At 54.9% G+C, this 55,540-nt stretch carries 59 protein-coding genes, 1 tRNA gene and 5 pseudogenes (2 of these 65 only partly in view); 41 read left to right on the top strand and 24 right to left on the bottom strand.

Features of this window, described 5'->3' with window-relative positions; genetic code table 11:
• Positions 1–1,023: the end of a carbamoyl-phosphate synthase large subunit gene (carB, locus tag FGL10_RS10875; protein ID WP_003711397.1), read on the top strand. The gene continues 2,193 nt to the left of window position 1, outside the view; only the last 1,023 of its 3,216 coding nucleotides appear in the window; its start codon lies off the left edge, out of view; it ends in the stop codon at positions 1,021–1,023.
• Between the two features lie 177 nt (positions 1,024–1,200).
• Here carB and queA read toward each other — a convergent pair whose 3' ends face one another.
• Positions 1,201–2,241, bottom strand: a complete 1,041-nt coding sequence (gene queA / locus FGL10_RS10870) for a tRNA preQ1(34) S-adenosylmethionine ribosyltransferase-isomerase QueA (RefSeq protein WP_050774471.1) — start codon at positions 2,239–2,241, stop codon at positions 1,201–1,203.
• Between the two features lie 116 nt (positions 2,242–2,357).
• On the opposite strand from queA, the pseudogene FGL10_RS10865 reads away from it, so the two are divergent.
• From FGL10_RS10865 to orn, 6 genes and pseudogenes are all read left to right on the top strand, one after another.
• Positions 2,358–2,617: pseudogene (locus FGL10_RS10865) on the top strand (acetyl-CoA carboxylase).
• Entirely contained in the window at positions 2,599–3,051 is a 453-nt protein-coding gene (gene accB, locus FGL10_RS10860) for an acetyl-CoA carboxylase biotin carboxyl carrier protein (RefSeq protein ID WP_002229908.1), read from the top strand. The pseudogene FGL10_RS10865 and the gene accB overlap by 19 nt, the downstream one beginning before the upstream one ends.
• Positions 3,052–3,166: 115 nt before the next feature.
• Positions 3,167–4,528, top strand: coding sequence for an acetyl-CoA carboxylase biotin carboxylase subunit (gene accC / locus FGL10_RS10855; RefSeq protein ID WP_036469497.1), 1,362 nt, complete (start codon positions 3,167–3,169; stop codon positions 4,526–4,528).
• A gap of 151 nt (positions 4,529–4,679) precedes the next feature.
• Positions 4,680–5,198: a hypothetical protein gene (locus FGL10_RS10850; RefSeq protein WP_230455303.1), complete on the top strand. Its 519-nt coding sequence runs from the start codon at positions 4,680–4,682 to the stop codon at positions 5,196–5,198.
• 232 nt (positions 5,199–5,430) lie between these two features.
• Positions 5,431–6,314 (top strand): annotated as a pseudogene (gene prmA, locus FGL10_RS10845) (50S ribosomal protein L11 methyltransferase).
• Positions 6,315–6,331: 17 nt separating this feature from the next.
• The gene (gene orn / locus FGL10_RS10840; RefSeq protein ID WP_003708266.1) at positions 6,332–6,895 is read left to right on the top strand and encodes an oligoribonuclease; all 564 of its coding nucleotides are present in this window, start codon (positions 6,332–6,334) and stop codon (positions 6,893–6,895) included.
• Positions 6,896–7,391: 496 nt separating this feature from the next.
• Here orn and hemL read toward each other — a convergent pair whose 3' ends face one another.
• The 3 genes from hemL to FGL10_RS12195 all read right to left on the bottom strand — a co-directional run bounded on the left by hemL (position 7,392) and on the right by FGL10_RS12195 (position 9,302).
• Positions 7,392–8,675, bottom strand: a complete 1,284-nt coding sequence (gene hemL, locus FGL10_RS10825) for a glutamate-1-semialdehyde 2,1-aminomutase (protein WP_003708270.1) — start codon at positions 8,673–8,675, stop codon at positions 7,392–7,394.
• Positions 8,676–8,738: 63 nt separating this feature from the next.
• Entirely contained in the window at positions 8,739–9,152 is a 414-nt protein-coding gene (locus tag FGL10_RS10820; protein WP_003708272.1) for a hypothetical protein, read from the bottom strand.
• A gap of 12 nt (positions 9,153–9,164) precedes the next feature.
• Entirely contained in the window at positions 9,165–9,302 is a 138-nt protein-coding gene (locus FGL10_RS12195) for a hypothetical protein (RefSeq protein WP_169740407.1), read from the bottom strand.
• A 51-nt stretch (positions 9,303–9,353) separates the two neighbouring features.
• On the opposite strand from FGL10_RS12195, the gene miaB reads away from it, so the two are divergent.
• Complete coding sequence (miaB, locus tag FGL10_RS10815; protein ID WP_036475263.1) at positions 9,354–10,682, top strand: tRNA (N6-isopentenyl adenosine(37)-C2)-methylthiotransferase MiaB; 1,329 nt, start codon at positions 9,354–9,356, stop codon at positions 10,680–10,682.
• Between the two features lie 264 nt (positions 10,683–10,946).
• On the opposite strand, the gene dxs is transcribed toward miaB, so the two are convergent.
• Together dxs and xerC are read right to left on the bottom strand one after the other, a co-directional pair.
• A complete protein-coding gene (gene dxs / locus FGL10_RS10810; protein WP_003708279.1) occupies positions 10,947–12,872 on the bottom strand; it encodes a 1-deoxy-D-xylulose-5-phosphate synthase in 1,926 nt (641 codons plus the stop codon).
• 82 nt (positions 12,873–12,954) lie between these two features.
• Positions 12,955–13,872, bottom strand: a complete 918-nt coding sequence (gene xerC, locus FGL10_RS10805; RefSeq protein ID WP_138251484.1) for a tyrosine recombinase XerC — start codon at positions 13,870–13,872, stop codon at positions 12,955–12,957.
• Positions 13,873–14,022: 150 nt separating this feature from the next.
• On the opposite strand from xerC, the gene fba reads away from it, so the two are divergent.
• Positions 14,023–15,087, top strand: coding sequence for a class II fructose-bisphosphate aldolase (fba, locus tag FGL10_RS10800; RefSeq protein WP_003708283.1), 1,065 nt, complete (start codon positions 14,023–14,025; stop codon positions 15,085–15,087).
• 107 nt (positions 15,088–15,194) lie between these two features.
• Here fba and FGL10_RS10795 read toward each other — a convergent pair whose 3' ends face one another.
• Positions 15,195–15,872, bottom strand: coding sequence for an opacity family porin (locus tag FGL10_RS10795; protein WP_003708284.1), 678 nt, complete (start codon positions 15,870–15,872; stop codon positions 15,195–15,197).
• Positions 15,873–16,194: 322 nt separating this feature from the next.
• Here FGL10_RS10795 and tsaB point away from each other — a divergent pair, with 322 nt between their 5' ends.
• The 7 genes from tsaB to FGL10_RS10760 all read left to right on the top strand — a co-directional run bounded on the left by tsaB (position 16,195) and on the right by FGL10_RS10760 (position 22,672).
• Positions 16,195–16,872 carry a tRNA (adenosine(37)-N6)-threonylcarbamoyltransferase complex dimerization subunit type 1 TsaB gene (tsaB, locus tag FGL10_RS10790; RefSeq protein WP_003708285.1) on the top strand — a complete coding sequence of 226 codons (678 nt, stop codon included), beginning with the start codon at positions 16,195–16,197 and terminating at the stop codon, positions 16,870–16,872.
• Positions 16,869–17,309 carry a ribosomal protein S18-alanine N-acetyltransferase gene (rimI, locus tag FGL10_RS10785; RefSeq protein WP_003708287.1) on the top strand — a complete coding sequence of 147 codons (441 nt, stop codon included), beginning with the start codon at positions 16,869–16,871 and terminating at the stop codon, positions 17,307–17,309. The genes tsaB and rimI overlap by 4 nt, the downstream gene beginning before the upstream one ends.
• Complete coding sequence (locus FGL10_RS10780; protein WP_003708288.1) at positions 17,303–18,040, top strand: uracil-DNA glycosylase family protein; 738 nt, start codon at positions 17,303–17,305, stop codon at positions 18,038–18,040. Before rimI ends, FGL10_RS10780 begins: the two co-directional genes overlap by 7 nt.
• Before the next feature lie 61 nt (positions 18,041–18,101).
• Positions 18,102–18,743: an orotate phosphoribosyltransferase gene (pyrE, locus tag FGL10_RS10775; RefSeq protein WP_003708289.1), complete on the top strand. Its 642-nt coding sequence runs from the start codon at positions 18,102–18,104 to the stop codon at positions 18,741–18,743.
• Between the two features lie 73 nt (positions 18,744–18,816).
• A complete protein-coding gene (locus FGL10_RS10770) occupies positions 18,817–19,251 on the top strand; it encodes an MJ0042-type zinc finger domain-containing protein (RefSeq protein ID WP_003708290.1) in 435 nt (144 codons plus the stop codon).
• Complete coding sequence (gene argA, locus FGL10_RS10765; RefSeq protein WP_003708291.1) at positions 19,248–20,558, top strand: amino-acid N-acetyltransferase; 1,311 nt, start codon at positions 19,248–19,250, stop codon at positions 20,556–20,558. Before FGL10_RS10770 ends, argA begins: the two co-directional genes overlap by 4 nt.
• A gap of 95 nt (positions 20,559–20,653) precedes the next feature.
• Positions 20,654–22,672, top strand: coding sequence for a prolyl oligopeptidase family serine peptidase (locus FGL10_RS10760; protein WP_003708292.1), 2,019 nt, complete (start codon positions 20,654–20,656; stop codon positions 22,670–22,672).
• Between the two features lie 54 nt (positions 22,673–22,726).
• Here FGL10_RS10760 and FGL10_RS10755 read toward each other — a convergent pair whose 3' ends face one another.
• The 3 genes from FGL10_RS10755 to msrC all read right to left on the bottom strand — a co-directional run bounded on the left by FGL10_RS10755 (position 22,727) and on the right by msrC (position 24,388).
• Positions 22,727–23,050, bottom strand: a complete 324-nt coding sequence (locus tag FGL10_RS10755; protein WP_036475259.1) for a rhodanese-like domain-containing protein — start codon at positions 23,048–23,050, stop codon at positions 22,727–22,729.
• 76 nt (positions 23,051–23,126) lie between these two features.
• Complete coding sequence (locus FGL10_RS10750; protein ID WP_003708294.1) at positions 23,127–23,783, bottom strand: protein-L-isoaspartate O-methyltransferase family protein; 657 nt, start codon at positions 23,781–23,783, stop codon at positions 23,127–23,129.
• Positions 23,784–23,884: 101 nt separating this feature from the next.
• A complete protein-coding gene (gene msrC / locus FGL10_RS10745) occupies positions 23,885–24,388 on the bottom strand; it encodes a free L-methionine (R)-S-oxide reductase MsrC (RefSeq protein WP_192886291.1) in 504 nt (167 codons plus the stop codon).
• Between the two features lie 182 nt (positions 24,389–24,570).
• Between msrC and tpiA the strand changes: the two genes are divergently transcribed.
• The 4 genes from tpiA (at position 24,571) to FGL10_RS10725 (ending at position 26,235) form a co-directional block, all read left to right on the top strand.
• Positions 24,571–25,344, top strand: coding sequence for a triose-phosphate isomerase (tpiA, locus tag FGL10_RS10740; protein ID WP_003708296.1), 774 nt, complete (start codon positions 24,571–24,573; stop codon positions 25,342–25,344).
• 6 nt (positions 25,345–25,350) lie between these two features.
• Positions 25,351–25,713 carry a preprotein translocase subunit SecG gene (gene secG, locus FGL10_RS10735; RefSeq protein WP_003708304.1) on the top strand — a complete coding sequence of 121 codons (363 nt, stop codon included), beginning with the start codon at positions 25,351–25,353 and terminating at the stop codon, positions 25,711–25,713.
• 13 nt (positions 25,714–25,726) lie between these two features.
• Positions 25,727–25,812, top strand: a tRNA-Leu gene (locus FGL10_RS10730).
• Between the two features lie 99 nt (positions 25,813–25,911).
• Complete coding sequence (locus FGL10_RS10725; protein WP_003708309.1) at positions 25,912–26,235, top strand: hypothetical protein; 324 nt, start codon at positions 25,912–25,914, stop codon at positions 26,233–26,235.
• Positions 26,236–26,503: 268 nt separating this feature from the next.
• Here the strand turns inward: FGL10_RS10725 and FGL10_RS10715 are convergent, their stop codons facing one another.
• The 5 genes and pseudogenes from FGL10_RS10715 to leuS all read right to left on the bottom strand — a co-directional run bounded on the left by FGL10_RS10715 (position 26,504) and on the right by leuS (position 31,289).
• Positions 26,504–27,397: a M48 family metallopeptidase gene (locus FGL10_RS10715; protein WP_115118371.1), complete on the bottom strand. Its 894-nt coding sequence runs from the start codon at positions 27,395–27,397 to the stop codon at positions 26,504–26,506.
• A 69-nt stretch (positions 27,398–27,466) separates the two neighbouring features.
• Positions 27,467–27,577, bottom strand: a pseudogene (locus FGL10_RS10710) (leucyl-tRNA synthetase); the annotation flags it as partial.
• A 13-nt stretch (positions 27,578–27,590) separates the two neighbouring features.
• Positions 27,591–27,767, bottom strand: a pseudogene (locus FGL10_RS12945) (DNA adenine methylase); the annotation flags it as partial.
• Positions 27,731–28,522 (bottom strand): DpnI domain-containing protein, encoded by a 792-nt coding sequence (locus FGL10_RS10705; RefSeq protein ID WP_003708326.1) that lies wholly within the window; start codon positions 28,520–28,522, stop codon positions 27,731–27,733. The pseudogene FGL10_RS12945 and the gene FGL10_RS10705, both read right to left, overlap by 37 nt.
• 136 nt (positions 28,523–28,658) lie before the next feature.
• Complete coding sequence (leuS, locus tag FGL10_RS10700; protein ID WP_036469502.1) at positions 28,659–31,289, bottom strand: leucine--tRNA ligase; 2,631 nt, start codon at positions 31,287–31,289, stop codon at positions 28,659–28,661.
• 273 nt (positions 31,290–31,562) lie between these two features.
• Here leuS and FGL10_RS10695 point away from each other — a divergent pair, with 273 nt between their 5' ends.
• From FGL10_RS10695 to FGL10_RS12185, 5 genes are read left to right on the top strand one after another with little or no spacing between them, the layout of a single operon-like run.
• Positions 31,563–32,078, top strand: a complete 516-nt coding sequence (locus tag FGL10_RS10695; protein ID WP_003708329.1) for an outer membrane protein assembly factor BamE — start codon at positions 31,563–31,565, stop codon at positions 32,076–32,078.
• A gap of 6 nt (positions 32,079–32,084) precedes the next feature.
• Complete coding sequence (locus FGL10_RS10690) at positions 32,085–32,528, top strand: hypothetical protein (protein WP_003708330.1); 444 nt, start codon at positions 32,085–32,087, stop codon at positions 32,526–32,528.
• Positions 32,525–32,704, top strand: a complete 180-nt coding sequence (locus FGL10_RS12190; protein ID WP_003708332.1) for a hypothetical protein — start codon at positions 32,525–32,527, stop codon at positions 32,702–32,704. Before FGL10_RS10690 ends, FGL10_RS12190 begins: the two co-directional genes overlap by 4 nt.
• Entirely contained in the window at positions 32,668–34,725 is a 2,058-nt protein-coding gene (ppk1, locus tag FGL10_RS10685; RefSeq protein WP_003708333.1) for a polyphosphate kinase 1, read from the top strand. Before FGL10_RS12190 ends, ppk1 begins: the two co-directional genes overlap by 37 nt.
• Positions 34,726–34,758: 33 nt before the next feature.
• On the top strand, positions 34,759–34,902 hold the full coding sequence (locus FGL10_RS12185; RefSeq protein WP_155270592.1) for a hypothetical protein: 144 nt from the start codon (positions 34,759–34,761) through the stop codon (positions 34,900–34,902).
• A 3-nt stretch (positions 34,903–34,905) separates the two neighbouring features.
• On the opposite strand, the pseudogene FGL10_RS10680 reads toward FGL10_RS12185, so the two are convergent.
• From FGL10_RS10680 to dndC, 5 genes and pseudogenes are all read right to left on the bottom strand, one after another.
• Positions 34,906–35,423 (bottom strand): annotated as a pseudogene (locus FGL10_RS10680) (transposase); the annotation flags it as partial.
• A gap of 173 nt (positions 35,424–35,596) precedes the next feature.
• Entirely contained in the window at positions 35,597–37,183 is a 1,587-nt protein-coding gene (locus tag FGL10_RS10675; protein WP_003708345.1) for an FtsK/SpoIIIE domain-containing protein, read from the bottom strand.
• A 15-nt stretch (positions 37,184–37,198) separates the two neighbouring features.
• Complete coding sequence (locus tag FGL10_RS10670) at positions 37,199–39,244, bottom strand: AAA family ATPase (protein WP_036475257.1); 2,046 nt, start codon at positions 39,242–39,244, stop codon at positions 37,199–37,201.
• A gap of 2 nt (positions 39,245–39,246) precedes the next feature.
• Positions 39,247–39,465: a DNA modification system-associated small protein gene (locus FGL10_RS10665; protein ID WP_013449521.1), complete on the bottom strand. Its 219-nt coding sequence runs from the start codon at positions 39,463–39,465 to the stop codon at positions 39,247–39,249.
• Entirely contained in the window at positions 39,434–40,579 is a 1,146-nt protein-coding gene (gene dndC / locus FGL10_RS10660) for a DNA phosphorothioation system sulfurtransferase DndC (protein ID WP_013449522.1), read from the bottom strand. The genes FGL10_RS10665 and dndC overlap by 32 nt, the downstream gene beginning before the upstream one ends.
• 67 nt (positions 40,580–40,646) lie before the next feature.
• Here dndC and FGL10_RS10655 point away from each other — a divergent pair, with 67 nt between their 5' ends.
• Positions 40,647–40,898, top strand: coding sequence for a helix-turn-helix domain-containing protein (locus FGL10_RS10655; RefSeq protein WP_003708354.1), 252 nt, complete (start codon positions 40,647–40,649; stop codon positions 40,896–40,898).
• A 747-nt stretch (positions 40,899–41,645) separates the two neighbouring features.
• Here FGL10_RS10655 and dnaN read toward each other — a convergent pair.
• Together dnaN and dnaA are read right to left on the bottom strand one after the other, a co-directional pair.
• Positions 41,646–42,749 carry a DNA polymerase III subunit beta gene (gene dnaN / locus FGL10_RS10640; protein WP_003708363.1) on the bottom strand — a complete coding sequence of 368 codons (1,104 nt, stop codon included), beginning with the start codon at positions 42,747–42,749 and terminating at the stop codon, positions 41,646–41,648.
• A gap of 79 nt (positions 42,750–42,828) precedes the next feature.
• Positions 42,829–44,424 carry a chromosomal replication initiator protein DnaA gene (dnaA, locus tag FGL10_RS10635; protein ID WP_036469505.1) on the bottom strand — a complete coding sequence of 532 codons (1,596 nt, stop codon included), beginning with the start codon at positions 44,422–44,424 and terminating at the stop codon, positions 42,829–42,831.
• Positions 44,425–44,843: 419 nt separating this feature from the next.
• Between dnaA and rpmH the strand changes: the two genes are divergently transcribed.
• The 4 genes from rpmH (at position 44,844) to yidC (ending at position 47,440) form a co-directional block, all read left to right on the top strand.
• Positions 44,844–44,978 carry a 50S ribosomal protein L34 gene (gene rpmH / locus FGL10_RS10625; RefSeq protein WP_002214728.1) on the top strand — a complete coding sequence of 45 codons (135 nt, stop codon included), beginning with the start codon at positions 44,844–44,846 and terminating at the stop codon, positions 44,976–44,978.
• 2 nt (positions 44,979–44,980) lie between these two features.
• On the top strand, positions 44,981–45,346 hold the full coding sequence (gene rnpA, locus FGL10_RS10620; RefSeq protein ID WP_036469509.1) for a ribonuclease P protein component: 366 nt from the start codon (positions 44,981–44,983) through the stop codon (positions 45,344–45,346).
• A 54-nt stretch (positions 45,347–45,400) separates the two neighbouring features.
• Entirely contained in the window at positions 45,401–45,622 is a 222-nt protein-coding gene (gene yidD / locus FGL10_RS10615) for a membrane protein insertion efficiency factor YidD (RefSeq protein WP_003676181.1), read from the top strand.
• Between the two features lie 171 nt (positions 45,623–45,793).
• Entirely contained in the window at positions 45,794–47,440 is a 1,647-nt protein-coding gene (gene yidC / locus FGL10_RS10605) for a membrane protein insertase YidC (RefSeq protein ID WP_003708372.1), read from the top strand.
• Positions 47,441–47,520: 80 nt separating this feature from the next.
• Here the strand turns inward: yidC and FGL10_RS10600 are convergent, their stop codons facing one another.
• The gene (locus FGL10_RS10600; protein WP_003708374.1) at positions 47,521–48,231 is read right to left on the bottom strand and encodes an SAM-dependent methyltransferase; all 711 of its coding nucleotides are present in this window, start codon (positions 48,229–48,231) and stop codon (positions 47,521–47,523) included.
• A gap of 62 nt (positions 48,232–48,293) precedes the next feature.
• A complete protein-coding gene (locus FGL10_RS10595) occupies positions 48,294–48,884 on the bottom strand; it encodes a Maf family protein (RefSeq protein ID WP_036469477.1) in 591 nt (196 codons plus the stop codon).
• A gap of 146 nt (positions 48,885–49,030) precedes the next feature.
• Between FGL10_RS10595 and FGL10_RS10590 the strand changes: the two genes are divergently transcribed.
• From FGL10_RS10590 to msbA, 11 genes are all read left to right on the top strand, one after another.
• A complete protein-coding gene (locus tag FGL10_RS10590) occupies positions 49,031–49,534 on the top strand; it encodes a YceD family protein (protein WP_003708383.1) in 504 nt (167 codons plus the stop codon).
• Between the two features lie 33 nt (positions 49,535–49,567).
• Positions 49,568–49,747: a 50S ribosomal protein L32 gene (rpmF, locus tag FGL10_RS10585; RefSeq protein ID WP_003708384.1), complete on the top strand. Its 180-nt coding sequence runs from the start codon at positions 49,568–49,570 to the stop codon at positions 49,745–49,747.
• A gap of 173 nt (positions 49,748–49,920) precedes the next feature.
• Complete coding sequence (locus FGL10_RS10580) at positions 49,921–50,448, top strand: phosphoribosyltransferase (RefSeq protein ID WP_003708386.1); 528 nt, start codon at positions 49,921–49,923, stop codon at positions 50,446–50,448.
• A gap of 101 nt (positions 50,449–50,549) precedes the next feature.
• Positions 50,550–51,596 (top strand): phosphate acyltransferase PlsX, encoded by a 1,047-nt coding sequence (plsX, locus tag FGL10_RS10575; RefSeq protein WP_003708390.1) that lies wholly within the window; start codon positions 50,550–50,552, stop codon positions 51,594–51,596.
• 135 nt (positions 51,597–51,731) lie between these two features.
• Positions 51,732–51,983 carry a MafI family immunity protein gene (locus FGL10_RS10570; protein WP_003708392.1) on the top strand — a complete coding sequence of 84 codons (252 nt, stop codon included), beginning with the start codon at positions 51,732–51,734 and terminating at the stop codon, positions 51,981–51,983.
• Positions 51,984–52,009: 26 nt separating this feature from the next.
• Complete coding sequence (locus tag FGL10_RS10565; protein WP_138251483.1) at positions 52,010–52,426, top strand: DUF6911 family protein; 417 nt, start codon at positions 52,010–52,012, stop codon at positions 52,424–52,426.
• 19 nt (positions 52,427–52,445) lie between these two features.
• Positions 52,446–52,577 carry a hypothetical protein gene (locus FGL10_RS12845; RefSeq protein WP_003708397.1) on the top strand — a complete coding sequence of 44 codons (132 nt, stop codon included), beginning with the start codon at positions 52,446–52,448 and terminating at the stop codon, positions 52,575–52,577.
• A gap of 13 nt (positions 52,578–52,590) precedes the next feature.
• Positions 52,591–53,553: a beta-ketoacyl-ACP synthase III gene (locus FGL10_RS10560; RefSeq protein WP_003708398.1), complete on the top strand. Its 963-nt coding sequence runs from the start codon at positions 52,591–52,593 to the stop codon at positions 53,551–53,553.
• A gap of 46 nt (positions 53,554–53,599) precedes the next feature.
• Positions 53,600–53,971, top strand: a complete 372-nt coding sequence (locus tag FGL10_RS10555) for a DUF1294 domain-containing protein (protein WP_003708400.1) — start codon at positions 53,600–53,602, stop codon at positions 53,969–53,971.
• Positions 53,972–53,996: 25 nt separating this feature from the next.
• Complete coding sequence (fabD, locus tag FGL10_RS10550; RefSeq protein WP_003708402.1) at positions 53,997–54,923, top strand: ACP S-malonyltransferase; 927 nt, start codon at positions 53,997–53,999, stop codon at positions 54,921–54,923.
• A gap of 138 nt (positions 54,924–55,061) precedes the next feature.
• Positions 55,062–55,540, top strand: the 5' portion of a protein-coding gene (gene msbA, locus FGL10_RS10545; RefSeq protein WP_036469482.1) for a lipid A export permease/ATP-binding protein MsbA. The gene runs 1,390 nt beyond the window's last position; 479 of the gene's 1,869 nt are visible here — the first part of the coding sequence; its start codon is at positions 55,062–55,064; its stop codon lies beyond the right edge, outside the window.

Here is a 55,540-nt window from a genome sequence, read left to right as displayed (position 1 = left end):
ATGCGCGAAGCCGTGCAGGTTTCCGAAGACAGCCCCGTGCTGCTCGACTTCTTCTTGAACAACGCAATCGAGGTCGATGTGGACTGCGTTTCAGACGGCAAAGACGTGGTTATCGGCGGCATTATGCAGCACGTCGAACAGGCAGGCATCCACTCCGGCGACTCCGGCTGCTCGCTGCCGCCCTACTCGCTCAGCGAAGAAATCCAAGACGAAATCCGCCGCCAAACCAAAGCGATGGCCTACGCGCTGGGCGTGATTGGTCTGATGAACGTACAGTTTGCCGTACAAGACGGCGTGGTGTTCGTGTTGGAAGTAAACCCGCGCGCCAGCCGCACCGTCCCCTTCGTCTCCAAAGCCACCGGCGTGCCGCTCGCCAAAGTCGGCGCACGCTGTATGGCAGGCATTTCCCTGAAAGAACAAGGCGTGGAAAAAGAAGTCGTCCCCGATTTCTATGCCGTTAAAGAAGCCGTGTTCCCATTCATCAAATTCCCGGGCGTGGATACGATTTTGGGACCGGAAATGCGCTCTACCGGCGAAGTGATGGGCGTGGGCGCAAGCTTCGGCGAAGCCTACTACAAAGCCCAACTCGGCGCAGGCGAACGCCTGAATCCGACCGGCAAAATCTTCCTCTCCGTGCGCGAAGAAGACAAAGAACGCGTCATCAAAACCGCTAAAAACTTCCAAGCCTTAGGCTACGGCATCTGCGCCACGCGCGGCACGGCGCAATACCTGACCGAACACGGGCTGATTGTGCAGACCATCAACAAAGTCCCCGAAGGCCGCCCGCACATCGGCGACGCGCTAAAAAACGGTGAAATCGCACTGGTCGTGAATACCGTTTCCAGCGATCCGCAATCCGTGTCCGACAGCCACATCATCCGCCAAAGCGCATTGCAGCAACGCGTGCCGCAATACACCACCACCGCCGGCGGCGAAGCGATGAGCGAAGGCGCGAAAAGCCGCGACCATCTGGGCGTGTACAGCGTTCAAGAGCTGCACGGGCGTTTGAAAAACCGCAGCTGATACTGAATCAGCTTGAAAAATGCCGTCTGAAGCCGTTTTGCGGTGTCAGACGGCATTTTGTCGCACATAGCCTTCACTTTCTTTTTTATAGTGGATTATCCAACTGCCGGACATCCATAAAAATACCGCCCGAACCACGGTTCAGACGGCATCTGTCTTGCAACGGACAGCGGCGGTTTAAAGCCCTCCCCCTTCATTCCGCCCCAAAATCATCGCATCGCCGTAGCTGAAGAAACGGTATTCGCGTTCGACCGCATAACGATACGCGGCGCGGATATGACCCATACCCGAAAACGCGCTGACCAACATCAGCAGCGTCGATTTCGGCAGATGAAAATTGGTAACCAGCCTGTCGACAACATTAAAACGGTAGCCCGGCGTGATAAAAATATCGGTGTCGCCCTGCCCCGCTTTCAGACGACCCGTCGCACGCGCGGCAGACTCGAGGGCGCGCATGGAAGTCGTGCCGACCGCCCAGACTTTGTTCCCCCGGGCTTTTGCCGCCTCAACGGCGGTGACGGTTTCAGACGGCACTTCAAACCATTCGCTGTGCATTTTGTGTTCTTCGATTTTTTCCACACGCACGGGTTGGAATGTCCCCGCACCGACGTGCAGGGTTACTTCTGCGGTTACCGCGCCTTTGTCTTTCAGGCGGCGCAAAAGTTCTTCCGTAAAATGCAGGCCCGCCGTCGGCGCGGCGACCGCACCCTGATATTTGGCATAAACGGTTTGATAACGGCTGTCGTCATCCGCATCGGCGGCGCGTTCGATATAAGGCGGCAGGGGCAAATGTCCGTTCTGTTCCAAAAGTTCGTAAACGGTTTGACCGCCTTCAAAACGCAGGCAGAACAGTTCGCCCTCACGCCCGACCATCACGGCGCGGATACCGCCTTCAAACACCAGCCCCATACCGGGCTTGGGCGATTTGGACGAACGAATGTGCGCCAGTGCGGTATGGTTGTCCAACACGCGCTCAATCAGGGCTTCGATCCTGCCCCCGCTGTCTTTTTGACCAAACAGCCGCGCCTTCATGACTTTGGTGTTGTTGAACACCAAAACGTCGCCCGCCTCGACATAATCGGGCAAATCGCCGAATACCCGGTCTTGCAGGGACATATCCGGCAACGCAACCAAAAGGCGGCTGCTGCCGCGCACTTCGGGCGGATGCTGGGCAATCAGCTTTTCGGGCAGGGTAAAATCAAAATCTGAGATATCCATTGCTACACTCTCATTCGGACAAGCCGCCATTATACGCACTTTAGACCTTTTTCAGACGGCATCTTTGCCCGAAAAACCAACAGATTAGAATAAACACTCTTGACCCGGGGCATCTTGTGCGCAAAATCAAACTTCCTGCACATTTTCCCCGAAAACCGCCGTTTTTTGATATTTTACTGGACATTTACCGACAACTTCGGGAAAATAAACAGATTCTTAAAACCGTTTTCCGGCATCACCGGCGGCGGTTTCCCAACCCTATTCCGCCCGGTTTGCGCCGTTGCCACAAGCCGGCTGTTTTCTGAAAAACCAACGCAACAGCCCGCCGGAAAACCGGCAGCCTTTAAAGGAACAAAAATGGATTTGCGCAAATTAAAAAAACTGATTGATTTGGTTGAAGAATCGGGCATCGCCGAAATCGAAGTGACCGAAGGCGAGGAAAAAGTCCGCATTACCCGAACCATCGCCGCCGCACCCGTTTACGCCGCGCCCGTACCCGCCGCCGCGCCGGCCGTAACGCCCGCCGCCGCACCCGTTGCGGCATCCGCGCCCGCCGCGCCTGCCGCCCGCGATTTGTCCGACGCGCAAAAATCGCCTATGGTCGGCACGTTCTACCGCGCACCCGGCCCGAATGCCGCGCCTTTTGTCGAAGTCGGCCAACAGGTTAAAGCCGGCGACACGCTGTGCATCATCGAAGCGATGAAGCTGATGAACGAAATCGAAGCCGAAAAATCCGGCACGGTCAAAGAAATTTTGGTCGAAAACGGTACGCCCGTCGAATTCGGCGAACCGCTCTTCATTATCGGATAATCCTGTTTTCAGACGGCATAAACTTCCTATGCCGTCTGAAATGCTTTCCCCTTCCGGCATTTTGGCAGCCCCCTTTTTTTACGGACGGGTTGCCCGAACCACAGGAACAGTCATTATGCTGAAAAAAGTCCTTATCGCAAACCGGGGCGAAATCGCCTTGCGCGTGCTGCGCGCCTGCCGCGAAATGGGTATCGCCACCGTCGCCGTGCATTCCGAGGCCGACAAAGACAGCCTGCACGTCAAACTCGCCGACGAATCCGTGTGCATCGGCCCTGCCGCCTCCGCCCAAAGCTACCTCAACGTCCCCGCCATTATCGCCGCCGCCGAAGTAAGCTGCGCGGACGCTGTCCACCCGGGCTACGGCTTCCTTGCCGAAAACGCCGATTTTGCCGAACAGGTTGAGCAGTCCGGCTTTACCTTTATCGGCCCGAAACCCGACACCATCCGCCTGATGGGCGACAAAGTTTCCGCCAAACACGCGATGATAGCGGCAGGCGTGCCCTGCGTCCCCGGTTCTGACGGCGCGCTGCCCGACGATGATGCCGAAATCCTCAAAATCGCCGACAAAGTCGGTTATCCCGTGATTATCAAAGCATCGGGCGGCGGCGGCGGGCGCGGTATGCGCGTCGTCGAGAAAAAAGAAGACCTCCTACAATCTGTCGAAATGACCAAGGCAGAAGCGGGCGCGGCGTTCGGCAACCCGATGGTTTATATGGAACGCTACCTGCAACGTCCGCGCCACGTCGAAATCCAAGTGCTTGCCGACGAACACGGCAACGCCGTCTACCTTGCCGAGCGCGACTGCTCCATGCAGCGCCGCCACCAGAAAGTCATCGAGGAAGCACCCGCCCCGTTCATCGATGAAGAGGCACGCAAAAAAATCGGCAAAGCCTGTGCCGACGCGTGCAAACGCATCGGCTACCGGGGCGCGGGTACGTTTGAATTTTTATACGAAGACGGCGAGTTCTTCTTTATCGAGATGAACACGCGCGTTCAGGTCGAGCATCCTGTTACCGAACTCATTACCGGCGTGGACATCGTGCAGGAGCAATTGCGCATTGCGGCCGGCCTGCCGCTGCAATACAAACAGAAAGACATCAAAATCGAAGGCCACGCCTTCGAGTGCCGTATCAACGCCGAAGACCCGTACAACTTCATCCCCAGCCCGGGCCCGATTGAAAGCTGCCACCTGCCCGGCGGCTTCGGTATCCGCGTCGACAGCCACATCTACCAAGGCTACCGCATCCCTCCTTACTACGACAGCCTGATCGGCAAAATCTGCGTACACGGCAAAACGCGCGAACAGGCAATGGCAAAAATGCGCGTCGCCCTCGCCGAGCTGGCGATTACCGGCATCAAAACGAATACGCCGCTGCACCGCGACCTGTTCGCCGACGCGGGCTTCCAAGAAGGAGGCGTGAGCATCCATTATTTGGAACACTGGCTGGAAGAGCGCAAAGCCAAACAGGACAAATAAACCGCCGCCGATATGCCGTCTGAAACCGCCCGTCCGCGTTCAGACGGCATTTCCCTAATTGGAAGAATGATTATTTTACCTATAGCTGGCCGAAAGCCGCAGGCGTACATAGTAATCTGAAAGCTACAGGAACTGCCGGACATTCAATATTTTGGAAAATAGAGAAAAGATGAAACAGATTATAACATTAATTGCATTTATCATTTTTCTCTTTCAAATAGGAAAGGCTAATAGTCTTATTTCTTTAAAGAATGATATAGATACTTCTATTGTTATACAGACTCAAGGACAAAAATGCATAATTGTCCAATTAATTAATAAATTTACGGATACGGAAGGATTGACCAAAATACTTCTAATTAAAAAAGACAATAAAGAAGCTTATATAAGTAAAACTTTACCATCTGCAGATGACATAAAAAATCTCAATATTAATATAAATAAATACAGGACAGGCTTCATACTTAAAGTTCAATATGGAGGAGGAGATAATTTTTACAATCGCGATTTCTATTTTAAGTGGACTAAAGGCGGTTTCTTTTTATATAAAATTGTAGGTACACACGTTAAGCCTAACTTCACTAAAAGTATAATTACAGTAAAGAATATTCTACCATTTATAAATATCAGAGATTTCAATATCCAATGTTTTTTAGAGAATACTCCATAAGTTGTTTCTCCAATTGATATAATAATCTATTCAAGAGAACAACCGCTTGATGGCTTTAAGTGATAAAGCATGTCTTATACCGGATTTACTTCACAGCGTTTTAACACTTAAAATTCAGAATGGGAAGTAAACATTCTTAACACAGAACATTCAGTGAGGACTTTATTCTCACTTTACTTCGTGTTGCACCTGCCGCCTGCAACCGATTTCGATATTTCCAAGAAAGCCCGTTATGCCCTACCAACAAATCACCGTCAACGTCAACGATGCCGTCGCCGAACGCCTCGCCGACGCGCTGATAGAACACGACTCTCCGCCGCCATCGAAGATGCCTACGCCGGCACGCAAAACGAACAAGCCATCTTTGGCGAACCCGGTATGCCCACCGAACAAATCTGGCAGCAGAGCAAAGTCATCGCCCTGTTCGGCGAACACGACGAAGCCGTCGCCGTCATCGATGCCGCCGCACAAGAATGCGGATTAAAAGACTTGGCATACACCGGCGAAACCCTTGAAGACCAAGACTGGGTACGCCTGACCCAAGCGCAATTCGACCCCATCCAAATTTCCGAACGCCTGTGGATTACCCCCTCTTGGCACGAAGCCCCCGAAGGCACTGCCGTCAACCTACGCCTCGATCCCGGCCTCGCCTTCGGCACCGGCAGCCACCCGACCACGCGCCTCTGCCTCAAATGGCTGGATACGCAACTCAAAAACGGCGAAAGCGTCCTCGACTACGGCTGCGGTTCGGGCATCCTGACCATCGCCGCCCTCAAACTCGGTGCAGGTTCCGCCGTCGGCGTCGATATTGACGAACAGGCCGTCCGCGCCGGCAGGGACAACGCCGCGCAAAACAACGTCGATGCACAATTTTATTTGCCCGAACAATTGCCATCCGGACAATTCGATGTCGTCGTCGCCAACATCCTCGCCAACCCTTTGCGTATGCTCGGCGAAATGCTCGCCGCCCGCACCAAACAAGGCGGACGCATCGTGTTGTCCGGTTTGTTGGACGAACAGGCCGAAGAACTCGGCGGCATTTACAGCCAATGGTTCGACCTCGACCCGGCGGAAACCGAAGAAGGATGGGCGCGATTGAGCGGCGTAAAACGCTGAAACGGAAAGGAAACACCGTGCAGGATAAAAACAACCTCTGCTGGCTCGATATGGAAATGACGGGGCTTAATCCCGAAACCGACCGCATTATCGAAGTCGCGATGATTATTACCGACTCGGATTTGAATGTATTGGCGCAATCCGAAGTCTATGCCGTCCACCAAAGCGACGACGTGCTGAACAAAATGGACGAATGGAACACCGCCACACACGGCAGGACGGGGCTGACGCAGCGCGTGCGCGAATCGTTGCATACCGAAGCCGAAGTCGAACAGAAACTGCTGGACTTTATGTCGGAATGGGTACCCGGACGCGCCACGCCGATGTGCGGCAACTCCATCCACCAAGACCGGCGTTTTATGGTCAAATATATGCCGAAACTGGAAAACTACTTCCACTACCGCAACCTCGACGTTTCCACGCTGAAAGAGCTTGCCAAACGCTGGAATCCGCCCGTTGCCAAAAGCGTCGTCAAACGCGGTTCGCACAAGGCATTGGACGACATTTTGGAGAGCATCGACGAAATGCGCCACTACCGCGAACACTTCCTGATTTCCGCCCCGAAAGCCGAAGCGCAATAAGAAACAAACAATGCCGTCTGAAACGCTGTTTGCATTTCAGACGGCATTTTTACAGCAGATTGAAATCAAAAATATACACGCCCGTCATTCCCGCGCAGGCGGGAATCCGGAAGGTCGGGCTTGTTGGTCATGAAGTGGTCTTGAAAATGAAACGTTATCGGAAATCTGACGAACTGAAAGAAAAATATAGCGATATAGATGAGACTTTTGAATTTATAAAGGGGTTTATCTATGTAATTGCCCTTGCTTTTACCGCATATGTCGCTATCCGTTTTTTCTGATGCGCTTCCGATAAAATGCCGTCTGAAGGCTTCAGACGGCATTGTTTCAGGTGGCGGCGGCTTCCTGCCGGGTGCGGCTGATTTCGGCCCGTTATTTTCAATCATTACAGAAACTGAAAGGTCCGGATTCCCGCCTGCGCGGGAATGACGGCGGTGTGCATTCTTACTTCAATCTGCCAAACAAATCGAACAGGGAAACCCTGTCCGTCAAAACATCAGCCTGCCATCGCCTTGAACACTTCAACCGCAACCGCAACCGTTTCGTCAATCAGCTCGGGCGTATGCGCGGCAGAAACGAAACCTGCTTCATAAGCGGACGGGCCGAAGGCAATGCCGCGGTCGAGCATACCGTGGAAGAAGCGTTTGAAAGCGTCGATATTGGAACGCGCCATATCGGCATAGTTTCGCGGCGCGTGTGCGGCGAAATACAGACCGAACATACCGCCCACGCTGTCGGCGGCAAACTCGATGCCCGCCGCATCCGCTGCCGTCTGAAAACCTTGAACCAACTGTTCGGTACGCGCCGTCAGGTTTTCATAGAAGCCTTCGCGCCGGATGATTTCCAGCGTTTTCAAGCCGGCGGCGACGGCAATCGGGTTGCCCGACAAAGTGCCTGCCTGATACACGCCGCCCAGCGGGGAAATACATTCCATAATGTCTTTGCGCCCGCCGAACGCGGCAAGCGGCATACCGCCGCCGATGACTTTGCCCATCGTGGTCAGGTCGGGCGTGATGCCGTGCAGAGATTGCGCGCCGCCGAGCGCGACGCGGAAGCCGGTCATCACTTCGTCGTAAATCAACACCGCGCCGTGTTTTTCGGTCAATTCGCGCAGGGCTTTGACGAAGGCTTCGGTCGGGCGGACGAGGTTCATATTGCCGACGAAGGGTTCGACAATCACGCAGGCGATTTCGTCGCCGCTTTGGGCAAAGGCTTCTTCCAGTTGGGCGATGTTGTTGTATTCGAGGACTAAAGTGTATTTGGTAAAGTCGGCAGGCACGCCGGCGGAAGAAGGATTGCCAAACGTCAGCAGACCGCTGCCTGCTTTCACCAACAGGCTGTCGGAATGGCCGTGGTAGCAGCCTTCGAATTTGATGATTTTGTCGCGGCCGGTAAAACCGCGTGCCAGACGGATGGCGGTCATCGTCGCTTCCGTGCCGGAGCTGACGAGGCGCAGCCGTTCGACAGACGGCATAATTTCGGCGATTTGTTCGGCGATGACGATTTCGCCCTCGGTGGGCGCGCCGAACGACAAACCGCCCAACGCGGCTTCGCGCACGGCTTCGACGACTTCGGGGTGCGCGTGTCCGACAATCGCAGGGCCCCAAGAGCCGACATAGTCGGTGTAGCGCGTGCCGTTTTCATCCCAAACATACGCGCCTTCGGCTTTTTTGATGAAGCGCGGTACGCCGCCGACGCTGCCGAATGCGCGGACTGGCGAATTCACACCGCCGGGGATGACCGCCTTGGCGCGGTCGAATAAAATTTCGTTACGGTTCATATTTATCCTCAAATGCCGTCTGAACGGCAGGTTTCGGGCTTGGAAGCAGAAAGCCCCATTTTATCATTTTTCAGGTTGCGACAAGGATTTGCCCGCTTCTTTGCGGATCACGCCAACCGCATCCCGGATGACGGAACGCTCGTCTTTTTCCACTTTATGTGTAAAGCGGTAGTCTCGGACGACTCCCTCCCCGTCGTAATCCACACACCACTCCCAATGCCGCCGCTCCGATTTCATATAGATGAAATTGGTCGGCAGAAAATTGTAAAGCGGCAGGCTGACCTCGTGATAGGCATAACAGCCGAACGGATTTTGCCGCCCGAAACGCGCTTCCACTTCCGCCCGGGTCGTCTTGCCCCTAACCGCAAACTGCGCGATTTTTTCTTCCGTCTGATCACGCAGGAACTGATGTTCCCTGTCGCCGAAATTGCTGGTACACGCACACAGCAGCAATGCCGCCCATACAGCCGGTTTCATACACATCTCCCATTAAAGCCAAACATTATACAGCCGTCCCGACCGATTAAATTCATATTTTAAAACAATATCCTGCCTCCAAACCCACATCGTGCTATAATCCGCACCGATTTTCAGACGGCATCGTCGTGCCGTCTGAAATTTTTTCATTCCAACAACCATCAGCCCCGCGATTACGGCTGCCTGAGAAAGACACAAACCATGAAAAAAGTATTTATCCGTACCTTCGGCTGCCAGATGAACGAATACGACAGCGACAAAATGCTCGCCGTCCTCGCCGAAGAACACGGCGGCATCGAACAGGTTACCCAGCCCGACGACGCCGACATCATCTTGTTCAACACCTGCTCCGTGCGCGAAAAAGCGCAAGAAAAAGTATTTTCCGACTTGGGGCGCGTCCGTCCGCTCAAAGAAAAAAACCCCGGCCTCATCATCGGCGTTGCCGGCTGCGTCGCCTCGCAAGAAGGCGAAAACATCATCAAACGCGCGCCTTATGTGGACGTGGTTTTCGGCCCGCAAACGCTGCACCGCCTGCCCAAAATGATTGTGGACAAAGAAACCAGCGGGCTGTCGCAAGTCGATATTTCCTTTCCCGAAATCGAGAAATTCGACCACCTGCCGCCCGCCCGCGTCGAAGGCGGCGCGGCATTCGTATCAATTATGGAAGGCTGTTCCAAATACTGCTCCTTCTGCGTCGTCCCCTACACGCGCGGCGAAGAATTCTCCCGACCGCTCAACGACGTATTGACCGAGATTGCCGGTCTGGTGCAGCAAGGTGTGAAAGAAATCAACCTGTTAGGGCAAAACGTCAACGCCTATCGCGGCGAAATGGAAAACGGCGAAATCTGCGACTTTGCCACTTTGTTGCGCATCGTCCACGAAATCCCCGGCATCGAACGCCTGCGCTTCACCACCAGCCACCCGCGCGAGTTTACCGACTCGATTATCGAGTGCTACCGCGACCTGCCGAAGCTGGTTTCCCACCTGCACCTGCCGATTCAAAGCGGTTCCGACCGCGTATTGAGCGCGATGAAACGCGGCTACACCGCCTTGGAATACAAATCCATCATCCGCAAACTGCGCGCCATCCGTCCTGATTTGTGCCTCAGCTCCGACTTTATCGTCGGCTTCCCGGGCGAGACCGAACGCGAGTTCGAGCAAACCTTGAAACTGGTGAAAGACATTGCCTTCGACTTGAGCTTTGTCTTTATTTACAGTCCGCGCCCCGGCACGCCTGCCGCCAACCTGCCGGACGACACGCCGCACGAAGAAAAAGTGCGCCGCCTCGAAGCTCTGAACGAAGTCATCGAAGCCGAAACCGCTCGCATCAACCAAACGATGGTCGGCACGGTTCAACGCTGCCTGGTCGAAGGTATCTCCAAAAAAGACCCCGACCAGCTCCAAGCCCGTACCGCCAACAACCGCGTGGTCAACTTTACCGGCACGCCCGACATGATCAACCAAATGATTGATTTGGAAATCACCGAGGCCTACACCTTCTCCCTGCGCGGAAAAACCGTCAGCATTTGATTTCCCCCGCCGCAAAAATGCCGTCTGAAGCCGGAATCGGGTTTCAGACGGCATTTTGCCTTGTATCAGCGGACGGCGGCGGTTTGCCTTGAGCCGGACAAGCCCGAATAAGTTTCCACACACGCGGCGGCACACAAAGCACCGCCCCAAAGAAAACCGCCGCCCGAACCGTTCCTGCCGGCAGCGGGGTTGCAATAGAAACCAAGCGCAGAAACAAACGCCGTTTAAAAACGCAGCCCGATAACGGCGGCGCGGCCGGGCGGCTTAATTTGCCGCGTCCCGCTCCGGCAGCCACGCGCGCACCCGGCGTTCCACCGCTTCGGCACTCAAGCCCAAATCGTCCAACAGTTTTTTCGGATCGCCGTGTCCGGTTACGGTATCGGCAACGCCCAAAAGCAAAACGGGTTTGCAGATGCCGTGTTTCGCCAACACTTCCAGCACCGCGCTGCCTGCGCCGCCTTGTTCGGCGTTTTCTTCAAGGGTAACGATACGGTCGTGGCTTCGGGCGAGGCGGACAATCAACTCTTCGTCTATCGGTTTGATGAAACGCATATCGGCAACGGTGGCGTTCAGTTTTTCGGCAACCGCCAATGCGGGGGCAACCATGCTGCCGAAGGCGACGAAGGCGGTTTTCTCGCCTTGGCGGCGAATGATGCCTTTGCCGATGGCTACGGTTTCCATGCCGTCTGAAACCAGCGCGCCCGTACCCGTTCCGCGCGGATAGCGGACGGCGGCGGGCGCGTCTGCCTGATAGCAGGTCGAAAGCAGCAGGCGGCATTCGTTTTCATCGCTCGGCGCGGCGACAATCATATTCGGAATGCAGCGCAAAAAGCTCAAATCGTACAAACCGGCGTGGGTCGGGCCGTCCGCGCCGACGATGCCCGCACGGTCGACGGCAAACAAAACGGGCAGGTTTTGCAGGGCGATGTCGTGCACCAGTTGGTCGTAGGCGCGTTGTAAAAAGGTGGAATAAATCGCCACGACGGGCTTGATGCCTTCGCACGCCAAACCGCCGGCAAAGGTTACGGCGTGCTGCTCGGCGATGCCGACATCGAAATAGCGGTCGGGGAATCGTTGTTCAAACTCCACCAGTCCGCTGCCCTCGCGCATCGCGGGGGTAATCGCAACCAGTCGGGAATCTGCCGCCGCCCGGTCGCACAGCCATTTGCCGAACACCTGCGTATAAGTCGGCTTGGCGGCGGGTTTGGGTTCTTTTTCAGACGGCGTTGCAGTTTTGGGGCCGTCTGAAACGTCTTTGGGCAGCTTGGCGACGGCGTGGTATTTGACGGGGTCGTTTTCGGCGAGTTTGTAGCCGTTGCCTTTTTTGGTGATGACGTGCAGCAGTTGCGGCCCTTTGCGTCCGCGCAGGTCTTCCAATACATCGACCAGATTTTCGACGTTGTGTCCGTCCACCGGGCCTGTGTAGCGGAAGCCGAAGTTTTCAAACAAAGACAGCGATTGTTTGGCGTGTTCGGCTTCTTCGGCAAGGGTTTTGATTTTGTGTTCGACTTTTTGGGCGAGCTCCATCGCGCCGGGTATTTTGTCTAATACCTTGCCCGTTTGCGCTTTGACGGTACTCAACAGTCCGTGCATATCGCGCACGACGTTGCTGGCGAGGTATTTCGGCAGCGCGCCGACGTTGGGGGAAATCGACATTTCGTTGTCGTTGAGGACGACCAGCAGATCCACATCCATATCGCCCGCGCAATTTAAGGCTTCAAACGCCTGCCCCGCCGTCATCGCGCCGTCGCCGATAATGGCGACGCTGCGGCGGTTGCCGCCCAAGAGTTTGTCTGCCGCCGCCATACCCAACGCCGCGCCGATGGAAGTGGACGAATGCCCCACGCCGAACGCGTCGTACTCGGACTCGCAACGTTTCGGAAAACCCGCCAAGCCGCCGTATTGGCGCATCGTGTGCATTTGGTTTTTGCGGCCTGTGAGGATTTTGTGCGGATAACTTTGATGCCCGACATCCCAAACCAATTTATCTTCGGGCGTGTTGTAAACATAGTGCAGGGCGATGGTCAGCTCGACCGCGCCCAGATTGCTGGCGAAATGACCGCCGGTCTGCCCGACGGAATCCAACAGGAATCCGCGCAATTCGGCGGCAAGCTGCGGTAATTGTTTTTTGCCGAGCAAACGCAAATCTTGCGGATTGTCAATTAAATCGAGTAAGGGGCTTGGGTTCATAATGTGTCTTTTTTATATCGTCCGGGTGCGACGGCTGATTATATATCAAGCACGCGGGGCTGACGGCTGATTTTGCCGGGGATTATTTTTCCTGCCGCTTGGCGCGCGGATGGGCTTCGTCATACAGGCGGGCGATGTGGTCGAAATCGAGTTTGGTGTAAATCTGCGTAGTCGAAAGGCTGCTGTGCCCGAGCAGCTCCTGCACCGCCCGGATGTCGCGCGAAGCCTGCAACAGGTGTCCGGCGTAGCTGTGGCGCATCATATGCGGCGAAACGTGCCTGCCGTCGCCGTTTATTGCCGCCCATTGCGCCAACCGTTTTTGGATTTGGCGTTGGCTCAGGCGCGTGCCGTTCCTGCCGGTAAACAGGGCTTTGCCGTCCGATGCCGTCTGACGCAGCGGCAGATAGTTTTTCAGGGCTTCCGCGCTTTTGCCGGTGAGCGGCACCTGACGCTGCTTGCGCCCTTTGCCGGTAACGTGTACCCACGCCTCGTCCAAATATACATCATCTGCATTCAAGCCGTGTATCTCGCTCACACGCAAACCGCTGCCGTACATCAGCTCGAACAGGGCGTGATCGCGCACCGCCAGAGGGTCGCCGCCGTCCACGGGCAAATCCAGCATCCGGTTCAACCATTCCTGGGGCAGCGCCTTAGGGATGCGTTGCGGCTGCTTCGGCGGACTGATGCCGGCGGTCGGGTCGGCGCACATCAGCCCGCGTTTGACCAGCCAGGCGCAATACTGCCGCCAAGACGACAGCTTGCGCGCCAGCGTCCGCGCATTCAAACCGCGCTGCGACAGCCGCCGCAACGCCGCCGTAAAATCGCGCCGCGACAAGTCCTGCGGCACGCCGCCTTCAGCTTCAGACGGCATTTGTGCCAACAACGCAAACAGTTCTTCCAAATCGCGCCGGTATGCCGCAACCGTGTGCTCCGACTTGCCCTCGCGCACGATGTTTTCCAAATAAGCGTCAAAATGCGCCGCAAACCCGTCCGGATTCATCCCCGCCCCCTGTCCGACCTCAAAAAACAGCGGGGATATTATCACAAACCGCGCCGCCCGCCTGCCCGCGCCGGCATAGCCGCCCATAGTTTTCCGCCGTAAAAAACATTATAATCCGCCTTATCTACCCCACTGTCCAAGGAGACAAAAATGGCACTCGTATCTATGCGCCAACTGCTCGATCACGCCGCCGAAAACAGCTACGGCCTGCCCGCGTTCAACGTCAACAACCTCGAACAAATGCGCGCCATTATGGAAGCCGCCGACCAAGTCGGCGCACCTGTCATCGTTCAAGCGTCCGCCGGCGCGCGCAAATACGCGGGTGCGCCGTTTTTACGCCACTTGATTTTGGCGGCTGTCGAAGAATTCCCGCACATCCCCGTCGTGATGCACCAAGACCACGGCGCATCGCCCGACGTGTGCCAACGCTCCATCCAACTGGGCTTCTCCTCCGTGATGATGGACGGCTCGCTGCTCGAAGACGGCAAAACCCCTTCTTCTTACGAATACAACGTCAACGCCACACGTACCGTCGTTAATTTCTCCCACGCTTGCGGCGTGTCCGTTGAAGGCGAAATCGGCGTATTGGGCAACCTCGAAACCGGCGAAGCAGGCGAAGAAGACGGCGTGGGTGCGGCAGGAAAACTCTCCCACGACCAAATGCTCACAAGCGTTGAAGATGCCGTACGTTTCGTGAAAGATACCGGTGTTGACGCATTGGCGATTGCCGTCGGCACCAGCCACGGCGCATACAAATTCACCCGTCCGCCCACAGGCGACGTATTGCGTATCGACCGCATCAAAGAAATCCACCAAGCCCTGCCCAATACACACATCGTGATGCACGGTTCCAGCTCCGTTCCGCAAGAATGGCTGAAAGTCATCAACGAATACGGCGGCAATATCGGCGAAACCTACGGCGTGCCGGTTGAAGAAATCGTCGAAGGTATCAAGCACGGCGTGCGCAAAGTCAACATTGATACCGACCTGCGCCTTGCCTCTACCGGCGCGGTACGCCGCTACCTTGCCGAAAATCCGTCCGACTTCGATCCGCGCAAATATTTGAGCAAAACCATTGAAGCGATGAAACAAATCTGCCTCGACCGTTATCTTGCGTTCGGTTGCGAAGGTCAGGCAGGCAAAATCAAACCGGTTTCCTTGGAAAAAATGGCAAGCCGTTATGCCAAGGGCGAATTGGACCAAATCGTCAAATAACCGTCCGGCTGGAAATCAGAAAGGGCGGCTTACCGCCCCTTATCCGAATCCTGTCAAACAAAAAAACCAAGCCGACCGGCTTGGTTTTTTGTCGGGATAGGCAAGATTTAGAATGTATATCTTATGCCTCCGGAAATTTCTTGGGTTCTGACCCTGTTGCCTTCCAGCCTACCCCAATCGTCGTAATGGTACGCCAAATCCAACGCGGCATTTTTCGTAATCTCGTAGCTTACCCCCGCCGTCGCACCGACACCGAGGCGGGTAATGCCGATATGGTTTGTCGTTTGGGCGAAATGAACGGTCTGATTTGCCGGAATGTCGGGAATACCGGGGAAAATCTTGTCGAGAACCACCTTAGGCAACGTCACGGAACTGGTATTTTTTATATAACCGTCATCGCTGAAATCGATGCTGATATGGTTCACGCTCAAACGCGCGCCGACATAAGGTTTGACGGGGGATTGTGTTTCAAAATCGTAAATAGCGGAGATGCCGACAGACCGGCTTTTGACTTTGTTGTGGGTATTATATTCCGTCTCAAGGATAGGCACTGGCTTTGTTGAGGCGTGTGCATCTTTTTTGATGGTGCGGTAACGCGAATAATCCAAAGCCAAACGCCATTGCCCGAAATCGTAACCTGCCGAGAAACGGGGGTGAACCGCCTGCTTTTTGTATTCGGCATTTGTGCCGCCGTTGGTCAGTTTTTCCCGGGCAAGCCCGATATCTGCCTGAACATAAAAACCTTTGCTTTGAGCGCCGTCGGCAGCCGAGGCTTCAGCAGACAAAAGGATCAGGAACGCAGGAACGCAGGAACGCAGGAACGCAGGAACGCAGGAACGCAGGAACGCAGGAACGCAGGAACGCAGGAACGCAGGAACGCAGGAACGCAGGAACGCAGGAACGCAGGAACGCAGGAACGCGTTTTATTTTTCATGGTGTTTCTTTCACGGTTGATAATTTATTATTATAACAGAAATAATTGCTTACGGGGATAATATTGGGAACCGTACCGGAGGGCGCGGGCGGAATCATTGCGGCGGTCGCAATCGGGCGGTTTGCACAAGGGGGCGGTGTTATAATGCCGTCCGAACCTTTCAGGACAACATTATGCAAGCCGATTTCAACCGCCCCGTCCTCGCCGTCGATACCGGAACTTCCTATTTGTCGCTCGCGCTGCGCGCCGACGGCGAAACCCGTCTGTTTCATCAGGAGGCCGGCAGCCGCCAGTCCGAACTGATCCTGTCGGAAATCCGCACGCTGTTTCACGATGCGGGCATTACCGCCGCCGATTTGGGGGCGATTGTTTATGCGAAAGGTCCCGGCGCGTTTACCGGACTGCGTATCGGCATCGGCGTGGCGCAGGGTTTGGCAACGCCGTTCAATACGCCTTTAATCGGCATTCCCTCGCTCGATGCTGCCGCCTCGCTGCTGCCGCCGCAAAGCTGCATCCTTGCCGCTATGGACGCTCGTATGGGCGAAGTGTTTTATGCATGGTTCGACACGCTGAACCGCCGCCGTTTGAGCGATTATCAGGTCGGTCGGGCGGCAGACATCCGGCTGCCGGAAGGATGCGCCTTTTCAGACGGCATCGGCAATGCGTTCGCGCTGGAAAACCGTCCGCCCTTCTCAGGCAAACCCGATATGCCGACCGCTGCCGACTTCCTCAATCTGGCGGCGGATGGCGGTTTTCCCGCCGTCGCTGCGGCACACGCCGAGCTGCTCTACGTCCGCAACAAAATCGCCCTGACTGCCAAAGAACAGGCGGAACGGAGGGCGCGTCCGTGAACATCCGCCGTGCCGTTTATGCCGATTGCGAGGAGCTGGCCACACTCGATGCCGTCTGCAACCCGTCCGCGTGGACGCAACGCCAATTCGAATCCGCACTCGTTTCGCCGTCCGAACAGGTTTTCCTTGCGGAAAAAGACAGCAGGTTGGCCGCCTTTATCGTTTGGCAGAACCTGCCCGACGAATCCGAGCTGCACCTGATTGCCACCGCGCCCGAATGCCGCCGACGGGGTGTTGCGTCCGCCCTACTCGAATACTGGTTCGCCAACCTGCCCGAAGGCACGCAACGCCTGCTGCTCGAAGTCCGCGCGGGCAACACCGCCGCACAGGCACTGTACGCGGCGCACGGCTTCAGCATTGCGGGCAGGCGGAAAAACTATTACCGTACAGCCGACGGTAAAACCGAAGATGCCGTCTTAATGGAGAAAATATGTTAAGCGCGCGCTACCTCCACCTGCACGAAGCTTTGGGTTTGGGTCCGATGTGGCTGAAACAGGCCGCCGCCGTCCTGCCGCCCAAAAACACACCCGCACCCTCGGTACAGGCACGTCCCCAAACCGTCCGCGCCGCTCCGATCCGCCCTTCCCAACCCCATAACGTTCAGGCGCGGCTCGAAACGATGAAAGCGTTGGAAACCGCCGCCGTACCTACGCGCAAACCCGTGCCTGAAACCGAAACGCCTCTGCCCGGCGTTTCAGACGGCATCGCCCCCGTTCCTGCTGCTTCGGGCATTACCAGACTCGCCGTCGTCAGCCTGTGTCCGCCGACCGAGGATGCGGTTTACGGGCAACTGTTCCACGGCAAAGCGGGCATCCTGCTCGACAATATACTCAAAGCCGTAGGACTGGATGCCGCCTATGTCCACAAAACCTGTTGGGTGAAAACCGCCGCCGTCGGCAACCCGATGCCGTCTGAACAGGCTATCGAGAATGCGCTGGGTCAAATCGCCAGGGAACTCGACGGCTGCCGCGCCCCAGCCGTCCTTTTCCTCGGGCAGGCTTTTGTCCAGCCTGAACGGCAAACGATGATTGAAACTTTGTGCGGCAGCCGTCCCTTCTTCATCATCGACCATCCCGCCCGGCTGTTGCGCCAACCCGAACTCAAAGCCCGCGCCTGGCAGGTGTTGAAACAGTTGAAACACGCCTTGCGGCAAGGCGGCGGCAGTTGAAGCGCACCGCACGGGGCGGTAGAATCGCAACTGCGTCCCAATATCTGACAGAAAGCACAAAATGACTGATTTCCGCCAAGATTTCCTCAAATTCTCCCTCGCCCAAAATGTTTTGAAATTCGGCGAATTCACCACCAAGGCAGGACGGCAGTCGCCTTACTTCTTCAATGCCGGCCTCTTTAACGACGGCGCGTCCACGCTGCAACTGGCAAAATTCTATGCACAATCCATCATTGAAAGCGGCATCCGATTCGATATGCTGTTTGGCCCCGCCTACAAAGGCATTATTTTGGCGGCGGCAACCGCGATGATGCTGGCGGAAAAAGGCGTAAACGTCCCGTTTGCCTACAACCGCAAAGAAGCCAAAGACCACGGCGAAGGCGGCGTGTTGGTCGGCGCGCCGCTTAAAGGGCGCGTGCTGATTATCGACGATGTGATTTCCGCCGGCACATCCGTACGCGAATCGATCAAACTGATTGAAGCGGAGGGTGCAACCCCCGCCGGTGTCGCCATCGCGCTCGACCGTATGGAAAAAGGCACGGGTGAATTGTCCGCCGTTCAGGAAGTGGAAAAACAATACGGCCTGCCCGTCGCCCCCATCGCCAGCCTGAACGATTTGTTTATCCTGTTGCAAAACAACCCCGAATTCGGACAGTTCCTCGAACCCGTCCGAGCCTACCGTCGGCAGTACGGCGTAGAATAAAAACAAAGCATATGCCGTCTGAACCGCCTTACGCCTCAGACGGCATCAAACCTGACACACACGAGGAAATACCATGCCCGCCTGTTTCTGTCCGCACTGCAAAACCCGCCTTTGGGTCAAAGAAACCCAGCTCAATGTCGCCCAAGGCTTCGTCGTCTGCCAAAAATGCGAAGGGCTGTTTAAAGCCAAAGACCATCTGGCAAGCACGAAAGAACCTATATTCAACGATTTGCCCGAGGCTGTTTCGGATGTCAAACTCGTTCACCGTATCGGCACGCACGCCATTGGCAAGAAACAGATTTCCCGTGACGAAATCGCCGGCATCCTCAACGGCGGTACAACCCTGCACGATACGCCGCCTGCGCCTGCCGCCGCGCCTGCTGCCGCACCGCAGGTTACCGTACCGCCCGCCGCGCCCGCCCGTCAGGAAGGGTTCAACTGGACTATTGCCGCCCTGTTTGCCCTTATCGTCCTCATTATGCAGCTTTCCTACCTCGTCATCCTATGAGCGCGCCCGACCTCTTTGTCGCCCACTTCCGCGAAGCCGCCCCCTATATCCGCCAAATGCGCGGCACGACACTGGTCGCCGGCATAGACGACCGCCTGCTCGAAGGCGATACCTTAAACAAGCTCGCCGCCGACATCGGGCTGTTGTCGCAACTGGGCATCAGGCTCGTCCTCATCCACGGCACGCGCCACTTCCTCGACCGCCACGCCGCCGCGCAAGGCCGCACGCCGCATTATTGCCGGGGCTTGCGCGTTACCGACGAAACCTCGCTCGAACAGGCGCAGCAGTTTGCCGGCACCGTCCGCAGCCGTTTTGAAGCCGCATTGTGCGGCAGCGTTTCCGGGTTCGCGCGCGCGCCTTCCATCCCGCTCGTATCGGGCAACTTCCTGACCGCCCGTCCGATAGGTGTGATTGACGGAACCGATATGGAATACGCGGGCGTTATCCGCAAAACCGACACCGCCGCCCTCCGTTTCCAACTCGACGCGGGCAATATCGTCTGGCTGCCGCCGCTCGGACATTCCTACGGCGGCAAGACCTTCCATCTCGATATGCTTCAAACCGCCGCCTCCGCCGCCGTCTCGCTTCAGGCCGAAAAACTCGTTTACCTGACCCTTTCAGACGGCATTGCCCGCCCCGACGGCACGCTCGCCGAAACCCTCTCGGCGCAGGAAGCGCAATCGCTGGCGGAACACGCCGACGGCGAAACGCGACGGCTGATTTCGTCCGCCGTTGCCGCGCTCGAAGGCGGCGTGCATCGCGTCCAAATCCTCAACGGGGCCGCCGACGGCAGCCTGCTGCAAGAACTCTTCACCCGCAACGGCATCGGCACGTCCATTGCCAAAGAGGCCTTCGTCTCCATCCGGCAGGCGCACAGCGGCGACATCCCGCACATTGCCGCCCTCATCCGCCCGCTGGAAGAACAGGGCATCCTGCTGCACCGCAGCCGCGAATACCTCGAAAACCACATTTCCGAATTTTCCATCCTCGAACACGACGGCAACCTGTACGGTTGCGCCGCCCTAAAAACCTTTACCGAAGCCGATTGCGGCGAAATCGCCTGCCTTGCCGTCTCGCCGCAGGCACAGGACGGCGGCTACGGCGAACGCCTGCTTGCCCACATTATCGATAAGGCGCGCGGCATAGGCATAAGCAGGCTGTTCGCACTGTCCACAAATACCGGCGAATGGTTTGCCGAACGCGGCTTTCAGACGGCATCGGAAGACGAGTTGCCCGAAACGCGGCGCAAAGACTACCGCAGCAACGGACGGAACTCGCATATTCTGGTACGTCGCCTGCACCGCTGACCGCAACGGAAAGCCGCCGCAGAAATGCCGTCTGAACCCCGTTTCAGACGGCATTTCCCCGATTATAAAGACCTGCCCAACCATCAAGGACCCCGATGAAATCCTACCCCGACCCCTACCGCCATTTTGAAAACCTCGATTCCGCCGAAACGCAAAACTTCGCTGCTGAAGCGAATGCCGAAACGCGCGCGCGTTTTTTAAACAACGACAAGGCGCGCGCGCTTTCAGACGGCATTTTGAATCAAATGCAGGACACGCGGCAGATTCCGTTTTGTCAGGAACACCGCGCGCGGATGTACCATTTCCATCAGGACGCGGAATATCCGAAGGGCGTGTACCGCGTGTGTACGGCGGCGACTTACCGTTCCGGCTATCCCGAGTGGAAAATCCTGTTTTCGGTGGCGGATTTCGACGAATTGCTTGGCGACGATGTGTATCTGGGCGGCGTGTCGCACTTGGTGGAAAAGCCCGACCGCGCGTTGTTAACGCTGAGCAAATCGGGCGGCGATACGGCGTACACGCTGGAAGTGGATTTGGAAGCAGGGGAATTGGTAGAAGGCGGTTTTCACTTTCCGGCAGGCAAAAACCAAGTGTCGTGGCGCGATGAAAACAGCGTGTGGGTGTGTCCGGCCTGGGACGAGCGGCAGTTGACCGAATCGGGCTATCCGCGCGAAGTATGGCTGGTGGAACGCGGCAAAAGTTTCGAGGAAAGCCTGCCGGTGTACCAAATTGCCGAAGACGGGATGATGGTGAACGCGTGGCGTTACCTCGATCCGCAGGGTTCGCCGATTGATTTGATTGAAGCGTCTGACGGTTTTTACACCAAAACCTATTTGCAGGTGTCGGCCGAAGGCGAGGCGAAACCGTTGAACCTGCCCAACGATTGCGATGTGGTCGGCTATCTGGCGGGACATCTTTTGCTGACGCTGCGCAAAGACTGGAACCGCGCGAACCAAAGCTATCCGAGCGGCGCGCTGGTGGCGGTGAAGCTGAATCGGGGCGAACTCGGGGCGGCGCAGCTTTTGTTTGCGCCTGATGAAACGCAGGCATTGGAAAGCGTGGAAACGACCAAGCGTTTTGTGGTGGCGAGCCTGCTGGAAAACGTACAAGGCCGTCTGAAAGCGTGGCGTTTTGCCGACGGCAAATGGCAGGAAGCCGAACTGCCGCGCCTGCCTTCGGGCGCGTTGGAAATGACCGACCAGCCTTGGGGCGGCGACGTGGTTTACCTTGCCGCCGGCGATTTCACCACGCCGCTGACGTTATTTGCGCTGGATTTGAATGTGATGGAACTGACCGTCATGCGCCGCCAACCGCAGCAGTTCGATTCATACGGCATCAACGTGCGGCAGTTTTGGACGACTTCGGCCGACGGCGAACGCATCCCTTATTTCCACGTCGGCAAAAACGCCGCGCCCGATACGCCGACGCTGGTTTATGCTTACGGCGGTTTCGGCGTGCCCGAGCTGCCGCATTATCTGGGCAGCATCGGCAAATATTGGCTGGAAGAGGGCAACGCCTTTGTGTTGGCGAACATACGCGGCGGCGGCGAGTTCGGCCCGCGCTGGCATCAGGCGGCGCAGGGCATCAGCAAACACAAAAGCGTCGATGATTTGCTTGCCGTCGTGCGCGATTTGTCCGAACGCGGCATCAGTTCGCCCGAACACATCGGTTTGCAGGGCGGCAGCAACGGCGGCCTGATTACCGCCGCCGCCTTCGTGCGCGAACCGCAAAGCATAGGCGCGCTGGTGTGCGAAGTACCGCTGACCGATATGATCCGGTATCCGCTGCTGTCCGCCGGCGCAAGCTGGACGGACGAATACGGCAATCCGCAAAAATACGAAGTCTGCAAACGCCGGTTGGGCGAATTGTCGCCGTATCATAATCTTTCAGACGGCATCGATTATCCGCCCGCACTCATCACCACCAGCCTCAGCGACGACCGCGTCCATCCCGCCCACGCGCTCAAGTTCTACGCCAAACTGCGCGAAACCTCGCCGCAATCTTGGCTCTACTCGCCTGACGGCGGCGGTCATACCGGTAACGGCACGCAACGCGAATCCGCCGACGAAATGGCGTGCGTCTTATTGTTTCTCAAAGAATTTTTGGCATCATAAATCAAGACGGCATTCCGTACCGTATCCGATAAGGAATGCCGTCTGAAGCCGCCTTCAATAACGCGCCATTTCCGCGTCAACCTCAACCGCCCACGCATCGATGCCGCCCTGAAGGTTGTACAGGTTTTCAAAACCCGCGTCCGCCAGATACATCGCCGTATGCAGGCTGCGGATACCGTGGTGGCAATACACCACAAGCGGCACATCGTCCGGCAACTCATTTTGCCGCAGCGGAATCAGATTCATCGGGATATGCAGCGCATTTGGCAGCGAACAAATCGCCGCTTCCTCATCCGTACGCACGTCCAACAGTCGGAACGCCCGTCCCTCATCCATCCAAATTTTCAGCGCCAACGGCGAGAGTTGTACAATATCCATCGGGCTTCCTTTCCCCAATCAAGCAAAATGCCGTCTGAAACGCAATCTGCTTTCAGACGGCATCGCAATCCGAACATCAAAAATTAAAACTATCGAAAGGATGGGCATCCTTATCGTCCAAATGCGCCACCAAGGTATCGAACAGTGCCTTCTCTTCAAACGTATCGCCCCTGCGCGTAATCAAAAGCGCGCGCTGCACCGGCTTGTGTCCGACGATAACCGCCATACGCCCCCCGTCTTTCAACTGTTGTTTCAACACGTCAGGCACCATATTGACCGCGCCGCCGACATAAACCGCATCAAAAGGCGCGCCCGCAGAAGGTTCGGTCAACCCGTTGTTTTGCACATAATCGATATTGTCCAAACCCAAACCGTCCAACACCGCTTTGGCGCGGTTTTGCTGTTCGGCATCGAGGTCGTCCGACACCACCCTGCCCGCCAGCTTCGCCAAAAGCGCGGCCGCATAGCCCGAGCCCGTACCGATTTCCAAAACCGTATCGTTTTTCGTCAGCTTCAAGCCTTGCGCCAGCCGCGCCACGACTTTCGGCTCGAGCATCTTATGCCCGTTGGCAAGCGGCAGCTCCATATCCGCATACGCCAAACCCTGCAAGTCCTCATCGACAAAAAGCTCGCGCGGAATCTCCGCCAAAGCGTCCAAAACATCAAAATCCAATACATCCCACGGACGGATTTGCTGTTCGACCATATTGAACCGCGCTTTTTCAAAATCCATTTAATGCTCCGTCAAATAATTGTTTCAACAATGGCAGGCATTATAAAACTACACTCCCGCCGCGCCAACTTCGGCACGCGCCGCCCGCCCCTTTCCATCACTCAAGCCGCCTGACGCGAAGCCTCAAACCGCTTCTCCAAAATCTTCGCCAGTTCGCCCAAATACAAAGCATCTGTCTCATCAAACTGCGCCGGATATTCGCTGTCTACGTCCAACACGCCGATACAGCGGCCGTCTGAAAACAACGGCACGACAATCTCCGAACGCGACAAAGACGAACAGGCAATATGGTCGGGATGCGCGTTGACATCCCCGACGACCACCGTCCCGCCCTTCGCCCAAGCCTGACCGCACACCCCGCGTCCGAACGGAATCCGCGTACACGCCAAAGGCCCCTGAAACGGTGCCAAAACCAATTCGTCCGAACGCGTATCGACCAAATAAAAACCCACCCAAAACCAACCGAACGCCTCCTTCAAAACCGCCGCCGTGTTCGCCAAATTCGCCACCCAATCCGCCTCGTCCGCCACCACAGACTCAATCTGCGGCAACACCTCCCGATAAAGCGCGGCCTTGTCCGAAGCCGAAAAATGAAGCGCGTGCATCACATCTCCCATATTTGCATACATATCAGGCGGCCATTATAAAACAACCTGCCCGAAACAACATTCCAAACCGCCCCCGCAGCCGGCCGCTTCAAGTTGCGAACCCGCCGCATATCCACTAAACTTCACGTTGCACCGCGCCACACGCGGCAGACAAAAAAACACGACACGGAGCAAAAAAGATGTATCGCCAAATCGGAATGTGGGATCAAAAATGGGTCATCGGCAACTGGAAAATGAACGGCCGGCTCCAAAACAACAACGCACTGATGCACCGCTTCCGCATCCACCCCACCGCCGAACGCGTCCTCATCGGGCTCGCCGCCCCGACCGTTTACCTGCTGCAACTGCACAACGCCATGCAAATCGTTTTAAACAACCGCATCCTTACCTGCGCCCAAGACGTGAGCCGCTTCCCCAATAACGGCGCGTACACCGGCGAAGTATCCGCCGAAATGCTCGCCGACATCGGAACAGACATCGTCCTCATCGGACACTCCGAACGCAGCCTCTATTTCGGCGAAAAAAACGAAATCCAACGCCGCAAAATGGAAAACGTCCTCAACGTCGGACTGATTCCGTTATTGTGTGTCGGCGAAAGCCTCGAAGAGCGCGAAGCCGGCAAAGAACACGAAGTCATCGCTCACCAACTCTCCATATTGCAAGGGCTGGACACCAAAAACATCGCCGTCGCCTACGAGCCGGTTTGGGCAATCGGCACCGGCAAAGTCGCCACCGTAAAACAAATCGCCGATATGCACGCATTCATCTACAAAGAAATCTTGTCTTTGTGCGGAAGCGATGTTAAAATCCGCGTCCTTTACGGCGGAAGTGTGAAGGCGGACAACGCGGCCGACATCTTCGCAGTGCCTTATGTGGACGGCGCACTCGTCGGCGGCGCATCATTGTCATACGACTCCTTTACCGCCATCATCAGTGCCGCACAAAATGCGTAGAAAAATATGGAAGCCTTCAAAACCCTTATTTGGATTATTAATATCATTTCCGCCTTGGCCGTCATCGTGTTAGTATTGCTCCAACACGGCAAAGGCGCGGATGCAGGCGCGACCTTCGGATCGGGAAGCGGCAGCGCGCAAGGCGTATTCGGCTCTGCCGGCAACGCCAACTTCCTCAGCCGTTCGACCGCCGTTGCAGCAACATTTTTCTTTGCAAGCTGTATGGCTATGGTGTATATTCACACCCACACGACAAAACACGGTTTGGACTTCAGTAACGTACAACAAACCAAGCAGGCACCTAAGCCCGCCGCTCCCGCTGAAAACCAACCCGCACCTGCTGCCCCCGCTCCTCAGCAGCAGAAATAACAGTTTTTCAAATGCCGACATGGTGAAATTGGTAGACACGCTATCTTGAGGGGGTAGTGGCCGTAGGCTGTGCGAGTTCAAATCTCGCTGTCGGCACCAACATACAAAAACGCTTAGAAATTCTAGGCGTTTTTTTTCGTTTAACAATCCGTCTCACTGGCAGAAACACGCATCATTAAAGAATCTGTCTGAAGCCGGTTGGACGACTTTATCGGACAATACGCCGATTCCGTACGCTTTACCGAATGGAGCATCAAAGACACCGCCCTCATCCCGACAGGCGGCAAAGGCAAAGGACACGCAGGCTATAAAGTGCAGGTTGGCGGCAATGACGAGTTTTACATCTTGCCGATAGTGTTTAAGGAAGAAATCGCCCAATCGTTCCCGCTTAATACCGTATGTAGGGTGCTGACGGAAAAAGGACGCTTGAAGCCGTCCAAAAATGGGGATCAGCACCAAATCAAAGTGAACAAGAAGCCGATACGGCATTATGTGGTTATTGAGAAATTAGAATTTGATTGATACAGAGAGCAGCCGATAATGGCGGCTTTTTTATTATACCGCGCAAAAACTGCCGAAACGACCGCCTAAAAAGGGGCGCGAAACCCGAAACATCCCCGACCGCAAGGCACGGGGATTTTTTGCGCCCGTTGCAAGAGGGGATTGGATTTAAGCGGAGCAGGCTTGAAGGCAAAACGGGCGGGGCTCAGAACTGTTTAAATGCCGTCTGAATCTCAAACGGATTCAGATGGCATTTTGGAACAACGGCTCAAATTCTCGATCCCTTCCCTTAACGCCGACGGTTTTTATTAACGCGCCCCTTATTTCTGACACTTTGCTCATAAACCGGCATAACGGTCGGCAACAACCGTTTTAGATTTTCTATACGGGCATTGTTTGTCGGATGAGTAGAGGTAATAGCAGAAATAAAGCCGTTTTGGTCATTTTCCTGATTCATTTTTTCCCAAACCCTGACAGCGGCCGCCGGATGATAGCCTGCCTGCGCCATCAACATCATTCCCCCCTCATCGGCTTCTTCTTCCAAGCTGCGGCTATAAGGCAAGGTAATGCCGTACTCCCCCAAAATATCCATACCCAATCCGACCAATTCCGGATTAGTGTCCGGTTTTTTGTCTAATATAATCTGAGTGCCTATCTGCGCCGCCATATTAGTCAAGATTTTCTGCCCGACCTTATTTTTACCGTGTTCATGCAGGGCGTGCGTCATTTCATGCCCCATAATGGCGGCAATTTCGCCATCGGTCAGCTTAAGTTTATCGACTATCCCCGTATAAAACGCCATTTTCCCGCCGGGCATTGCCCACGCGTTCAGCTCATCGTTTTTGAAAACCGTCATTTTCCAGTCAAACTTATGACCGGTATTATTTGCCGCATCGGCATAAGGCAACATACGTCGAAATACTGCCTGCACCCTACGGGCTGTTTTGGATGTAGTATCGACATTGCCGGCAGACTTGTTCAACTCAACCGTTTTCATATAATCTTCAGCAGCCGCAGCGTTCATTGTGGCGGAATCCTGACCGTAAACATCAGCAACGACCGTACAAGCCCCCAATACCGAGATTACTGCCGACAGGCAGAGTATCCGTTTAAAGGAAGGAAGGAAGGAAGGAAGGAAGGAAATTTCATATTTAGGTTTACTCCTTAAAAAATTAAATTTCAAAAAATGCCGTCTGAATCCAAAACGGATTTCGGACGGCATCTTAACATTGTTTAATGTTTTTAAAAAGATTTACACCACGATGTTCGCCAGTCTGCCCGGTACGGCGATGATTTTCTTGGCAGGCTTGCCGTCTATGAATTTCACCGCGCCTTCAGCGGCGTATTCGGCAGCTTCTTCAGCCGGTTTGTCGAAATCACGCATAAATTGCCAATAATTCTCCGACTTTTTTACGGCTGCTGCTGCCTTTTGCAGCAATATTGCGCTGAACTGCAACTGTTTTCAGAATGGCAAAAGAATAAATATCCCTTGTGAATTCAGTATCATGATTTGAAATTAAAACGCCTTGGGAGTCGGACGCAATTTGTCGATTTTTTTGTAAAGTCCGCGACCAATGAATTCGATCGTATTTTGGTCGCGCAAAATTTGCAACTGTTGGCGGATTTTGTCTCTGATATGGTTGTTTTGGGGAAATTGGATGGATAGTTTGTTTCCAAATCCATACATTTGCGACAATGTGAATTCTTCGGGGAGTTGGTCGATACATTTCATAACAGCCAAAAGCCAGCCTTTGCGCTCCGCATTTTGGTTGCGTAAAAACAAATTGGATTGCCATTTTTTCAGAACGGTTTCGGGTTCGATAATGCGGGAATTGTCTATTAAGAATATTTTGCCGCTTTCAGGCAAAGGGGCGAGATTGATGGAACACATAATGTGGTTCGGCCGGTTTTTAATGCCTTTATTTCTGGGAATAATCATGTCCGGCATGATGAAATGTTTGGGTACAAGCACCAATTGCTGTATGGAGTAATCCGCTTTTTTATATGCAAGAAAGAAAAAGTTGGGGTTGGTATCTGACCGGATGCGCTCCAACATGGTGTGATATGCACCGTCAGGCACACTGTTACCTATGGTTTTTTGATTTTTACTCTTTAATTCATATTGCTCGTGGCAATTTGGGCAAAAGAGGTCTGCAACAGGTTTGTTATTGGCAAATCTCTGCATCGGCTTGCTTCCGCAACAGGGACAGTAGCCGTTTTTTTCCAGCCAAGCCTCGCTCATTACACGGATTTTATGAGTTGCTTTATTTTGTTGCTTTCCCAATTCGGTATCGAAAAATAAATTCATGTTTTGGATTTTGAGATTTCAGTTATTCGGGGTTCGTCATGCAGACAACACAATCCACCTTAAAAAGGCCGTCTGAAAACCCTGTTTCCCAGTTTTCAGACGGCCTTTATCCGTATGGCTAAACCTTAAAAGCGGTTTAGACGACGATATTCACCAAGCGTCCGGGTACGACGATGATTTTCTTCGCGGGCTTGCCTTCCATGAATTTCACCGCGCCTTCGGTGGCAAGGGCGGCGGCTTCGAGGTCGGCCTTGGATGCGTCGGCGGCGACGGTGATTTTGCCGCGCAGTTTGCCGTTGACTTGAACCATGACTTCGATTTCGGATTTGACCAATGCGGCTTCGTCGACTGTCGGCCAGCCTGCTTCCCACAGTTTCGCGCCGTTCAATTCGCTCCACAGGGTTTCGCAGATGTGCGGCACGATGGGCCACAGCAGGCGTACGGCGGTTTCCAATACTTCTTGGGCGACGGTGCGGCCTTGTTCGCCGCCGGTGTCGGTTTTGTCGTATTGGTTGAGCAGTTCCATCACGGCGGCGATGGCGGTGTTGAACTGTTGGCGGCGGCCGTAGTCGTCGCTGACTTTGGCGATGGTGGAATGCAGTTTGTGGCGCAGGTCTTTGAGTTCTTTAGACAAACCGTCTTGGCTGCCTGCGAACGCTTTGACCGCTTTGCCTTGTTTCAGGTATTCGTAAACGGTGCGCCACAGGCGGCGCAGGAAGCGGTGTGCGCCTTCGACGCCGCTGTCGCTCCATTCGAGGGATTGCTCGGGCGGTGCGGCAAACATCATGAACAGGCGGGCGGTGTCCGCGCCGTAGGCGTTAATCAGTTCTTGCGGATCGACGCCGTTGTTTTTGGACTTGGACATTTTTTCCGTGCCGCTGATGACGACGGGCAGTCCGTCGGCTTTGAGGACGGCGGAAACGGGGCGGCCTTTGTCGTCAAAAGTCAGCTCGACATCGGCAGGGTTGATCCAGTCTTTGCCGCCTTTGTCGTTTTCGCGGTAGTAGGTTTCGCAAACGACCATGCCTTGCGTCAGCAGGCGTTCGAACGGTTCGCCAACATTGACCAAGCCTTCGTCGCGCATCAGTTTGGTGAAGAAACGCGCGTACAGGAGGTGCAAAATGGCGTGTTCGATACCGCCGATGTATTGGTCGACCGCGCCCCAGTATTTTGCGGCTTCCGCCGATACCATGCCGTCTGAAAACTTGGGCGACATGTAGCGGAAGAAATACCAGCTTGATTCCATGAAGGTGTCCATGGTGTCGGTTTCGCGTTTTGCCGCGCCGCCGCAGCACGGGCAGGCAGTTTCGTAAAACTCGGGCATTTTTGCCAGCGGCGAACCCATACCGTCGGGTACGACGTTTTCAGGCAGGACGACGGGCAGTTGGTCGGCAGGGACGGGGACGTCGCCGCATTGTTCGCAATGGACGATGGGAATCGGGCAGCCCCAGTAGCGTTGACGGGAAATGCCCCAGTCGCGCAGGCGGTATTGGGTTTTCGGTTCGCCCGCGCCTTGGCTTTGCAGCTTGGCGGCAACGGCATCGAATGCCGTCTGAAAATCCAAGCCGTCCAAATTGCCGCTGTTGACCAATACGCCGTTTTCTTTGTCGCCGTACCATTCTTGCCATCGGTTTGCGTCGAATGCGTTGTCGCCGACGGCAATGACTTGTTTTTTCGGCAGATTGTATTTAGTGGCGAACTCGAAATCGCGTTCGTCGTGCGCCGGAACCGCCATCACCGCGCCGTCGCCGTAGCCCCACAGTACATAGTTGGCAATCCACACTTCCAGCTTGTCGCCGTTGAGCGGGTTGACGACGTAGCGGCCGGTCGGCACGCCTTTTTTCTCCATCGTCGCCATATCGGCTTCGGCAACCGAGCCGGCTTTGCATTCGGCGATAAATGCCTGCAATTCGGGTTTGCCGGCGGCTGCGGCGGTTGCCAGCGGATGCTCGGCGGCAACGGCGACATAAGTCGCGCCCATCAGCGTGTCGGGGCGGGTGGTGTAAACTTGCAGGAATTTCGCGTAATCGCCTTCCAAGCCTTGTTTGCTGTCGTCTGAAACGGCGAAGCGCACGGTCATACCGCGAGATTTGCCGATCCAGTTGCGCTGCATGGTTTTGACTTGTTCCGGCCAGTGTTCCAGTTTGTCCAAGTCGTTGAGCAATTCTTCGGCGTAATCCGTGATTTTGAAGTAATACATCGGGATTTCGCGCTTTTCGATCAACGCGCCCGAACGCCAGCCGCGCCCGTCGATGACTTGCTCGTTGGCTAATACGGTTTGGTCGACCGGGTCCCAGTTCACCGTGCCGTTTTTGCGATAGACGATGCCTTTTTCAAACAGCTTGGTAAACAGCCATTGTTCCCAGCGGTAGTATTCGGGTTTGCAGGTTGCGGTTTCGCGTTCCCAGTCAATCGCAAAACCCAGGCTTTTAAGCTGGGTTTTCATGTATTCGATGTTGTCGTAGGTCCAAGCGGCGGGAGCGACGTTGTGTTTCATCGCCGCGTTTTCCGCCGGCATACCGAACGCGTCCCAACCCATAGGCTGCATGACGTTGAAGCCGTTTAAGCGTTTGAAGCGGCTCAATACGTCGCCGATGGTGTAGTTGCGCACATGCCCCATATGCAGCTTGCCGCTGGGATAGGGGAACATAGAGAGGCAGTAGTATTTGGGTTTGGAAGCGTCTTCGGAGACGTTGAAAATACGGGCATCATCCCATTTTTTCTGCGCCGCAGGCTCAATGGCGGCGGGCCGGTATTGTTCTTGCATAGTCATTCTGTTTTCGCTTAAAAACGTTGGAAAAATAAAGTCGGCATCAATTATAACAGGTTGCCGGAAGCGGCGAATCGGCAGATTGCCGGCAGGAGGCGGGCGGCACGGCAAACCCTTCGCCCCGTATGCCGCACAAATACGCCGAACCTGCTGATACGCCTGTTGTTTTATGCTAATATTACAAACCAAAATCAAACGTTTAAAACCATCCTGAAGCGGCTCTTCCGAATAAAAGGCAGACGGGCATCGGGTAAAAAAAGGATTCTGCATATGAAAATCAAACAAATCGTCAAACCGGGCCTGGCAGTATTGGCGGCGGGCATCCTGTCTGCCTGCGCAACCAAAAGCAACGTCAAAGCCGACGGCACGACCGACAATCCGGTCTTCCCTAAACCCTATTCCGTAACGTTCGACAACAAGCGCGGCACATTCCCGACTTATGACGAACTGGATCAGATGCGTCCCGGCCTGACCAAAGACGACATCTACAAAATCCTGGGCCGTCCGCATTACGACGAAGGTATGTACGGCGTGCGCGAATGGGATTATCTGTTCCACTTCCACACCCCGGGCGTAGGCATCGACCCCGAAAACACGTCCGGAGTAGAAGGCGTTACCACCTGCCAATACAAAGTAATTTTCGACAAGGACAAATTCGCCCGCAGTTTCTACTGGAATCCGGTATTCCCGAAAGATGCCGTCTGTCCGCCGCCCGCACCCAAAGCCGAGCCTCAAGTCATCATCCGCGAAATCGTGCCGGCAAAACCCAAACGCATCCGCCAATAAGTCGCTATGCCGTTGCGCCTGCTTTTAGGGATATTGTGCTGCCTGCCGATTTTTGCCCCCGCGCACGCGCAGGGGCAGCCGGATACGGTCGGCGACTTTATCCAAAAGAAAAAAGTCATCGTCGATACATCCAAAGCGGAACTCTGTTTCGCCGACGACCATCAGTGCCATCCCGTCCTCATCGGCACTGCCACGCCCAAGGGGACATTCGGGCTGACGCTGAACAGTACCGACAAACCCGGATACGGCGGCGAAGTCATCGGTTTCAAGCAGGAGGGCGATTTTCTTTTCGCCCTGCACCGCGTTTGGAACCTGATACCGTCGGAAAGGCGGAACGAACGCATCGCATCCCCGGTTGTATCCGACAGGATTATGACCAACGGCTGCATCAACGTCAGCGACGCGGTGTACGAAAAACTGCGCCGTTATTTCGTATTGGAAGTGATTTGAAACAGACGGATACCGCACGCGCCGGTATCCGTTTCCACATTGCCCCGATGCCGTCTGAAGCCGGCAGGGGCGCCGTCAAGGCTTCAGACGGCATCGCCCGCCTTGCCGGCAGAACACCCGCCGCCTTTGTGAGAACCCTATGTCCGAACCCGACCGCATCCTCTGCCGCGAACTGAGCCTGCTGGCATTCAACCGCCGCGTGTTGGCGCAGGCGGAAGACCAAAACGTCCCCCTTTTGGAACGCCTGCGCTTCCTGTGCATCGTTTCATCCAACCTCGACGAGTTTTTCGAAGTCCGTATGGCGTGGCTGAAGCGCGAACACAAACGCTGCCCGCAGCGCAGGCTGGACAACGGCAAAACGCCGTCTGAAACCATCGCCGACGTTACCGAAGCGGCGCGTTCGCTGATCCTGCGCCAATACGACCTGTTCAACAACGTCCTCCAACCGGAGCTGGCACAAGAAGGCATCCATTTTTACCGCCGCCGCAACTGGACGGGCGCGCAGAAAAAATGGATTGAAGACTATTTCGACCGCGAATTGCTGCCGATTCTGACCCCCATCGGGCTGGATCCGTCCCACCCCTTCCCGCGCCCGCTGAACAAATCGCTCAACTTCGCCGTCGAACTCGACGGCACGGACGCGTTCGGCAGGCCTTCGGGTATGGCGATTGTGCAGGCGCCGCGCATTTTGCCGCGCGTTGTCCCGATGCCGTCCGAAATGTGCTCAGACGGCAGCGGCTTTGTGTTTTTGTCCTCCATCTTGCACGCGAACGTCGGCAAACTCTTCCCCGGTATGAACGTCAAAGGCTGCCACCAGTTCCGCCTCACGCGCGACAGCGATTTGAACGTTGACGAAGAAGACGTGCAAAACCTCCGCGCCGCCATTCAAAACGAACTGCACGATCGCGAATACGGCGACGGCGTACGGCTCGAAGTCGCCGACACCTGCCCCGCCCGCATCCGCGACTTCCTGCTGTCGCAATTCAGGCTGACCGCCGCCGAACTTTACCAAGTCAAAGGCCCCGTGAACCTCGTGCGCCTCAACGCCGTCCCCGATTTGGTCAACCGCCCCGATTTGAAATTTCCCCCGCACACGCCGGGCCGTCTGAAAGCCTTGGGCAAAACCGCGTCCATATTCGATTTGGTGCGCCAATCGCCCATCCTGCTGCACCACCCCTACCAATCCTTCGATCCCGTTGTCGAAATGATGCGCGAAGCCGCCGCCGACCCCGCCGTGCTTGCCGTCAAAATGACGATTTACCGCACCGGCACGCGCTCCGAACTCGTCCGCGCCCTGATGAAGGCGGCACTCGCCGGCAAACAAGTAACCGTCGTCGTCGAACTGATGGCGCGTTTTGACGAAGCCAACAACGTCAACTGGGCGAAGCAGCTCGAAGAGGCGGGCGCGCACGTCGTGTACGGCGTGTTCGGCTACAAAGTCCACGCCAAAATGGCACTCATCATCCGCCGCGAAGACGGCGTGCTCAAACCTTACGCCCACCTCGGCACGGGTAACTACCACCAAGGCACATCGCGCATCTACACCGACTTCGGCATCATTACCGCCGACGAACAAATCACCGCCGATGTGAACACCTTGTTTATGGAAATCACAGGTTTGGGCAAACCCGGGCGGCTGAACAAACTCTACCAAAGTCCGTTTACCCTGCACAAAATGGTTATCGACCGCATCAGGCAGGAAACCGAACACGCCAAAGCCGGCAAACCCGCCAGAATCACCGCCAAGATGAATTCGCTCATCGAACCGACCGTCATCGAAGCCCTGTATCGGGCAAGCGCGGCAGGCGTGCAAATCGATTTGATTGTGCGCGGTATGTGCACCTTGCGCCCGGGTGTAAAAGGCTTGTCCGAAAACATCCGCGTCCGCTCCATCGTCGGCAGGCAGCTCGAACACGCGCGCGTGTATTGCTTCCACAACAACGGCGCGGACGATACCTTTATTTCCAGCGCGGATTGGATGGGGCGCAACTTCTTCCGCCGCATCGAAACCGCCACGCCGATTACCGCGCCCGAACTCAAAAAACGCGTGATCCGCGAAGGTTTGGAAATGGCATTGGCAGACAACACCCACGCCTGGCTGATGCAGCCCGACGGCGGCTATATCCGCGCCGCGCCCGCCGAAAATGAGTCCGAAGCCGACCTGCAAAACGATTTGTGGGATTTGCTCGGGGGCTGAACCCCGCCCAAAAAACCGGCGAACACCCCCAAAATGCCGTCTGAAGCAGGATTTCGGACGTTCAGACGGCATCTGCGGCAGTTCGCGCGTTTCCCCGTCAAAATGCCGTCTGAAAGGATTTCAGACATTCAGACGGCATCCGCCCTGCCCCGCCAAACATTGCCGGACACCGTATAAGACTTTTGCAAAAACAGCCTGTCCGAGACCTTCTTCATCAATTTCTATGGCTTGGCGCTGTTTGCTGCCGGCGGTCTGAATAATGGTGGCATCAATGACGACGGCGGATGCTTTCTCTACTTTTAGGCCTTTTTCGGTCAGTTGGCGGTTGATCAGTTCCAATAATTCGGACAGAGTGTCGTCTTGCGCCGCCGGTTGCGGTAGCGGCATAAGGTGCTGTAATCGGGGATGCCCAGTTCGTCAAAACGGCAAAACAGGTTGAAATCGATGCGGGTGATAAGGCTGTGTTCGAGTTCGGGATCGGAGAGGCTGTGCCATTGTCCGAGCAGGACGGCTTTGAACATGGATAGCAGTGGATAGGCGGGGAGGCCGCGGTGGTCTCGAAGGTAACGGGTTCTTTGACGGTTCAGGTACTGCTTGATCGGTTGCCAATCAATCACCTGATCCAACTTCAATAGTGGGAAGCGGTCAATGTGCTTGGCAATCATGGCTTGTGCGGTTTGCCGGAAGAAGGTGTTCATGGAAAATCCCCTAAATGTCTGGGTGGGAATTTAGGGGATTTTGGGGAATTTTGCAAAGGTCTCTTGGTCATAAAAAAACTGCACCTTGTGAGTTGGGGGGATGTCCAACTTTTGGGGTGCAGTTCAAAGTTTTCAGACGGCCTGTTAGACTATGCAAAGGATGGCTGAACAAATTATACATTATACCCGTGCAGAAAACGTGCTGCTTCATTGTTCCACTTGACCAAATGATCGCCTTTGGCCGTCAGGTTTTCAGCACCGCGCTCACCCAAGATAATCTCGGAAGACTGGCGTTTGCCTGTTTTCAACGCAATTTTGGTCGGCAGGTTGTCACGTAGGCGGCCGCTGAGTGTTTTCGCATCGGGGCGTTGCGTTGCCAATAACAGATACATTCCTGCGGAGCGCGCTTTTTGTGCCAGCCGTACCAAATGCCCTTCCGCTTCACTGCTGACATCGATAAGGTCGGCCAGTTCGTCAATCACGATAACAGCATATTTTGGACGGGCGTACTGTGGGACTTCTGCAATATCCTTCGCACCGTATTCGTCCATCAGGCGGTATCGTTTATCCATCTCGTCAGCAAAAGACGACAATATTTCAGCAGCTTCTTCCGCATCGCTGACTATGCGCCCCTGCCATAAATTCGAACGGTCTTTGAAGGCGGCGAAATCCGCAGAAACTTTGCAATAACACACGGCAATCTCCGTTTCATCCTGCGGGGCGAGTTCGAACAGGGAAGCCAGCATTGAGCGCACCAGTACCGATTTCCCAGCCCCCGTTTCCCCGCCTACCATCACATGCGGCGCGGTGGCAAAATCTTGAAACACGGGTTCGCCGCGTTCGTCCAAGCCGATACACACGGGCAATCTGAACTGCCGTGCCGATGCGCGGTATTGCTGCAAGGCCGTCTGAAACTCACTTTGTCCGTATTGCCGCCAAGTATCTTGCGGACGCAGGATATTGATGTGCCAAGTGTTGGCTTCGCCGCGTATACGCCCGCAGCGCATTTCGTTATCGCCGATGCCCAATTCGGAACAAATTTGGCTGTGGTATTTTTCCAAATCCACATAGCGGTCGAACTGTACGCGCAGGCAGTCGTAGCGCACGCCGCCGTATTCGGGCTGTATCGTACTACCTTTGCCGACTGTTTTGTCCAGTGCGTTTTTGAGTTTGATGCAGGCTGCATCGAGTGTTCCGACATTTTCTGCGGGAAATTCGCTTGAACTAGAAATCTCTCCTGCATGTTGCCGTCCGCTGCTGTTTTTAACTGCCAATTCGGCCAATTCGTTCAAAAAGGCCTGCCGTTGCGCCAAATCGTCATCAGGCTTGAATTGTCTGCAATGTCCCCAAAATGCCTGCAAACCAAGTGCGCCGGTATGCCACAGGTCGGCAATCAGTTTGTACAAATCATCTTTTTCCGCCTGTTTACCCTGCCTGATGTGGAACAGGGTCTCGCTCAGTAGGGCAAGCCACAGCCGCGAATGGTCTTGAAAGCAGGTTTGGAAAGACGGGATATCGATGCCTTTGGTATCGGGGGCAGCGGTCAATTTTTCCGGCTGTTGCGCCCACCCTTTGGCAAAGCAATAGCCGATACAGAGTGCCGCCCAGTCGTAGTTGTTGTCCAGATGCGGTAGCGCACCCGCATGGGTGAGTTTTTCGCGTATGACTTTGGCTTCACTGCTGGAAATAATGTGTTTGTCGCTAATCAAAGTATGGAAATAGTCGGAGTCCCACTGGCGGTTGTCTGGCAGCAGATACATGTGTTGTTCCTTTCATTATTCGAAATAAACATCAGCGGTTACGCGCGAACATGCGCCTGCGCTGTCCAGCGATTCGGCTTCCACCAGATATGTGCGGCCGATATGCGGGTCGAGACGGCGGTACACTTCGGGAGTGATTTCGGTGTCCTGCGACAGCAAAATCACTTGCTGTTCCAGCCCACTCCAATGTCTGAATAAACCATCGCGGTGGCCTTCGTCCAAACGTGCCAGCGGAGTATCGATAACGAAGGGGGCGGGATAGCGGGTAACTTCCGCCAATGCCGACACCAGCGACATAATCAGGATCTGCATTTGTCCGGCCGACAAATCGACCTGCGCTTCCCTGCCGCTGCTGCCGTACAAACCCATCCTGCCATCTGCTTCGATGCTGATTTTGTGAATGCGCTCATCATGCGAGATGGCGCGGTTGATGCGGGTGGCGGTTTCACCGATTTCGACCGCCTTCTGTCGTGTCAGCGCATCGGTCAATGCGGCAATGACTTTTTCCACCTGCCCCGCACGGCGCGACTTCACCATCAGCGGGTTGCTGTCGCTGATTTTGTCTTGCAGTTTGCTGACTTCATCCTTCCTGCGCCGGCATTCTTTTTCTTTTTGCAACACGTTGCTTTTCAGGCTGCCTGAACGTTCTTTCAGTATATCGGTCTGCTTGTTCGCCTGTTTGAGTTGCTCTACTAATTCGTCTTTATTGCTGCCTTTGAGCAGTTCCAATTCTTCCAAGACTTGTTTTTGTTCGCTCCGCCGCTGTTCGATATCGGCCAGCAGGCTGCCTATCCTGCCTTGCGGCATACCCTGTAGGCGGCTGATTTCGTTTTGGATTTCAGCATGGGCGTTTTTCGAGAGATAGTTGTGTTCGATAGTTTCGGCGCAATTTTCAGGCAGCGGGTAGAACAATTCGTTCCAGCATTCGGCCACAGCTTCCTTCATCAGCGGGTCTTCCAAAATGGCGCAAGCCGAACGCCCCAATACTTCTTTGACTTTGCCGCTGCCGACAAACGCACTCCAAAAATCGTTTACCCGTCCCGCAATCTGTTCCCTGCCGGCTTCGTGGTGCAGGCGGTTTGCTTCACGTTCGAGTTTGCCTTTTAGCACGTTTAAGCCGTCTGACGGCAGGAAGGCCAAAGGCATGGCTTTAACCGCCGCTTTGATCTTCGCATTGAAGTCGTCCATTTCCTTTTCCAGCCGTTCACGCTGCATCAGCAAATCCTGCGAAGTCCGAATGTCGCTACCACCACCTAGCTGCTGTTGCAGCCTGCTTCTTTCCGAATCCCAATGAGCCCATTCCTGTTGCATTTTTTCCCACTCCTCACGAAACACATCGTATTGGGCTTGAGCAGATGTCAGCGCGTTTTCGGCTCTTTCCAAATCTTCCTGCATTTTTTGACCTGCATTTTCGGAAATGCAGCGTTTGCGGTAATCGCCAAGACTAGCCGCAAGCCGTGTCAGCAGGGTTACTCCCAGCAGGCCTTTCAGGGCAGTGTTGAGCCACATGCCCGTGCCGCTGCGTTCGGCAGCCTGCACGATTTTTTCGCCGTCAAAAAAGAAAAACGGCGCATAATCGAACGGCAGGGCGTAAGTGTTGAGATATTTGTCCAATTCGGCTAAATCGACGGGCAGGTAGCGGTCGTCAACCAACACGTCTGCCCGCGTTTCGGTGCTTTCGCGTTCAAACTGCCTTTTCTCATTGAAATGCCATTTCCGGCGGATTTTCAGGCCGTAAATCTTACCTTGCCGCCGTTGGCGAATTTCAATTTCCAGCTCGATGCGGTATCGGCCGTATTGCGGCGCGGCTTTGTGATGCAACGCAGCCTGCAGAAAATTTGGATAATTGATATCTTTGCTATTCAAGCCTGCCCGCTGCAAATGACTGACCGCATCCGTGTCATATAAGCAAAGGTAAACTGCTTCCAACAAAGTGGTTTTACCGTGCCCGTTCATCGCGCCGATTAAAATAATGTTTTGCCCGTTTTTCGGTTCGGGAAAGGAAAAGGCCGCTTCTTTGTAGGATTTGAAATTAAGCAGTCTGATTGAATGTATCCACATATTCAACCCCAATATTTCTTGTTTTCAAAAACTTCATCGAATGCTTCAGTCATGCCGCGTTTGCGGATCCGTTCCTGTTGCTCGCGCTCCCATGCTGCCAAATCAGCTAGGGCATCGGGCGATACACCATGCTCAGCAGCAATTTTCTTCATCAGGTTTCGGGCATTTTCATCACTCCACAACAGCAAATCAGCCACCTGTTCCCGTGTTTCCGTCTTCATTTTTATTCCTTGAATAAGTGTTAATTAGATCTTCCGTCCAAATCTGTTTAATTAGGTCGATTTCGTCCTGCGAAATCAGTTCTTCGCCGAAAGCAGCTTGCACTTCCAGCAGTTTTACCAGCATTTCCTGCCGCGCCGTTATGGTGAACGGGCCGGGGATGTGTTTGCCGCCTTTGAACGTGAGTTTTCCGTTGCGCCGTTCGGCCTGGCGGTATTCGGGTTTGTTACGGATATCCACTAACCAGTTGCGGTATTCAATTAACGGTGCAAATTCAGTTTTCCCCGCGTCCACAAATCCTTGCAGGCTTCTATCTTTATTGACCACCGTACACGTCCAACAGCCGAAACGGCTAGAGTTGGTGCCGCAACCGGGGGCTTCTTCCTGCGACAGCACAATCGGGCATTCGCCGCCGGCAGCTTCGCGGTAGAGCTTGATTAAATCGCTGTGTGTGCCTCCCCAGGGCGGGTCGTTGGCAGCAAGGAATTCCCACACGTCGTCGGTACTCAAATCGGCAATCGGTCGGTACACCAACGCGTTTTTCAGATCACTGTGCGGGGTCAGATTGCTGTTTTCCAAGTTTTGGTGGCTTTCGATACTTGCCTTGCGGGTGGCAGATTCGTCTTTGCGCACGCCCAGCACGATGATGGCTTTGCCGTTTTCGTTTACTTTTTGCAGAATGTAGCCGCTGGTTGGTTGGATTTTCAGGCGGTCGGTACACCAGCGCATTGAGCGGTTGGGCGTGGGGTAGCCTTTGCCGATGAGTAACGTCCAAAACGTGTCCTGCAATTTCGGCACGGTGATTTCACCGCTGACGGGCAGCCTGAAAATTTCGGCGGCACGCAGAATTTCTGCCAAAGATTGGCGCATGTGTTTCACCACCAACGGGCTTTCCACCAGCGTGTCGTTGGATACGAAGAACACCTGCCGCGTCCGCAGCATCGGCGGCAGCGAAAGTAGCATGTCAAATACTAAATGGGCGACAAGGGTGCTGTCCTTGCCGCCTGAAAAGGTAACAATCCAAGGGTAGTGCTGTGTTTCGCTCAAATATTCTTCAGCGATGTTTTGGCGTATAGCATCGAACGGGTTGGCAGGGTGTATGGGTATTACGGTCATTTTTATACATATTTCTTATTTGCACCTAAAACAGGTGCGTGCGTGATTGTACCTAAAATCGGAGCGCATGGGAAATATTCGTTTGTCGGTACACTCTGCCGAACACACCTATTTGCGACAACTCCTTATCCGCAGAAGATTGGATTTGGGGCTGTCGCAACGTGCATTGGCGGAACGGATGGATGTGGTGCATTCGTTCGTAGGAAAAGTGGAAACAGGTGACAGACGGATGGATATATTTGAATTTATCGAATACTGTCGGGCTTTGGATTGGGATGCGTCTGAGGTAGTTCGGGGTTTGCAGGAGGGCTCGGTATGACGGATTTACCGGTCTTGTTGAAATATGCAGAACAATTTCGAGGGTTGCATACCAATTTTACTTATGCGCAAAAGCAGTTACCGCACAAATTTATTTTGCTGTACAGCCTGTGTCTTCTATATGCTTCAGGTAGTTTGAGAACAGAGCAGATTAAATTTTCTGACAAATTGTTAATTGAATGGTAGATGGAGACCTTTGCAGAATTCCCCTAAATTCCCACTAAGACATTTAGGGGATTTTGGGGAATTCTGCAAAGGTCTCTGTCCGCGAAATCCGACGCATAACGGTGCGCCTGAAAATATCCGGCCGGCTAAAACCTCTCCGATATTGAAAATAGGAAAAATCAGCGGCTTGTTCATTTTGAACACGGTATCGGACATCAGGTTTTTATAGTGGATTAACAAAAATCAGTACAAGGCGACGAAGCCGCAGACAGTACAAATAGTACGGAACCGATTCACTTGGTGCTTCAGCACCTTAGAGAATCGTTCTCTTTGAGCCAAGGCTAGGCAACGCCGTACCGGTTTTTGTTAATCCGCTATATCACTTCTGCGATTGCAAAGATTCCCATATGTGCCGATATGCGCCGAATACGGACAACCCCGAAACCATCCCTCCGGTTTCGGGGTTGTCCTTTGAAAGCGCACGCGCGGTCAAACAGTGTGCCGACGCGCAAAACGGCATCGGATGCCGCCCCGGTATATTGCGCCCCGCAGAAGGAGCGCGAAGGGGCGCGGTATATCGGAATCAGATCCGCATCGGCATCACGACATATTTGAAATTCGGATTGTCCGGCACGGTAAACAGGGTCGGCCGGTTGGCATCGCCGAAGGCAAGCTGCATATCGTCGGTATGGATATTCCGCAACACGTCCATCAGGTAGCCGATATTGAAACCGGCTTCCAATTCCCCGCCCTGATAGGCGATTTCGATTTCTTCGCGCGCTTCTTCCTGCTCGTTGTTGCTGCACACGACACTCAACAGTCCGGGCTGCAAAAACAGCCTTGCCCCCCGGATTTTTTCATTGGCAAGAATCGCGGCACGTTCCAACGCGCCCAAAAGTTCGGCACGGGACAAAACGAAAATCTTGTCGTTGTCCAAAGGAATCACGCGGTTGAAATCGGGGAATTTGCCGTCGATGACTTTGCTGACGATGGTCGTGCCGTTGCAACGGAAGCGAACCTGCTTGTCCAAGAGTTCCACCTGAATCGGATCGGACGGATTATTCAACAGTTTGAAAAGCTCCAAAACCGTTTTGCGCGGCAGGATAAGCTCGGCGCGCGGCAAATCCGCACCAATGGCGCAAGCCGAATAGGCAAGCCGGTGCCCGTCTGTCGCCACAAGGCGCAACTGCCCGCCTTCGACCTGCATCAGCAAACCATTGAGATAATAGCGGATGTCCTGCACCGCCATACTGTATTGGACCTGGGACAGCATCGTTTTAAAGGCTTCCTGCTCCAATTCAAATGCGGCGCTGACATCCTCGCCGATATTGATTTGCGGAAAGTCGTCGGCAGGCAGGGTTTGCAGGGCGAAACGGGACTTGCCCGCCTTCAGCGTCAGACGGTTGTCGTCCCAATCCAACGAAACCAATGCACCTGCCGGCAGGGCCCGTAAAATATCCTGAAATTTCTTGGCATTGGTCGTAATGCGGAAATCTGCCGCACCGCACTCCGGCCCGGAGGTATCGATTTGGATTTCCAAGTCGGTCGCCAAGAGTTTGGTCTGACCGCCCCTGCCCTCAATCAGCACATTGGACAGGATGGGCAGGGTGTGGCGGCGTTCGACGATGCCGGTAACGGCTTGCAACGGCTTGAGCAGGCTGTCGCGTTCGGCTTGTAAAATCAACATTTTTTACTCCTTGAATCGGTTGTGTGCCTGCCTTCCGGACGGTGCCGGCAACGGTATGCCGTCTGAAAGGCGCGTTCGGTCAGTTTTGAATCAGAATCAGCAGTTTTTCGTAGTCCTGGTTCAATTCGGGGTCTTCTTCGCGCAACGAGGTTACGGCGCGGATGGCGTGCATGACGGTGGTGTGGTCGCGCCCGCCGAACGCGTCGCCGATGGCGGGCAGGCTCATCGTGGTCAGCTCCTTGCTCAAGGTCATCGCAACCTGACGCGGGCGGGCAAGGCTGCGCGTGCGTTTTTTGCCGAGTATGTCGCTGATCCTGATATGGTAATACTTGGCAACCGCATCAATGATGAGGTCGGCGGTAATGACTTTGTGCTTCTCGGCGATAATGTCCTGCAACGCCGTACGCGCCAAATCCATATCGATGACGGGGCGGTTCATAAAGCGGCTGCTCGCGCTGACGCGGTTGAACGCGCCTTCCAATTCGCGCACGTTGGAACGGATCAGGTTGGCAATAAACAATGCCGCCTCGTCTTCGATACTGATGCCCGCCGCTTCCGCCTTTTTCTGCAAAATCGCCACGCGCATTTCCAATTCGGGCGGCTCGAGTTCCAAAGTCAGCCCCCACGAAAAGCGGGACTTGAGCCGGTCGTCCATACCCTCGATTTTGGCAGGTAAAACGTCGCAAGTGAGGATGAGCTGTTTTTTCTCGTTGTGGAAATGGTTGTACAGATAGAAAAATTCTTCCATCGTACGGTCTTTTCCTTTAATAAACTGAATATCGTCGATAATCAGCAGGTCGTATTGCTTGTATTGCTGCTTGAACACGTCGTAAGTATTGTTGCGCACGGCTTTCATAAAGCTGCGGATATAATCGTCCGAATGCATATAGCGCACTTTCGCATCGGGACGGTTTTTCAAAAGCTCGTTGCCGACCGCCTGCACAAGGTGGGTTTTGCCCAAACCCGTGCTGCCATAGAGGAAGAACGGGTTGTAACTCTGCCCCGGGCTTTCCGCAATCGCCTGCGCCGCCGCCGCCGCAAGGCGGTTGCCCTTGCCTTCGACCAATGTGTCAAACGTGTAATCGCGCGACAGGTTGGTCTGTTCGTAACGCGCCTCTTCCGCACCGCTCTGCGCGTCCGTCCGCGCTTTGGCTGCCGCCTGCGGCTCCGGGCGCAAAACAGGTTCGGCGGCGGATCGCGATCCGTGCGGCAGGTTTTTCATACGTTCCGCCAAAATATCCGCCGCCGTTTTCGCCGCCGAAGGCTTGGCAGCCCCTTCGGACGGAGTTTCAAACAGGGTTTCGGACGGAGGTTCGGACGGGGCTTCAGACGGCATCGCCTCCGACAACGCCGCCCGCGCCGGCAATTCATCCCGCACTTCGCGCACAGGCGGTTTTTCCGCAACCCCGGCAGCCGCCATCTCGTAACGCACGCCTTCGCCTGCCTTGAATACGAAGGCGGCGCGTTCGGGGGCGCATTCTTCCCTCAAGGCTTCGATTTTGCCGGCGAAGCGGCTTTTGAGCATATTGCAGGCAAACTGGTTTTTGCCGTACACCACCCACACCCCGTCTTCCTCGCCGACGGTAAGGGGGGCAATCCATTGTGCAAACTGCCCCGGGGGCAGGGTATCGTGAAGGCGGCGGAGGCACATCGGCCAAAATTCTGCTAGTGTCATAGACAAACCCAAATCGGCAGCAAAAAAATCAGAAAAAGAAAAACCGTGTTCCCAATAGGGCGCCGGTACGGCCTTATCGGCCAAGGAAAATGCTTTTTATCCAATAAAACAGGTTCATACCCGAAAAAAAGGGGCGTTTGCCCCGACACGGGCAAGAGCGGCAGATTATTCAAACACGGCCGGGGAAAATAATGTTTTCAAAGGGAAAGCAAACGTTCCAAACGCGCACGGGCTTAAAATGCGGTCTGCCGATTATACCGACCCGCCGGCATTTTATCCACAATACCGGCAAAAATTTATCCACAGAAATGCGCGCATATCGGCCGGCTTCCCGGCAAAGTTTCTCTATTGATTGACAAAATCGGCAAATTGGAGTGTAATTCGCGGTTTATTTATTTACCGATTTTTAGGAAAGCATTATGAAACGCACTTACCAACCTTCCGTTACCAAACGCAAACGCACCCACGGCTTCCTCGTGCGCTCCAAAACGCGCGGCGGCCGCGCAGTATTGGCGGCACGCCGCGCCAAAGGCCGCAAACGCCTGGCGGTGTGATTTTGGACTGCCGCTTCGGAAGGCAGTACCGCTTGTTGAAAACGGATGATTTTTCATCCGTTTTTGCATTCAGAAACCGCCGCAGCCTCGACTTCCTGCAAGTTGCGCGTTCCGACGGCAACGGGGCGGGGCATCCCCGCCTCGGACTGGTCGTCGGCAAAAAAACCGCCAAACGCGCCAACGAGCGGAACTATATGAAACGCGTCATCCGCGACTGGTTCAGGTTGAACAAAAACAATCTTCCGCCTCAGGATTTCGTCGTGCGCGTCCGTCGGAAATTCGACAGGGATACCGCAAGGCAGGCGCGCTCGGAGCTGGCGCGGCTGATGTCCGGCGATCCGGCACCGGAACGCGGCAAACAGGCATAGCGCAACGGCCGGCGCGGTTCAGACGGCATCCGGTTCACATAAAGGCCCATCCCGATGAACTTCCTATTGTCCAAACTCCTGCTGGTTCTGATAAGGTTTTACCAATACTGCATCAGCCCGCTGATTCCGCCGCGCTGCCGCTATACGCCGACCTGTTCGCAATACGCGGTGGAAGCCGTGAAAAAATACGGCGCATTCAAAGGCGGGCTGCTTGCGGCAAAGCGCATCGCCCGATGCCACCCCCTCGGCGGACACGGACACGACCCCGTCCCCTGAACCGCCCCGCCGCCCGAACTGCACGCTTTCCTTTTATTTCCCATCGGTTTCTATATAATGCCGTCTGAAACTTCGGGCAGGCGGCACGACCGCCGGGTATAAAGCCTGCCGTAATCCCCCGCCTATCGGAACCCGCGTACTGCGGCGTTTCCGACCATTCAGGAAACTCTTATGGATTTTAAAAGACTCACCGCGTTCTTCGCCATCGCGCTGGCGATTATGATCGGCTGGGAAAAAATGTTCCCCGCCCCCCAAACCGCGCCCGCGCCCGGACAGGCCGCACAGCAACAGCGGCAAACCGTCGCAACCGCTTCCGCCGAAGCCGCACTCGCCCCCGCAACGCCGATTACCGTAACGACCGATGCGGTTCAAGCCGTCATTGATGAAAAAAGCGGCGACCTGCGCCGGCTGACCCTGCTCAAATACAAAGCAACCGGCGACGAACACAAACCCTTCGTCCTATTTGGCGACGGCAAAGAATACACCTACGTCGCCCAATCCGAGCTTTTGGACGCACAAGGCAACAACGTTCTGAAAGGCATCGGCTTTACCGCTCCGCAAAAACAATACAGCCTCAACGGCGACAAAGTCGAAGTCCGCCTGAGTGCGCCCGAAACAAACGGACTGAAAATCGACAAAGTTTATACTTTTACCAAAGGCAGCTACTTGGTTAACGTCCGCTTCGACATTGCCAACACCGGCGGCAAGCCCGCCAACCTGAGCGCGGACTACCGCATCGTCCGCGACCGCAGCCAACCCGAAGGCCAAGGCTACTTCACCCGTTCCTACCTCGGCCCGGTGGTTTACACCCCTGAAGGCGGCTTCCAAAAAGTCAGCTTCTCCGATTTGGACGACGATGCCAAATCCGGCAAATCCGAAGCCGAATACATCCGCAAAACCCCGACCGGTTGGCTCGGTATGATCGAACACCACTTTATGTCCGCTTGGATTTTGCAGCCTAAAGGCGGACAAAGCGTTTGCGCCGCAGGCGAATGCGGCATCGACATCAAACGCCGCAACGACAAGCTGTACAGCGCAAGCGTCGGCGTGCCTTTAGCCGCCATCCCGGCCGGCGCGAAAGCCGAAACCGCCGTCAACCTGTATGCCGGCCCGCAAACCACTTCCGTCATCGCCGGCATCGCCGACAAACTGCAACTGGCAAAAGACTACGGCAAAGTACACTGGTTCGCCTCCCCACTCTTCTGGCTCTTGAACCAACTGCACAACATCATCGGCAACTGGGGCTGGGCAATCATCGTTTTGACCATCATCGTCAAAGCCGTACTGTACCCATTGACCAACGCCTCTTACCGCTCGATGGCGAAAATGCGCGCCGCCGCACCCAAGCTGCAAGCCATCAAAGAGAAATACGGCGACGACCGTATGGCGCAGCAACAAGCGATGATGCAGCTTTACAAAGACGAAAAAATCAATCCGCTGGGCGGCTGTCTGCCTATGCTGTTGCAAATCCCCGTATTCATCGGCTTGTACTGGGCATTGTTCGCCTCCGTAGAATTGCGCCAGGCACCTTGGCTGGGCTGGATTACCGACCTCAGCCGCTCCGACCCCTACTACATCCTGCCCATCATTATGGCGGCAACGATGTTCGCCCAAACCTATCTGAACCCGCCGCCGACCGACCCGATGCAGGCGAAAATGATGAAAATCATGCCTTTGGTTTTCTCCGTTATGTTCTTCTTCTTCCCTGCCGGTCTGGTATTGTACTGGGTGGTCAACAATCTCTTAACCATCGCCCAGCAATGGCACATCAACCGCAGCATCGAAAAACAACGCGCCCAAGGCGAAGTCGTTTCCTAAATGCCGCAGCATGAAAAATGCCGTCTGAAACCTGTTCAGACGGCATTTTTATTGTTCACCCCCTATCGGGGCGGAAATCTTCAACCCGCATACATCACAAAAATCGTCGGACGTTTTTTCAAATTCGGCATTTCTTTCCTTTTCCGCCACTGCGCGATTGTCCGGCTGATGATTTCCTGTGTCGGCAAGGTCAAATCCGCAGCTACACACAAGCGCGTTTCAGGATGCAGGTTTTCCACCGCATCGGCAAGCAGCGCATCATTGCGGTAAGGCGTTTCAATAAAAATCTGCGTCTCGCCGCACTGCCGCGAACGTTGCTCCAAAGCCTTCAAACTCTGAATGCGCTCATTTTTTTCAGACGGCAGATAACCCTTAAACGCAAAGTTCTGCCCGTTCGCGCCCGAAGCCATCAGCGCCAGCAGCAGGCTGGACGGCCCGACCAGCGGACGCACTTCAAAACCGTGTTTATGCGCCAATGCCACCAAATTCGCGCCCGGATCAGCCACAGCCGGGCAACCCGCCTCGCTGACAATGCCCATACTGCGCCCTTCCTGCAAAGGTTTCAGCAATTCCGGTAAAGCCTTCAAATCCGTATGTTCGTTCAATGTTTGCAGATTCAGCTCGCGGATGGGTGCAGTTACGCCCAAATGTTTCAAATGCGCGCGCGCCGTTTTTTCCGCCTCTACGACAAAATCCGTCAGCCCGACAACCGCCTGTTGTTCGTGCGGCAACAGGCACGGCGTGTCCGGCGCACCCAAAGGCGTAGGAATCAAATACAAAACAGCAGCCATCACTCCCCCCACTCATCAGTTAAAAATGCCGTCTGAACCCTTCAGACGGCATAAACGGACGATTACAAAACATCCACGCCCTCATTTTTCAAGAAATCGACCAGACGGAAAACCGGCAAACCGATTAAAGCATTCGGATCGCTGCTTTCAATCCGTTCGATCAACAATGCACCCAAATCCTCGCTCTTCAACGCACACGAGCAATAAACCGCATCAGGCTCGCGCTCCAAATAGCGGAGGATGTGCAGCTCGTCCAACTGCCTCATCACGACCACAGTCTTATCGATATGCCGCTGCATCGTGCCCGTAACCGTATTCAACAGCACGACCGCGCTGTAAAACTCAATCTCCCTGCCGCTCAAGTGCATCAGCATCTTTTGCGCGTTGGCAAGGTTCATCGGCTTGCCCCACTGCCTGCCGTCGCACCACGCTACCTGGTCCGCACCGACAATCAACGCCTCGGGGAAACGTCCGGCCAACGACCGCGCCTTACCCTCGGCAAGGCGCAATGCCGTCTGAGGGGCAGACTCCCCCAGCATCGGCGTTTCGTCAAAATCGGGGGATGCCGCCTGAAAGGCGATGCCGAGCCTTTCCATCTGTTCGCGGCGGAAAACCGAACTCGTACCCAAAATCAAAGGCAGCTTCAAACCCATCCCATCCTCCTTACCGTTGAAAACACGCCCGAAGGGGCGGTAAAATCCGAACATAAGCCGAAACTCGGACACCCCCTCCGGCACACCGTAACATTTTTCTTAAAAATATTGACGTTAGAACATCTAAATTATATCATACCCCGTTTATGTCAGACCCTAATTTGATTGACCCGAAAGTTTTCGCCGCCGAAGGGCGGAGCCTGCAAGGCGGCTTCCTGCTCGAAGAATTGGACGAACGCGTCAGTTCGCACGATTATCCCGCCGACAAACAGACACGCGTGTCGTTTACGCTGCAAGGCGGGCGCGACCGGCTGCAACGCCTGTTCCTCGACTTGGGCGTCAAAGCCGATATGCCCTTGGTTTGCCAGCGGTGCATTGCGCCCCTGCCGTTCCGGCTCGACGAAACCGCCCGCATCGTCTTGTTTTCCGACGAGAAAGACTTGGACGAAGCGATGCTTGCCGATGAAGAATTGGAAGGTATGCTGCTCGAAAAAGAGCTTGACGTGCGGATCTTGGTCGAAGACCAAATCCTGATGTCGCTCCCCTTCTCTCCCCGGCACGAAGACTGCGGCGGCAACGGGACACCGGAAAAAGCCGATCGGGACAAACCAAACCCTTTCGCTGTTTTGGCAGGTTTGAAAAGCAATTGATTAGGACACAGTTTATTTATCCAGGAGCTTGAAATGGCCGTTCAACAAAACAAAAAATCCCCTTCCAAACGCGGTATGCACCGTTCGCACGACGCGCTGACCGCACCTTCCCTGTCCGTCGACGGCGCGACCGGCGAAGTACACCGCCCGCACCACATCTCCCCCAACGGTATGTACCGCGGCCGCAAAGTGGTCAAAGCCAAAGGCGAATAAGCCCTATCCGACTGACTGAAAAAGCCAGGACATTGCCATGCAATCACTGGCTTTTTTTGCATTGGACGCGCTATCCGTCCAAACTTTCGCCATACGTCAATACACGGAATCGGACTGTTCCGTATAATGTCCGTATATTGAAATACATATCCAAAGACACCGAGGATACTCCGATGATACAGAAAATCTGGTACACCTACGACGACATCCACCGCGTCATCAAAGCATTGGCGGAAAAAATCCAAAACTCCGGCATCAAATACGATGCGATGATCGCCATCGGCGGCGGCGGCTTTATTCCGGCACGTATGCTGCGCTGTTTTCTGGAAATCCCGATTTACGCCGTTACCACCGCTTATTACGACAGCGACAACGAGGGACAGGTTACGGAAGAAGTCAAAAAAGTCCAATGGCTGGATCCCGTCCCCGAAGCCTTGCGGGGTAAAAATATATTGGTTGTCGACGAAGTGGACGACAGCCGCGTTACGATGGAATTTTGCCTGAACGAACTGCTCAAAGAAGATTTCGGCACTGTCGGCGTTGCCGTCCTGCACGAAAAAATCAAAGCCAAAGCCGGGAAAATCCCCGAAGGCATCCCCTACTTCAGCGGTATCACCGTGGAAGACTGGTGGATCAACTATCCTTGGGACGCAACCGACATCGACGAACACAACCGCCTTGCCGAGGCCGGCCGAGGCTGATCCTTTCAGACGGCATATTTTCCGAACCGATGCCGTCTGAAGCCCGCACGACCCCCTGCCGCAGACCGAAAACCTGCCGGAAACACCTACCGGAGAACCCTATGATTACACTTGCCGTAGATGCTATGGGCGGCGACCGGGGACTCGCCGTCACCGCACCCGGAGCAACCGCATTCCTCCAAGCACATCCCGATGTCCGCCTGATTATGACCGGCGACGAAGCGCAACTGCGCCAAGCCCTGAACGCGGCAGGCGCGCCGATGGGGCGCATCGACATCTGCCACACCACACAAGTCGTCGGCATGGACGAAGCGCCGCAATCCGCCCTGAAAAACAAAAAAGACTCCTCTATGCGCGTCGCCGTCAACCAAGTCAAAGAAGGCAGGGCGCAGGCCGCCGTTTCCGCAGGCAACACCGGCGCACTGATGGCGACCGCGCGCTTCGTCCTCAAAACCATACCCGGCATCGAACGCCCCGCCATCGCCAAATTCCTCCCGTCCGACACCGACCACGTCACACTCGCGCTCGACCTCGGCGCGAACGTCGACTGCACCCCCGAACAGCTTGCCCAGTTCGCCATTGTCGGCAGCGAACTCTTCCACGCCCTCCATCCCCAAAAAGGGCGACCCCGCGTCGGACTGATCAATGTCGGCACGGAAGACATCAAAGGTACGGACACCGTCAAACAAACCTACAAACTGCTGCAAAACAGCAAACTCAACTTTATCGGCAACATTGAAAGCAACGGCATCCTGTACGGCGAGGCAGATGTCGTCGTCGCCGACGGCTTTGTCGGCAACGTCATGCTCAAAACCATCGAAGGCGCGGTCAAATTTATGGGCGGCGCCATCCGCCGCGAATTCCAAAGCAACCTGTTCAACAAACTCGCCGCCGTTGCCGCCCTACCCGCCCTTAAAGGGCTGAAAAACAAACTCGACCCGCGCAAATTCAACGGGGCCATCCTGCTCGGGCTGCGCGGCATCGTGATTAAAAGCCACGGCGGCACAGACGAAACCGGTTTCCGCTACGCGCTCGAAGAAGCCTACCACGAAGCCAAGTCCGCCGGCCCTTCAAAACTCGAACAGGGCGTAGCCGAACAACTCGCCGCACTCGAAGCCGCCCAAAACGAAACCGCCGCCGGCCTGTAACACGCACGATGCCGTCTGAACGATGCCTCCCCTTTCAGACGGCATCCGCCCGCCCCGAACCTGCGGGCGCGGACGGCGATGCACCTGTCTGGCACTTCCCAAATACTTCCCTGTAAAATAAGGAGTATTTGAAAAATGAAGACATTAGAAAAACGGATGAGGGCATTAGACAAACGGATGATGAAGTTAGGAAAATCCCTTGAAGGCAGGCTTGATGCCCGTCTGATTGAATCCGCATTGGATTATATTCATTATTCGGAACGTTTTCTGGCTTTTGAAATCCTGTGTACTTATATCGAAGATTTCGATGTCCGGCTGACGGAACAAGAATCCCGGGAAATTTCTTTTATCAACAAGGAATTTGGGATAGAAAGCACGTCCGATTAACCAATAAAGCCAATGGGTTGATAAGAATAAAAACATCGACGGTCATTTTTGGCGGATTTTTTATGGCAGACAACGGGGAGCGAATCCAAATCCCCGTTTTGGAAAACCCTGACATTAGGGAAATCAATCGCTTTTTTTCCGTATCAAATTTTGAGAAAAAAGCCGGCGTCCTTGTTTTCAGAATCATCCACGAGCCCAAATTTGGCCATACCGAATTAACTGTCTATTTTGAAAAAGGATATTATTTGCCAATGATTCAAACAATTTTAGAAGGCGGGGATATTGGAGTCGAAAACCTTAAAACGGAAAATTACAGCGGAAAGACAATGGAAATTTGGGGAGACTTCCACCCTGTCGAACATATCGCTAAAAATATTTCTACAATTCAAAATATCATTTCCGAATTTATCAGACAAAAACAAACACCGGCACCAATGGTCTGACGGAAACCCGGCAATCAAAATGCCGTCTGAAGCAGCCCGGACTTTCAGACGGCATTGCAAACCGCCTGCCGCTTTCCCGCACCGCCTCCTGCCCGTATTGGGCAATCATCGGTTTTCGCTTACAATAGCCGAATCTGAACCAACTCTCTAAAAAGGGCGTTCCTATGCAGTATGCCAAAATTTCCGGCACGGGCAGCTATCTTCCCGCCAACCGCGTCAGCAATGACGACCTTGCCCAAAAAGTGGACACTTCGGACGAGTGGATTACCGCGCGCACGGGCATCAAGTTCCGCCATATTGCAGCCGAAAACGAAAAAACCAGCGACCTTGCCGCCGAAGCGGCGCGCCGCGCGCTGGATGCCGCAGGTTTGAACGGCAATGAAATCGACCTGATTATCGTGGCGACGGCAACGCCGGATATGCAGTTTCCGTCTACTGCGACCATCGTGCAGCAAAAATTGGGCATAACCAACGGCTGCCCCGCCTTCGACGTGCAGGCGGTGTGCGCCGGCTTTATGTACGCGCTGACGACGGCAAACGCCTACATTAAAAGCGGTATGGCGAAAAACGCGCTGGTCATCGGTGCGGAAACTTTCAGCCGCATCGTCGACTGGAACGACCGCACAACCTGCGTATTGTTCGGCGACGGCGCGGGCGCGGTGGTTTTAAGCGCGTCCGACAAACCGGGCATCATCCACGGCAAACTCAAAGCCGACGGCAATTATCTGAACCTACTCAACGCCCCCGGGAAAATTGCCGACGGACAAATCTGCGGCTCTCCCTACGTCAAAATGGACGGCCCCGGCGTGTTCAAGTTTGCCGTCAAAATGCTGGCAAAAATCGCCGACGAAGTCATCAGCGAAGCCGGTTATACCGCCGAACAAATCGACTGGATTGTTCCCCATCAGGCAAACCGCCGCATCATCGAATCGACCGCCAAACATTTGAACTTAAGTATGGACAAAGTGATCTTAACCGTCCAAGACCACGGCAATACTTCCGCCGCCTCGATTCCGCTGGCTTTGGACGCGGGCATCAGCAACGGACAAATCAAACGCGGTCAAAACCTGCTGCTCGAAGGCATCGGCGGCGGTTTCGCGTGGGGCGCGGTGCTGTTGCAATATTGAACCCGATGCCGTCTGAAACAGGCTTTCAGACGGCATTTCCCTTACCATGAAGCGGCCAACCCTCCTCAAACCGATTGCGTGTGCGGCATTTTTACCTGCCGTCTCGATGTTTTTCCCCGTATTGGGTGCGTGTTACTCAATATTATCCCTCTACACGTTTGCACTTTACGGCATCGACAAACGGCGTGCCGTACAGGGAAAACGCCGCATTCCCGAACACCGCCTGCTGCTGCCTGCCTTGTTCGGCGGTTGGACGGGCGCATACTTGGGCAGCAGGATATTCAGGCATAAAACGGCGAAAAAGCGTTTTGTTGTGCTGTTCCGTCTGACTGTTTCGGGCAATGTCCTAGCGACCTGCATCCTGATTGATTATTTCGTTCCGCCCGAACTTTTTGTAAAACTCGGGCAACATCTCTGACAATCCAACCCAACAAAGGAATACTATGTCTTTTGCCTTCTTTTTTCCCGGACAAGGTTCCCAAAGCCTCGGTATGATGAACGGCTTTGCCGGACACGCCGTCGTTAAAAACACCTTTGCCGAAGCCTCCGCCATATTGGGGCAGGACTTGTGGGCGATGATTAACGGCAGCGATGCCGAAATCATCGGTCAAACCGTCAACACCCAGCCCATTATGCTCGCCGCCGGCGTTGCCGTTTACCGCGCCTATTCGGAAGCGGGCGGCAAAACGCCTGCCGCCGTTGCCGGACACAGCCTCGGCGAATACACCGCACTCGTTGCCGCCGGCGCATTGGATTTTACCGATGCCGTCAAACTCGTGCGCCTGCGCGCCGAACTGATGCAGTCCGCCGTACCGCAAGGCGTGGGCGCAATGGCGGCGATTCTCGGCTTGGAAGATGAACAGGTAAAACAAATTTGCGCCGAATCCGCACAGGATGAAGTGGTTGAAGCCGTCAACTTCAACTCGCCCGGACAAGTCGTGATTGCAGGCAATGCCGCCGCCGTCGAGCGCGCTATGCTTGCCGCCAAAGAAGCCGGCGCCAAACGCGCCCTGCCGCTGCCCGTGTCCGTACCTTCCCATTGCAGCCTGATGAAACCCGCCGCCGACAAACTTGCCGAAGCCCTGAAAACCGTTGAAATCAAGCAGCCGCAAATCCGCGTCATCCACAACGCCGACGTTGCCGCCTACGATGATGCCGACAAAATCAAAGACGCGCTCGTCCGCCAGCTTTACAGCCCCGTACGCTGGACGGAAACCGTCAACGCCCTCGTTTCAGACGGCATTGCCGAATCCGCCGAATGCGGCCCGGGCAAAGTTCTGGCAGGTCTGGCAAAACGCATCAACAAGGCCGCCGCGTGCAGCGCGCTGACCGATGCCGGACAGGTTGCCGCCTTTATCGAAGCGCACTGACTTCGTTCCGCAAAAAGCAGCCTGCCCTCTTCAGGCTGCTTTTCACGTCCGAACGGCAAACAGCCGCATATTTACGCTATAATCCATCCCGACCAAACCACCGACAGCGGCTGCCGTTGCAGTTCCCGCCCCACCGATATGATAGAAAAACTGACTTTCGGACTGTTTAAAAAAGAAGACGCGCGCAGCTTTATGCGCCTGATGGCATACGTCCGCCCCTACAAAATCCGCATCGTTGCCGCCCTGATTGCCATTTTCGGCGTTGCCGCCACCGAAAGCTACCTTGCCGCCTTCATCGCCCCCCTGATCAACCACGGCTTTTCCGCGCCCGCCGCGCCGCCCGAGCTGTCCGCCGCCGCCGGCATCATTTCCACCCTGCAAAACTGGCGCGAACAGTTTACCTATATGGTTTGGGGGACGGAAAACAAAATCTGGACCGTCCCGCTCTTTCTCATCATTCTCGTCGTCATCCGCGGCATCTGCCGCTTTACCAGCACCTATCTGATGACTTGGGTCTCCGTGATGACCATCAGCAAAATCCGCAAAGATATGTTTGCCAAAATGCTGACCCTTTCCTCCCGCTACCATCAGGAAACGCCGTCCGGCACCGTACTGAT

It is taken from the genome of Neisseria lactamica, assembly GCF_901482445.1.
Classification (GTDB): Bacteria; Pseudomonadota; Gammaproteobacteria; order Burkholderiales; family Neisseriaceae; genus Neisseria; species Neisseria lactamica.
This window is presented reverse-complemented; position numbering and strand designations above follow the sequence as displayed.

What these genes read in the sequence shown, in the direction of transcription:
- queA (WP_050774471.1), bottom strand. Translation starts at nt 2,241, where the DNA reads ATGGATATCTCAGATTTTGATTTTACCCTGCCCGAAAAGCTGATTGCC.
- accB (WP_002229908.1), top strand. Translation starts at nt 2,599, where the DNA reads ATGGATTTGCGCAAATTAAAAAAACTGATTGATTTGGTTGAAGAATCG.
- accC (WP_036469497.1), top strand. Translation starts at nt 3,167, where the DNA reads ATGCTGAAAAAAGTCCTTATCGCAAACCGGGGCGAAATCGCCTTGCGC.
- hemL (WP_003708270.1), bottom strand. Translation starts at nt 8,675, where the DNA reads ATGAACCGTAACGAAATTTTATTCGACCGCGCCAAGGCGGTCATCCCC.
- FGL10_RS10820 (WP_003708272.1), bottom strand. Translation starts at nt 9,152, where the DNA reads ATGAAACCGGCTGTATGGGCGGCATTGCTGCTGTGTGCGTGTACCAGC.
- FGL10_RS12195 (WP_169740407.1), bottom strand. Translation starts at nt 9,302, where the DNA reads ATGAAAAAATTTCAGACGGCACGACGATGCCGTCTGAAAATCGGTGCG.
- miaB (WP_036475263.1), top strand. Translation starts at nt 9,354, where the DNA reads ATGAAAAAAGTATTTATCCGTACCTTCGGCTGCCAGATGAACGAATAC.
- dxs (WP_003708279.1), bottom strand. Translation starts at nt 12,872, where the DNA reads ATGAACCCAAGCCCCTTACTCGATTTAATTGACAATCCGCAAGATTTG.
- xerC (WP_138251484.1), bottom strand. Translation starts at nt 13,872, where the DNA reads ATGAATCCGGACGGGTTTGCGGCGCATTTTGACGCTTATTTGGAAAAC.
- fba (WP_003708283.1), top strand. Translation starts at nt 14,023, where the DNA reads ATGGCACTCGTATCTATGCGCCAACTGCTCGATCACGCCGCCGAAAAC.
- tsaB (WP_003708285.1), top strand. Translation starts at nt 16,195, where the DNA reads ATGCAAGCCGATTTCAACCGCCCCGTCCTCGCCGTCGATACCGGAACT.
- FGL10_RS10780 (WP_003708288.1), top strand. Translation starts at nt 17,303, where the DNA reads ATGTTAAGCGCGCGCTACCTCCACCTGCACGAAGCTTTGGGTTTGGGT.
- pyrE (WP_003708289.1), top strand. Translation starts at nt 18,102, where the DNA reads ATGACTGATTTCCGCCAAGATTTCCTCAAATTCTCCCTCGCCCAAAAT.
- FGL10_RS10770 (WP_003708290.1), top strand. Translation starts at nt 18,817, where the DNA reads ATGCCCGCCTGTTTCTGTCCGCACTGCAAAACCCGCCTTTGGGTCAAA.
- argA (WP_003708291.1), top strand. Translation starts at nt 19,248, where the DNA reads ATGAGCGCGCCCGACCTCTTTGTCGCCCACTTCCGCGAAGCCGCCCCC.
- FGL10_RS10760 (WP_003708292.1), top strand. Translation starts at nt 20,654, where the DNA reads ATGAAATCCTACCCCGACCCCTACCGCCATTTTGAAAACCTCGATTCC.
- FGL10_RS10755 (WP_036475259.1), bottom strand. Translation starts at nt 23,050, where the DNA reads ATGGATATTGTACAACTCTCGCCGTTGGCGCTGAAAATTTGGATGGAT.
- FGL10_RS10750 (WP_003708294.1), bottom strand. Translation starts at nt 23,783, where the DNA reads ATGGATTTTGAAAAAGCGCGGTTCAATATGGTCGAACAGCAAATCCGT.
- msrC (WP_192886291.1), bottom strand. Translation starts at nt 24,388, where the DNA reads ATGCACGCGCTTCATTTTTCGGCTTCGGACAAGGCCGCGCTTTATCGG.
- tpiA (WP_003708296.1), top strand. Translation starts at nt 24,571, where the DNA reads ATGTATCGCCAAATCGGAATGTGGGATCAAAAATGGGTCATCGGCAAC.
- secG (WP_003708304.1), top strand. Translation starts at nt 25,351, where the DNA reads ATGGAAGCCTTCAAAACCCTTATTTGGATTATTAATATCATTTCCGCC.
- FGL10_RS10705 (WP_003708326.1), bottom strand. Translation starts at nt 28,522, where the DNA reads ATGAATTTATTTTTCGATACCGAATTGGGAAAGCAACAAAATAAAGCA.
- leuS (WP_036469502.1), bottom strand. Translation starts at nt 31,289, where the DNA reads ATGCAAGAACAATACCGGCCCGCCGCCATTGAGCCTGCGGCGCAGAAA.
- FGL10_RS10695 (WP_003708329.1), top strand. Translation starts at nt 31,563, where the DNA reads ATGAAAATCAAACAAATCGTCAAACCGGGCCTGGCAGTATTGGCGGCG.
- FGL10_RS10690 (WP_003708330.1), top strand. Translation starts at nt 32,085, where the DNA reads ATGCCGTTGCGCCTGCTTTTAGGGATATTGTGCTGCCTGCCGATTTTT.
- ppk1 (WP_003708333.1), top strand. Translation starts at nt 32,668, where the DNA reads ATGTCCGAACCCGACCGCATCCTCTGCCGCGAACTGAGCCTGCTGGCA.
- FGL10_RS12185 (WP_155270592.1), top strand. Translation starts at nt 34,759, where the DNA reads ATGCCGTCTGAAGCAGGATTTCGGACGTTCAGACGGCATCTGCGGCAG.
- FGL10_RS10675 (WP_003708345.1), bottom strand. Translation starts at nt 37,183, where the DNA reads ATGTATCTGCTGCCAGACAACCGCCAGTGGGACTCCGACTATTTCCAT.
- FGL10_RS10670 (WP_036475257.1), bottom strand. Translation starts at nt 39,244, where the DNA reads ATGTGGATACATTCAATCAGACTGCTTAATTTCAAATCCTACAAAGAA.
- FGL10_RS10665 (WP_013449521.1), bottom strand. Translation starts at nt 39,465, where the DNA reads ATGAAGACGGAAACACGGGAACAGGTGGCTGATTTGCTGTTGTGGAGT.
- dndC (WP_013449522.1), bottom strand. Translation starts at nt 40,579, where the DNA reads ATGACCGTAATACCCATACACCCTGCCAACCCGTTCGATGCTATACGC.
- FGL10_RS10655 (WP_003708354.1), top strand. Translation starts at nt 40,647, where the DNA reads ATGGGAAATATTCGTTTGTCGGTACACTCTGCCGAACACACCTATTTG.
- dnaN (WP_003708363.1), bottom strand. Translation starts at nt 42,749, where the DNA reads ATGTTGATTTTACAAGCCGAACGCGACAGCCTGCTCAAGCCGTTGCAA.
- dnaA (WP_036469505.1), bottom strand. Translation starts at nt 44,424, where the DNA reads ATGACACTAGCAGAATTTTGGCCGATGTGCCTCCGCCGCCTTCACGAT.
- rpmH (WP_002214728.1), top strand. Translation starts at nt 44,844, where the DNA reads ATGAAACGCACTTACCAACCTTCCGTTACCAAACGCAAACGCACCCAC.
- yidD (WP_003676181.1), top strand. Translation starts at nt 45,401, where the DNA reads ATGAACTTCCTATTGTCCAAACTCCTGCTGGTTCTGATAAGGTTTTAC.
- yidC (WP_003708372.1), top strand. Translation starts at nt 45,794, where the DNA reads ATGGATTTTAAAAGACTCACCGCGTTCTTCGCCATCGCGCTGGCGATT.
- FGL10_RS10600 (WP_003708374.1), bottom strand. Translation starts at nt 48,231, where the DNA reads ATGGCTGCTGTTTTGTATTTGATTCCTACGCCTTTGGGTGCGCCGGAC.
- FGL10_RS10595 (WP_036469477.1), bottom strand. Translation starts at nt 48,884, where the DNA reads ATGGGTTTGAAGCTGCCTTTGATTTTGGGTACGAGTTCGGTTTTCCGC.
- FGL10_RS10590 (WP_003708383.1), top strand. Translation starts at nt 49,031, where the DNA reads ATGTCAGACCCTAATTTGATTGACCCGAAAGTTTTCGCCGCCGAAGGG.
- rpmF (WP_003708384.1), top strand. Translation starts at nt 49,568, where the DNA reads ATGGCCGTTCAACAAAACAAAAAATCCCCTTCCAAACGCGGTATGCAC.
- FGL10_RS10580 (WP_003708386.1), top strand. Translation starts at nt 49,921, where the DNA reads ATGATACAGAAAATCTGGTACACCTACGACGACATCCACCGCGTCATC.
- plsX (WP_003708390.1), top strand. Translation starts at nt 50,550, where the DNA reads ATGATTACACTTGCCGTAGATGCTATGGGCGGCGACCGGGGACTCGCC.
- FGL10_RS10570 (WP_003708392.1), top strand. Translation starts at nt 51,732, where the DNA reads ATGAAGACATTAGAAAAACGGATGAGGGCATTAGACAAACGGATGATG.
- FGL10_RS12845 (WP_003708397.1), top strand. Translation starts at nt 52,446, where the DNA reads ATGCCGTCTGAAGCAGCCCGGACTTTCAGACGGCATTGCAAACCGCCT.
- FGL10_RS10560 (WP_003708398.1), top strand. Translation starts at nt 52,591, where the DNA reads ATGCAGTATGCCAAAATTTCCGGCACGGGCAGCTATCTTCCCGCCAAC.
- FGL10_RS10555 (WP_003708400.1), top strand. Translation starts at nt 53,600, where the DNA reads ATGAAGCGGCCAACCCTCCTCAAACCGATTGCGTGTGCGGCATTTTTA.
- fabD (WP_003708402.1), top strand. Translation starts at nt 53,997, where the DNA reads ATGTCTTTTGCCTTCTTTTTTCCCGGACAAGGTTCCCAAAGCCTCGGT.